The sequence below is a fragment of the Tateyamaria omphalii genome, from assembly GCF_019802125.1.
Lineage (GTDB): Bacteria > Pseudomonadota > Alphaproteobacteria > Rhodobacterales > Rhodobacteraceae > Tateyamaria > Tateyamaria omphalii_B.
The window spans coordinates 1-56721 of the sequence record NZ_JAHVHT010000009.1; the positions used below are offsets into that span (position 1 = coordinate 1).

At 61.6% G+C, this 56721-nt stretch carries 53 protein-coding genes (1 of these 53 only partly in view); 21 read left to right on the forward strand and 32 right to left on the reverse strand.

Annotation, left to right across the window (positions count from 1 at the left end; genetic code table 11):
- The 4 genes from repA to KUV51_RS21405 form a co-directional block, all read left to right on the forward strand.
- Positions 1 to 652, forward strand: a 652-nt coding sequence (gene repA / locus KUV51_RS21390) for a plasmid partitioning protein RepA (RefSeq protein WP_222523498.1), incomplete at its 5' end; no start/stop codon positions are given.
- Positions 649 to 1653 carry a plasmid partitioning protein RepB gene (gene repB / locus KUV51_RS21395; RefSeq protein ID WP_222523499.1) on the forward strand — a complete coding sequence of 335 codons (1005 nt, stop codon included), beginning with the start codon at positions 649 to 651 and terminating at the stop codon, positions 1651 to 1653. The genes repA and repB, both read left to right, overlap by 4 nt.
- Before the next feature lie 180 nt (positions 1654 to 1833).
- A complete protein-coding gene (repC, locus tag KUV51_RS21400) occupies positions 1834 to 3012 on the forward strand; it encodes a plasmid replication protein RepC (RefSeq protein WP_222523500.1) in 1179 nt (392 codons plus the stop codon).
- A 249-nt stretch (positions 3013 to 3261) separates the two neighbouring features.
- Positions 3262 to 5310 carry a TonB-dependent hemoglobin/transferrin/lactoferrin family receptor gene (locus KUV51_RS21405; RefSeq protein ID WP_222523501.1) on the forward strand — a complete coding sequence of 683 codons (2049 nt, stop codon included), beginning with the start codon at positions 3262 to 3264 and terminating at the stop codon, positions 5308 to 5310.
- Between the two features lie 74 nt (positions 5311 to 5384).
- On the opposite strand, the gene mnhG is transcribed toward KUV51_RS21405, so the two are convergent.
- The 8 genes from mnhG to KUV51_RS21445 are packed head-to-tail and all read right to left on the reverse strand — an operon-like array spanning position 5385 to position 11996.
- Positions 5385 to 5708 (reverse strand): monovalent cation/H(+) antiporter subunit G, encoded by a 324-nt coding sequence (gene mnhG / locus KUV51_RS21410; RefSeq protein WP_222523502.1) that lies wholly within the window; start codon positions 5706 to 5708, stop codon positions 5385 to 5387.
- Positions 5705 to 6007 carry a cation:proton antiporter gene (locus KUV51_RS21415; RefSeq protein ID WP_261385998.1) on the reverse strand — a complete coding sequence of 101 codons (303 nt, stop codon included), beginning with the start codon at positions 6005 to 6007 and terminating at the stop codon, positions 5705 to 5707. The genes mnhG and KUV51_RS21415 overlap by 4 nt, the downstream gene beginning before the upstream one ends.
- Positions 6004 to 6489 (reverse strand): Na+/H+ antiporter subunit E, encoded by a 486-nt coding sequence (locus KUV51_RS21420; protein WP_222523503.1) that lies wholly within the window; start codon positions 6487 to 6489, stop codon positions 6004 to 6006. The genes KUV51_RS21415 and KUV51_RS21420 overlap by 4 nt, the downstream gene beginning before the upstream one ends.
- The gene (locus KUV51_RS21425) at positions 6486 to 7985 is read right to left on the reverse strand and encodes a Na+/H+ antiporter subunit D (protein WP_222523504.1); all 1500 of its coding nucleotides are present in this window, start codon (positions 7983 to 7985) and stop codon (positions 6486 to 6488) included. Before KUV51_RS21425 ends, KUV51_RS21420 begins: the two co-directional genes overlap by 4 nt.
- Positions 7982 to 8347 carry a Na+/H+ antiporter subunit C gene (locus KUV51_RS21430; RefSeq protein ID WP_222523505.1) on the reverse strand — a complete coding sequence of 122 codons (366 nt, stop codon included), beginning with the start codon at positions 8345 to 8347 and terminating at the stop codon, positions 7982 to 7984. Before KUV51_RS21430 ends, KUV51_RS21425 begins: the two co-directional genes overlap by 4 nt.
- Positions 8348 to 8767 (reverse strand): Na+/H+ antiporter subunit B, encoded by a 420-nt coding sequence (locus tag KUV51_RS21435; protein WP_222523506.1) that lies wholly within the window; start codon positions 8765 to 8767, stop codon positions 8348 to 8350. It abuts the gene before it with no gap.
- Complete coding sequence (locus KUV51_RS21440; RefSeq protein ID WP_222523507.1) at positions 8764 to 11034, reverse strand: putative monovalent cation/H+ antiporter subunit A; 2271 nt, start codon at positions 11032 to 11034, stop codon at positions 8764 to 8766. Before KUV51_RS21440 ends, KUV51_RS21435 begins: the two co-directional genes overlap by 4 nt.
- A complete protein-coding gene (locus KUV51_RS21445) occupies positions 11031 to 11996 on the reverse strand; it encodes a universal stress protein (protein ID WP_222523508.1) in 966 nt (321 codons plus the stop codon). The genes KUV51_RS21440 and KUV51_RS21445 overlap by 4 nt, the downstream gene beginning before the upstream one ends.
- 113 nt (positions 11997 to 12109) lie before the next feature.
- On the opposite strand from KUV51_RS21445, the gene KUV51_RS21450 reads away from it, so the two are divergent.
- Complete coding sequence (locus KUV51_RS21450) at positions 12110 to 13030, forward strand: LysR substrate-binding domain-containing protein (RefSeq protein WP_222523509.1); 921 nt, start codon at positions 12110 to 12112, stop codon at positions 13028 to 13030.
- Here KUV51_RS21450 and KUV51_RS21455 read toward each other — a convergent pair.
- The 3 genes from KUV51_RS21455 to KUV51_RS21465 form a co-directional block, all read right to left on the reverse strand.
- Positions 13027 to 15138, reverse strand: coding sequence for a TRAP transporter permease (locus KUV51_RS21455; protein WP_261385999.1), 2112 nt, complete (start codon positions 15136 to 15138; stop codon positions 13027 to 13029). The genes KUV51_RS21450 and KUV51_RS21455 overlap by 4 nt on opposite strands.
- An 85-nt stretch (positions 15139 to 15223) precedes the next feature.
- Positions 15224 to 16216, reverse strand: coding sequence for a TAXI family TRAP transporter solute-binding subunit (locus tag KUV51_RS21460; protein ID WP_222523511.1), 993 nt, complete (start codon positions 16214 to 16216; stop codon positions 15224 to 15226).
- 192 nt (positions 16217 to 16408) lie between these two features.
- Positions 16409 to 17983 carry an ABC-F family ATP-binding cassette domain-containing protein gene (locus KUV51_RS21465; RefSeq protein ID WP_222523512.1) on the reverse strand — a complete coding sequence of 525 codons (1575 nt, stop codon included), beginning with the start codon at positions 17981 to 17983 and terminating at the stop codon, positions 16409 to 16411.
- Positions 17984 to 18340: 357 nt separating this feature from the next.
- On the opposite strand from KUV51_RS21465, the gene KUV51_RS21470 reads away from it, so the two are divergent.
- Complete coding sequence (locus tag KUV51_RS21470) at positions 18341 to 21133, forward strand: bifunctional aconitate hydratase 2/2-methylisocitrate dehydratase (protein ID WP_222523513.1); 2793 nt, start codon at positions 18341 to 18343, stop codon at positions 21131 to 21133.
- Positions 21134 to 21323: 190 nt separating this feature from the next.
- Here the strand turns inward: KUV51_RS21470 and KUV51_RS21475 are convergent, their stop codons facing one another.
- Complete coding sequence (locus KUV51_RS21475) at positions 21324 to 21908, reverse strand: YceI family protein (RefSeq protein WP_222523514.1); 585 nt, start codon at positions 21906 to 21908, stop codon at positions 21324 to 21326.
- A gap of 323 nt (positions 21909 to 22231) precedes the next feature.
- Here KUV51_RS21475 and KUV51_RS21480 point away from each other — a divergent pair, with 323 nt between their 5' ends.
- The 7 genes from KUV51_RS21480 to KUV51_RS21510 are packed head-to-tail and all read left to right on the forward strand — an operon-like array spanning position 22232 to position 29822.
- The gene (locus KUV51_RS21480; RefSeq protein WP_261386000.1) at positions 22232 to 22954 is read left to right on the forward strand and encodes a CDP-alcohol phosphatidyltransferase family protein; all 723 of its coding nucleotides are present in this window, start codon (positions 22232 to 22234) and stop codon (positions 22952 to 22954) included.
- Positions 22951 to 24564 (forward strand): sulfatase-like hydrolase/transferase, encoded by a 1614-nt coding sequence (locus tag KUV51_RS21485; RefSeq protein WP_222523515.1) that lies wholly within the window; start codon positions 22951 to 22953, stop codon positions 24562 to 24564. Before KUV51_RS21480 ends, KUV51_RS21485 begins: the two co-directional genes overlap by 4 nt.
- Positions 24561 to 25466 (forward strand): lysylphosphatidylglycerol synthase transmembrane domain-containing protein, encoded by a 906-nt coding sequence (locus KUV51_RS21490; protein ID WP_222523516.1) that lies wholly within the window; start codon positions 24561 to 24563, stop codon positions 25464 to 25466. The genes KUV51_RS21485 and KUV51_RS21490 overlap by 4 nt, the downstream gene beginning before the upstream one ends.
- 56 nt (positions 25467 to 25522) lie before the next feature.
- Positions 25523 to 26455 (forward strand): ABC transporter substrate-binding protein, encoded by a 933-nt coding sequence (locus tag KUV51_RS21495; RefSeq protein ID WP_261386005.1) that lies wholly within the window; start codon positions 25523 to 25525, stop codon positions 26453 to 26455.
- Between the two features lie 24 nt (positions 26456 to 26479).
- Complete coding sequence (locus KUV51_RS21500; RefSeq protein WP_222523518.1) at positions 26480 to 27223, forward strand: ABC transporter ATP-binding protein; 744 nt, start codon at positions 26480 to 26482, stop codon at positions 27221 to 27223.
- Positions 27223 to 28755: an ABC transporter permease gene (locus tag KUV51_RS21505; protein WP_222523519.1), complete on the forward strand. Its 1533-nt coding sequence runs from the start codon at positions 27223 to 27225 to the stop codon at positions 28753 to 28755. Before KUV51_RS21500 ends, KUV51_RS21505 begins: the two co-directional genes overlap by 1 nt.
- Positions 28752 to 29822 (forward strand): glycosyltransferase family 4 protein, encoded by a 1071-nt coding sequence (locus KUV51_RS21510; protein ID WP_222523520.1) that lies wholly within the window; start codon positions 28752 to 28754, stop codon positions 29820 to 29822. The genes KUV51_RS21505 and KUV51_RS21510 overlap by 4 nt, the downstream gene beginning before the upstream one ends.
- Positions 29823 to 29862: 40 nt before the next feature.
- Here the strand turns inward: KUV51_RS21510 and KUV51_RS21515 are convergent, their stop codons facing one another.
- Positions 29863 to 30279, reverse strand: a complete 417-nt coding sequence (locus KUV51_RS21515; protein WP_261386001.1) for a GlcG/HbpS family heme-binding protein — start codon at positions 30277 to 30279, stop codon at positions 29863 to 29865.
- 66 nt (positions 30280 to 30345) lie between these two features.
- Between KUV51_RS21515 and gndA the strand changes: the two genes are divergently transcribed.
- Positions 30346 to 31764, forward strand: a complete 1419-nt coding sequence (gndA, locus tag KUV51_RS21520; protein WP_222523522.1) for an NADP-dependent phosphogluconate dehydrogenase — start codon at positions 30346 to 30348, stop codon at positions 31762 to 31764.
- 36 nt (positions 31765 to 31800) lie between these two features.
- Here the strand turns inward: gndA and KUV51_RS21525 are convergent, their stop codons facing one another.
- From KUV51_RS21525 to KUV51_RS21555, 7 genes are all read right to left on the reverse strand, one after another.
- Positions 31801 to 32724 (reverse strand): SMP-30/gluconolactonase/LRE family protein, encoded by a 924-nt coding sequence (locus KUV51_RS21525; protein ID WP_222523523.1) that lies wholly within the window; start codon positions 32722 to 32724, stop codon positions 31801 to 31803.
- Positions 32684 to 33427 carry a cytochrome b561 domain-containing protein gene (locus KUV51_RS21530; protein WP_222523524.1) on the reverse strand — a complete coding sequence of 248 codons (744 nt, stop codon included), beginning with the start codon at positions 33425 to 33427 and terminating at the stop codon, positions 32684 to 32686. Before KUV51_RS21530 ends, KUV51_RS21525 begins: the two co-directional genes overlap by 41 nt.
- Entirely contained in the window at positions 33427 to 34362 is a 936-nt protein-coding gene (locus KUV51_RS21535) for a carbohydrate ABC transporter permease (protein WP_222523525.1), read from the reverse strand. The genes KUV51_RS21530 and KUV51_RS21535 overlap by 1 nt, the downstream gene beginning before the upstream one ends.
- Positions 34362 to 35273 carry a carbohydrate ABC transporter permease gene (locus KUV51_RS21540; RefSeq protein WP_222523526.1) on the reverse strand — a complete coding sequence of 304 codons (912 nt, stop codon included), beginning with the start codon at positions 35271 to 35273 and terminating at the stop codon, positions 34362 to 34364. Before KUV51_RS21540 ends, KUV51_RS21535 begins: the two co-directional genes overlap by 1 nt.
- An 82-nt stretch (positions 35274 to 35355) precedes the next feature.
- Positions 35356 to 36684 (reverse strand): extracellular solute-binding protein, encoded by a 1329-nt coding sequence (locus tag KUV51_RS21545; RefSeq protein WP_222523527.1) that lies wholly within the window; start codon positions 36682 to 36684, stop codon positions 35356 to 35358.
- A gap of 29 nt (positions 36685 to 36713) precedes the next feature.
- Positions 36714 to 37802, reverse strand: a complete 1089-nt coding sequence (locus tag KUV51_RS21550; RefSeq protein ID WP_222523528.1) for an ABC transporter ATP-binding protein — start codon at positions 37800 to 37802, stop codon at positions 36714 to 36716.
- A gap of 99 nt (positions 37803 to 37901) precedes the next feature.
- On the reverse strand, positions 37902 to 38933 hold the full coding sequence (locus KUV51_RS21555) for a LacI family DNA-binding transcriptional regulator (protein WP_222523529.1): 1032 nt from the start codon (positions 38931 to 38933) through the stop codon (positions 37902 to 37904).
- 268 nt (positions 38934 to 39201) lie between these two features.
- Between KUV51_RS21555 and KUV51_RS21560 the strand changes: the two genes are divergently transcribed.
- Entirely contained in the window at positions 39202 to 40896 is a 1695-nt protein-coding gene (locus KUV51_RS21560; RefSeq protein WP_222523530.1) for a glycosyl hydrolase 108 family protein, read from the forward strand.
- Positions 40897 to 40963: 67 nt separating this feature from the next.
- Here the strand turns inward: KUV51_RS21560 and KUV51_RS21565 are convergent, their stop codons facing one another.
- The 6 genes from KUV51_RS21565 to KUV51_RS21590 form a co-directional block, all read right to left on the reverse strand.
- The gene (locus KUV51_RS21565; RefSeq protein ID WP_222523531.1) at positions 40964 to 42109 is read right to left on the reverse strand and encodes a substrate-binding domain-containing protein; all 1146 of its coding nucleotides are present in this window, start codon (positions 42107 to 42109) and stop codon (positions 40964 to 40966) included.
- A gap of 87 nt (positions 42110 to 42196) precedes the next feature.
- Positions 42197 to 43324 carry an ABC transporter permease gene (locus KUV51_RS21570; protein ID WP_222523532.1) on the reverse strand — a complete coding sequence of 376 codons (1128 nt, stop codon included), beginning with the start codon at positions 43322 to 43324 and terminating at the stop codon, positions 42197 to 42199.
- On the reverse strand, positions 43321 to 44082 hold the full coding sequence (locus KUV51_RS21575) for an ATP-binding cassette domain-containing protein (protein WP_039689894.1): 762 nt from the start codon (positions 44080 to 44082) through the stop codon (positions 43321 to 43323). The genes KUV51_RS21570 and KUV51_RS21575 overlap by 4 nt, the downstream gene beginning before the upstream one ends.
- Positions 44083 to 44193: 111 nt before the next feature.
- On the reverse strand, positions 44194 to 45240 hold the full coding sequence (locus tag KUV51_RS21580) for a substrate-binding domain-containing protein (protein ID WP_222523533.1): 1047 nt from the start codon (positions 45238 to 45240) through the stop codon (positions 44194 to 44196).
- A gap of 84 nt (positions 45241 to 45324) precedes the next feature.
- Positions 45325 to 46347: an ABC transporter permease gene (locus KUV51_RS21585; RefSeq protein WP_222523534.1), complete on the reverse strand. Its 1023-nt coding sequence runs from the start codon at positions 46345 to 46347 to the stop codon at positions 45325 to 45327.
- Entirely contained in the window at positions 46334 to 47860 is a 1527-nt protein-coding gene (locus KUV51_RS21590; RefSeq protein ID WP_222523535.1) for a sugar ABC transporter ATP-binding protein, read from the reverse strand. Before KUV51_RS21590 ends, KUV51_RS21585 begins: the two co-directional genes overlap by 14 nt.
- 116 nt (positions 47861 to 47976) lie before the next feature.
- On the opposite strand from KUV51_RS21590, the gene KUV51_RS21595 reads away from it, so the two are divergent.
- Positions 47977 to 49020, forward strand: coding sequence for a LacI family DNA-binding transcriptional regulator (locus KUV51_RS21595; RefSeq protein WP_222523536.1), 1044 nt, complete (start codon positions 47977 to 47979; stop codon positions 49018 to 49020).
- Between the two features lie 469 nt (positions 49021 to 49489).
- Positions 49490 to 49855 (forward strand): VOC family protein, encoded by a 366-nt coding sequence (locus KUV51_RS21600; protein ID WP_315898860.1) that lies wholly within the window; start codon positions 49490 to 49492, stop codon positions 49853 to 49855.
- Here KUV51_RS21600 and KUV51_RS21605 read toward each other — a convergent pair whose 3' ends face one another.
- The 5 genes from KUV51_RS21605 to KUV51_RS21625 are packed head-to-tail and all read right to left on the reverse strand — an operon-like array spanning position 49856 to position 53332.
- A complete protein-coding gene (locus KUV51_RS21605) occupies positions 49856 to 50860 on the reverse strand; it encodes a LacI family DNA-binding transcriptional regulator (protein ID WP_261386002.1) in 1005 nt (334 codons plus the stop codon). It lies immediately after the preceding gene.
- A 3-nt stretch (positions 50861 to 50863) separates the two neighbouring features.
- Positions 50864 to 51196 (reverse strand): putative quinol monooxygenase, encoded by a 333-nt coding sequence (locus KUV51_RS21610; protein WP_222523538.1) that lies wholly within the window; start codon positions 51194 to 51196, stop codon positions 50864 to 50866.
- On the reverse strand, positions 51193 to 52080 hold the full coding sequence (locus KUV51_RS21615) for an NAD(P)-dependent oxidoreductase (protein ID WP_222523539.1): 888 nt from the start codon (positions 52078 to 52080) through the stop codon (positions 51193 to 51195). Before KUV51_RS21615 ends, KUV51_RS21610 begins: the two co-directional genes overlap by 4 nt.
- Positions 52077 to 52577: a gluconokinase gene (locus tag KUV51_RS21620; protein ID WP_222523540.1), complete on the reverse strand. Its 501-nt coding sequence runs from the start codon at positions 52575 to 52577 to the stop codon at positions 52077 to 52079. The genes KUV51_RS21615 and KUV51_RS21620 overlap by 4 nt, the downstream gene beginning before the upstream one ends.
- Positions 52577 to 53332 (reverse strand): SDR family oxidoreductase, encoded by a 756-nt coding sequence (locus KUV51_RS21625; RefSeq protein ID WP_222523541.1) that lies wholly within the window; start codon positions 53330 to 53332, stop codon positions 52577 to 52579. Before KUV51_RS21625 ends, KUV51_RS21620 begins: the two co-directional genes overlap by 1 nt.
- A 94-nt stretch (positions 53333 to 53426) precedes the next feature.
- Between KUV51_RS21625 and KUV51_RS21630 the strand changes: the two genes are divergently transcribed.
- Together KUV51_RS21630 and KUV51_RS21635 are read left to right on the forward strand one after the other, a co-directional pair.
- Positions 53427 to 54374, forward strand: coding sequence for a 2-hydroxyacid dehydrogenase (locus KUV51_RS21630; RefSeq protein WP_222523542.1), 948 nt, complete (start codon positions 53427 to 53429; stop codon positions 54372 to 54374).
- A gap of 11 nt (positions 54375 to 54385) precedes the next feature.
- The gene (locus tag KUV51_RS21635) at positions 54386 to 55414 is read left to right on the forward strand and encodes an L-idonate 5-dehydrogenase (RefSeq protein WP_222523543.1); all 1029 of its coding nucleotides are present in this window, start codon (positions 54386 to 54388) and stop codon (positions 55412 to 55414) included.
- On the opposite strand, the gene KUV51_RS21640 is transcribed toward KUV51_RS21635, so the two are convergent.
- Positions 55404 to 55562 carry a hypothetical protein gene (locus KUV51_RS21640; RefSeq protein ID WP_222523544.1) on the reverse strand — a complete coding sequence of 53 codons (159 nt, stop codon included), beginning with the start codon at positions 55560 to 55562 and terminating at the stop codon, positions 55404 to 55406. The two genes, KUV51_RS21635 and KUV51_RS21640, sit on opposite strands and share 11 nt — an antisense overlap.
- Between KUV51_RS21640 and KUV51_RS21645 the strand changes: the two genes are divergently transcribed.
- Both KUV51_RS21645 and KUV51_RS21650 read left to right on the forward strand, forming a co-directional pair.
- On the forward strand, positions 55553 to 56593 hold the full coding sequence (locus KUV51_RS21645) for a hemin-degrading factor (protein ID WP_222523545.1): 1041 nt from the start codon (positions 55553 to 55555) through the stop codon (positions 56591 to 56593). The two genes, KUV51_RS21640 and KUV51_RS21645, sit on opposite strands and share 10 nt — an antisense overlap.
- On the forward strand, positions 56593 to 56721 hold the start of the coding sequence (locus KUV51_RS21650; protein ID WP_222523570.1) for a hemin ABC transporter substrate-binding protein. It continues 720 nt past the right edge of the window; the window shows 129 of its 849 coding nt (coding positions 1-129); the start codon lies at positions 56593 to 56595; its stop codon lies beyond the right edge, outside the window. Before KUV51_RS21645 ends, KUV51_RS21650 begins: the two co-directional genes overlap by 1 nt.

Consider the following 56721-nt stretch of genomic DNA (forward strand, 5'->3'; position numbering starts at 1 on the left):
CCGCTATGACGATCCGGCCCCGATCAGTTCGGTCATCCGCAAGACCTATATTCCCGGTCTCGACCTGATCCCGGGCAACCTGGAACTGATGGAGTTTGAACATGACACCCCCCGCGCGCTTGCGACAGGGGCGGCTGGCTTGTTCTTTTTCCGCGTGAAACAGGCTCTAACACAGGTCGAAAGCGACTATGACGTCGTGGTGATCGACTGCCCGCCGCAGCTTGGCTTTCTCACAATGTCTGCATTGTCGGCGGCCACCGGTGTGCTGGTCACGATCCACCCCGAAATGCTCGACGTGATGTCGATGTCGCAATTCCTGCGCATGACGGCCGATCTGATGGATGTCATCGCGGAAAGCGGCGCCGACATGAAGCATGATTGGATGCGCTACCTGCTCACCCGCTACGAACCGGCGGATGCCCCACAAAACCGTGTCGTGGCCTTCCTGCGCACCATGTATGGCGATCACGTGCTGAACGCGCCCATGCTCAAGTCCACCGCGATCTCGGACGCGGGCCTGACCAAACAAACGCTCTACGAGGTGGAACGCTCCGCGTTCACCCGCTCCACCTATGACCGCGCGATGGAAAGCCTGAACGCGGTCAACGACGAAATATCGGCTCTAATACAGGCAACTTGGGGGCGGACATGAGCGACAGCCGCAAGAAACGTCTGTCGATGCTGGACAGCCTGGCCGCGGCGCAGGCCCCTGCCCCGTCCAGCTCGATGATGACCACCAACCGCGCCCTGCGGTCCGCGCGCGATGCGGTCGATGCCCATCACGTCTGGGATCTTGATCCCTGGGCCATCGACGATCTGCGTCCCGAGGACCGGATGGAAGCGGGCGACATTCACGACCTGCGCGGCGCGATCGAGGCGAACGGCCAGACCGTGCCGATCCTCGTGCGCCGCAACCCCGAAGATGCCGACCGCTACCTGCTGGTCTATGGCCGGCGACGGCTCGAGGCGATCCGCCAGTCCGACAAGGTCGACAAGGTGCGCGCGCTCGTTGCGACGCTCGACGATGACGCCGCCGTCCGGGCGCAAATCTCGGAAAACATGGCGCGGCGCGACCTGACCTTCATCGAAAAGGCGCTGTTTGCGCGGTCGTTGGTCGATGGCGGCTTTGGCACCCAGGCCCAGGTGGCCGAGGTGCTGACCGTGACGAAATCGGCCATCTCCATGGCCCTCGCGGTCGTCGATGTCGTCAGCGTCGATCTGGCGCGCGCCATTGGCCCTGCCCCCGGTGTGGGCCGTCCGCGCTGGGACACGCTGGCACGGGCCATCGAAACCACGGGCACCGATGTCAGCCACCTGATCCCCATCGCGCAGGACACGCATGAAAAGGCCGAACTGGACGCGGTCACAGACCCGATGGCACCCTTGCCCCAGGATCCTTCCATTACCGCCTTTGAGGCGGTTTTGGCTCATTTAGAGACGAAAAAGCCCGTCGAATCCAAGCCCAAGACCCGCACAGCAGGCAAAAGCCGGTCCGTGCATTCCGGGGAGCGGCGCATCGGCACCGTACGGCGCATGTCACAGGGCGTGCGGCTGGATGTGGACGCAGGCAATTTCGCGGACTGGCTCGAGCGCAATGCCGATGCCGTCCTCAAAGACCTTCACACGCGCTGGCAAACGCGCGGCGAAGACTAGGCAAGAGCAGTAACCAAAGGAGGCACGCACCAGAAAAGGCAAAAGAAAAAGGTCCCGCAAAGCGTTGGCGCCCCACGAGACCCTTGTGTTTAGCAGCTTCAAGGTACGATTTCGCGCCCTCTCCCGCAAGTCCCAAGTGATTCGTGGACTGGATTTTTTGTGCCTGCGTGAATGAAATTCATGACCTATGTACCCATCACACCGTTCCGCGGGACGGTGACCGAAGTTCTGTTGGCCAACGAACACCTGGCTCGAACGACTGAAACCAGACCGCACGCCGACAAGTGGGATGTGCTGCGCGAGTTGGGTGTGGCAGGCCCCGAACTGGGGGTCTCGGACCGCCAACTCACCGTGCTCCAGGCCCTGCTCAGCTTCCACCCCGAGACCGAACTGGGCGGAGACGGCGATGCACCGGTTGTCTTCCCCTCCAACGCATCGATTTGCGAGAGGCTGAACGGCATGGCCTGCTCGACCATGCGTCGGCATCTTGCCGGGCTGGTAAAGGCCGGCCTGATCATTCGCCGCGACAGCCCAAACGGCAAACGCTACACCAACAGATCAGGCCACGCTTTCGGCTTCGACCTCTCCCCCCTCGCCCTGCGATTTCCCGAAATTTGCGCAATGGCCGAGGCTATCCGTGCTGAACGTGACCGCCTGAAGCGCCTGCGGCAAACCGTAAGTCTCATGCGCCGCGATCTGGCCTCCCTGGCCATCTATGGTGCTGAAACGCGACCGGAGCTGAGTGTGTGGGACGCCTTTTCCGATCTCGCCATCCTCACAGCCCGGGACCTGCGTCGCCGACTTACCGAAGAGGATATGAACCGTCTCGGAAAACGTTTGGAAGAGGCGTTGGATAAAGCCCGTGATCTGCTGGAACCAAACAATCTGATCACCACAGATGCCGAAAATGAGCACCACAATCATACATCAAATACAAAAGTAACTGGTTTTGAACCAAGCCATGGAGCAACGCGCAAAGAAGCCAAAAACGACGAAGATGGGAAGTCTATACACAGAACGAGTCACGACAATGAGCCCGCCATACCGTTGGGCTTGATCCTCTCGATATGCGCTGAGATTCAGATCTACACCGAGGCGCCGATCAGACACTGGCACGATCTGGTGCGAGCGGCGGACATGGTCCGACCGATGATGGGCATTCAGTCATCGGTCTGGTTGGAAGCAGTCGATACGATGGGTCCGGAACAGGCGGCGGTGACTGTTGCTGCAATGTTGGAACGGTTTGACCAGATCAAGTCCCCGGGCGGGTATCTGAGGCATCTTGCGCGACGGGCTGGCGAGGGCAAATTCTCTTGTGCGCCGATGGTTATGGCATTGATGCGGAAGGATGCGGCGTGAGGGTTCACAGTTGTGAACTTTCTACCGTGCGGTCTGTTTACCAGAAGTTCACAGCTGTGAACTTTGCGCACCAAGAGCAGGGCAGGGGAGCCGTGTCGGTCACTCATCGTGAGGTATTGAACTGGAAATGCACGATCCGAATAATCTTTACTTCTTTTATCGGGAAAGCTAACACAAGTGCCGATTGCGCGCCCCACCCCCTGACTTGGCAGGCCCCGCGCTGCCAACGACACATCAGGTGGGGATACCATGCAGAAATGTATTCTGGGGGGCGTGGCCATGCTGGCCGCGGGTGCAACGACGGTGCAGGCACAGGACGATCCAGTGGAGTTGCCACCTCTGATCCTTGGCACAGCGCTGAGAGACGATCGAAACATCCGGGACATTCCTGTCGCCGCATCGGTTGCAGAAGGCGGGGAGTTGCAACAGCGGCAAGCCGACACGGTCGAAGAACTGATCGGGGATGTTCCAGGCGTGTCGATTGAGGGTGGGCCGCGCGGCGTGGCACAGGAAATCAATATCCGCGGCTTTCAGGACGAACAGGTCGTGCTGCGGTTTGATCGGGGGCGATTGAACTTCAACAGAGCGCATAGCGGGCGTTTCTTCTTTGATCCCGACATCGTCGAGCGGGTCGAGGTTGTGAGGGGCGGGGGGTCGACCCTGTTCGGATCGGGCGCAATCGGTGGTGTCGTCGCAGTTGAAACCAAGGATGTTGAAGACCTGCTTTTGCCCGGACAGACCACCGGCGCGCGGGTACGTCTGGGCTATTCCGACAATGGCGAAATCTGGAGCCCGTCCACAACGATTTATGGGGATTACGGCAACTTTGATGCGCTCGCCTTTTTCGGAGGGCGTGAGTTTGGCGCATCGCTTCAGGACGGCAATGGCGACAATATCCTGCGGTCCGAGGTGGACACGCTGAATGGCCTGCTGAAGCTGGGGTTTGAGCCGACCGAGGACCAGCGGTTCGAGTTGAACCTGTCCTATTACGAGGATGACGGGCTGGTGCCGCCCAATGCCAATACCACGGCTGACCTGAACCCTGTGACCGGCAACGATTCCGAACGGTCGGCTGAGATTTTCACGTACCGCCTGTCATGGGACTGGAACCCGGAAGGATCGGATCTGGTGGACCTGTCGGTCCTGTTCTACGGCAACACGCTGGAAATTCAGGATGATCGGATCCGGGATGGCCGTGCGGATTTCACGGAATACGACACGTTTGGTCTGGAGGTTACGAACCGGTCCAAATTCGATGTCGGGGTGCCGGTCGAGCTGGTTTACGGGATTGAGGCATACCGGGATGAACAGGCGGGCACTCGCAGCGGTGCACCGCGCGTGCAGTTTCCTGATGCCGAGGCCACGACGGTGGGTGTCTTTGCCGAGGCGACATTCGGTATCACGGATCGGTTGGACCTGATCGCGGGCGTCCGGTTCGATCAATACGACCGCGATGTCGACGATCCTACATTGGCAGATGCCGACGACGATTTCTTTTCCCCGCGGATCGGGTTCAGCTTCCGGCCCAACGAGAATTGGCAGATCTTTGGCAATGTGGCGCGGGCCTATCGTGCGCCGACGCTGACCGAGCTGTATAACGATGGGGTACATTTTTCTTATGGCGAGGATCGCGGGATCGAGTTCACGAACAATTTCGTGCCGACGCCAGACCTGGAGCCGGAAGAGTCCACACAGGTGGAGCTTGGGGCGCGCTTTGAGCGTGCCAACATGTTTCGGCCTGGTGACAGCCTGCGCTTTTCGGCGAATGCATACTATGCGGATGTGAAGAACTTTATTGATTCAGTTGTAACAGAACCTGATTTCATAGGCGCTGTAACACCGCCGTTTTCCACAATTGCGGGCACTTCCTTTCAGCGCAACATTGATGCCGAGCTGTACGGGTTCGAGGCGGAACTCGACTATGACGCAGGTTGGTGGTTTGGCGGGCTGGCCCTGACCTTGCCCGAGGGCGAGGCAAAGAATGGCGAGCAGTTGGGGTCGATCCCGCAGCCGCGCCTGACCGCCACATTGGGCTATCGACCGACGTCCGAGTGGACTGTGGGCGCGCGTGCGACCTTTGCCGGGGATCAGAACGATTTTCCAGAGACCGGGCGGGCAGGGGAGGCGTACACCGTTGTCGATCTGTTCGGATCCTGGGCACCGGAGCAGGGTCTGTTTGAAAACGCCGTGTTCCGCGCGGGCATCGACAACGTGTTCGACGAGCAATACGTCATCTATCCCAACGAGTTGCCGCAGGCTGGCCGGTCGATCAAGCTTTCGGCGTCGTTCCAGTTCTGACTGGCGGGGCGGATCCTGTATAAGGATATGATTTTATTAAGAAAAGACGTCCGGCGCGTGTGATCCGCCGGACGTCATTCATTTTTCTGCGGATCGGTGTCCTGTTGCGGGCTCCATGGGGTGATCCCGAGCCGGAGGGAGGCCCGCCCGACCATGTGCGCGCCGATGGGCGCTGTCAGCAGCAGGAAGAACACCACCAGCACGCAGCGCAGGACAATGGCCGGGTCCGCGAAGTGGAGGGCGGCGCCCGCCATGATGAGCCCGGAGCCCAGCGTGCCGACCTTGGTTGCGGCGTGCATCCGCGTGAACACGTCCGGCAGGCGCAGGACGCCGATGCCTGCGACCACCGTCATGGCGGCGCCGAGGAAGACAAGGACTGCGGCGGCGAGGTCGATCATGTGTTTTCCTCTTCTTCCTGTGCCTTGCGCCGGCCGACGGCCCGTTCGGCAAAGCGCGCAAGTGCCACCGTCGCAAGGAAGCCCACGAGTGCCAGAACGAGCGCCACATCGAGAAAGGCGGCGTCTTGGGAGCGGATCGCGGCGAGGCCGCAAAACGCAACGATGGAGACTGTCATCTGGTCCAGTGCAACCACCCGGTCGGGCAGGGTGGGCCCGATGGCGAGCCGGATGAGCGCGAGCCCCACGCCGATGAAGACGAGCGCGAAGCCGAGCGTAAGAACGGTGTCCATGAGTGTCATTCCCGGTCCTCCACAGCGTCGATCACCCAGCGTTCCATCCCTTGTTTGAGCGAGCGGCACACCGCTTCGGGGTCGTCGGCAAACATGATGTGCAGCTTGAGCGTCTTGCGGTCCTCGCTCACGTCGATGGAGAGTGTGCCGGGGGTGAGTGAGATGAGATTTGTCACCAGCAGGATGCCGGCATCCGTTTTCACGTCGAGCGGCATGTCGACTATCGCGGGGTTGGAGCGGTGTTTGGGCGTGAAGATGTCCCACAGCACTTCGATGCTGGAGACGATCAGTTCATAGTTGAACATGACCAGCAGCCGGATCCAGTACCAGACCCGCTTGAAGTAGGTGGATTTCACGCCCGCCAGCGGCTGGATCAACATCAGTACGAAGTAGCCTACCGCCAGTCCGGACAGCACCGACAGCCAGGTGAACGTATTGAACAGGATCATCCACGCCACGGCGAAGAAGATGTTGGCGACCAGTGTGTTCATGCCTTACCCCCGAGTACCGTTGTGATATAGGCCGTCGGGTCCAGAAGTTGCGCGGCGGCGTCCTTGGCAAAGGTCACGAAGGGGTCGGGCGAGAAGCCGATGACGAGCGTCATGGCTGCCAAACCTGCGATGGGGATCAGGAGGTGGCGGCGGGCCTGTGGTGTGAGCTGGCTGAGCGCGGGGTCGGCGCCTTCGGGGTGGGGTTTCCAGAATGCTTCGGCCCAGATTTTCGTCATCGAGAAGATGGTGAGCAGGCCCACGAGCAGCGCGACGGCGGCGATGATCCAGCCTTGGTCTTCGATGGCGGCGGCGACCAGCACGTATTTGGCCCAGAAGCCCGAGAGCGGCGGGAAGCCGGCCAGAGAGAAGGCGGGGATGAAGAAGAGGATCGCCAGCAGGGGGGCGGATTTGTAGAGGCCGCCGATGCGGTCGAGGTTGGTGGAGCCTGCGGTGCGTTCGGCCACGCCCGCGATGAGGAAGAGGTTCGCTTTTACGACGATGTGGTGGACGAGGTAGAAGACGGCGCCCGCCACGGCGAGGGGCGTCAGCAGGGCGAGGCCCATGATCATGTAGCCGATCTGGCTGACGATGTGGAAGGACAGGATCTTGCGCATGTCGTTCTGTGCAGCGGCCCCCAGAACCCCTGTCACCATTGTCAGGCCCGCCACCCAGAGCAGGATCTGGTGGGTGAAGGCAACGTCGCCATCGAATACCAGCGTGAACATGCGGATGAGGGCGTAGACGCCAACCTTGGTCAGCAGTCCCGCGAAGACGGCGGAGACCGAGAAGGCGGGCGTGTGGTAGGCGGCGGGGAGCCAGAAGAAGAGGGGGAAGACCGCCGCTTTGACCCCGAAGGCGACCATGAACATCATCGCCACCACGGTCACGAGGCCCTGATTTTCGACCGTGTCCAATGTGCGGGCGATGTCGGCCATGTTGAGCGTGCCGGTCATGCCGTAGAGCAGGCCAATGCCCGACAGGAACAGGATGGTCGAGATCAGGTTGAGCGTGACGTATTTGATGCCGCCGTCGATCTGGTCCTTGTTCCCGCCAAGGATCAGCAGGCCGAAGGACGAGATCAGCATGACCTCGAACCAGACATAGAGGTTGAAGAGGTCACCGGTCAGGAAGGCGCCCACGACGCCGCCGATCAGGATGTTGAAGAGCGCGTGGTAGCCGAGCCGTTCCTTGCGTGCGTCGATGTCTGTCAGGGCATAGACCGACACTGCGAGCGCCGTGATTGCGGTGATCACGACCATGACTGCCGACAGGTAGTCGGCGACCAGCGTGATGCCGAATGGGGCCGACCAGCCGCCCATCTGTGCAGCGATAACGCCCTGATCCAGCACGCGCACCATCAAGAGGATGGAGGCGGCAAGCAGCACGGCGTTGCCTGCGACGCTGAACCAGCGCCCGGCGGCGCCGTAGCGGGCAAGGAAGGCCAGTACCGCCGTCAGGAAAGGCAGTACGAGGGGTGTGGCAAGGGTCCAGGTCATGTCGTGTCTTCTGTGCGCGGCTCAGCGATCCGCATGTCGTCCGAGTAAAGTGTGCCCAGTGTCGTGTAGGCGCGGAACATCAGTACGAGGGCAAAGGCGAAGAGGCCGAAGCCGATCACGATGGCGGTGAGTACAAGCGCTTGGGGCAGGGCGTTGGCCACGTCGCCCACGGGGCCGTCGGCACCTTCGGGGATGAGGGGAGGTGCCCCGGCGGTAAGGCGCCCTGACACGAAGATAATCAGGTTCGCCGCGTTCGAGATCAGCACCAGCCCGAAGATGAAGCGCAGCACGTTGCGCGCGAGCATCAAATAGACCGAGGTCGCGACCAGCACGCCGATGGTTATGGCAAGGAGGGCTTCCATTCAGATCTCCTCTTCCATGGCGAAGACGATGGAGAGGATGGAGCCGAAGACCACCAGGTAGACCCCGATGTCGAAGAACAGGACTGTCGAGATGGGGATCCCCTTGGAGTCTGCCGTTTCGTTGATGAAGAGCCATTGGCCCGTAAAGAGCGCATCCCCGAAAAATGCTGCGAAGATGCCCGCCAGCAGTGCGATGCCAAGGCCTGCCATTGCGATGTTCTGAGGCATGACCTTGAGCGCATTGCGAGCGTCCGCGGTGCCGCAGGCGAGGGCGAAGAGCACAAAGCCCGTAGAGCCGATGAGGCCGCCGATAAAGCCGCCTCCGGGCTCGTTATGGCCGCGGATCAGCATGTAGAGCGAGAACAGCACGAGAAGTCCGCACAGGTACTGGGTGCCCACGCGCAGGATGATCGAGTTCATGGGTCTTTCCTTGGGTGTGTGGTGCGCAGGAGCGCGTAGGCCGAGAGGGCGGCGATGACGACCACGGCGATCTCGCCAAAGGTGTCGAGCGCGCGGAAGTCCACGAGGATGACGTTGACGATGTTGCGGCCGAAGGCTTCGGGCCAGCTTGTGACCTCGAAATACTCGGTCAGGCGCAGGTCGAGCGGGGTTTCAAGTACCGCCAGGAGCACAAGGGTGACCGAGAGGCCGATGGCCCCGGCGAGGATCGCGTCAAGCGGGCGGTGGTCGCGTCCGTTTTCGTCCAGCACGGGCAGGCGCAGTAGGGCGACGGCCACCAGCACCACCACGAGTGTTTCGACGAGAAGCTGGGTGATGGCGACATCGGGCGCGCTGAACACGATGAAGATCATGGCGACGCCGATGCCGACCACCCCGAGCGCGGCCATGGCCGCGATGCGGGAGCTTGTCAGGGCCGTGAGTATTGCCCCTGCGCTGATCAGAACGACGAGGGCGATGTTCTGGAAGGTGACGTCCGACAGGTCGGGCAGGGTGGGCATGGCTTGTCGCGCGATCATCGTGCCGCCGATGGCGACCAGCACCGTGGCGAAGGTCGCAAAGATGTAGCGCCGCAGGATTCCGGGCTGGATGATGCGCGTTTGCCATGCGGCGAACCGCTTGAGCCCCAGGAGGAATTTGTCCCAGCCTTTGTCGAATTGCGGGGATGCATCGACCAGCCGCCCAAGCGCGGGGCGCAGGCGTTTGTGTGCGAGGTAAAGCGTGATGCCAAGGGCGACCGTGGCGATCGACATGATCAGGGGCATGTTCACGCCCGCCCAGAGCTTCAGTTCCTTGGAGTCCTCAATCGAGCCGAGCAGGGATTTCACTGTCGGGTCGACCAGAGAGGTTTGCAGGAGGTCGGGGTAGACGCCGAAGAGAGCGCCGAGGATGGCGAGGATCACGGGGCCCGCCAGCATGGTCCACGGCGCTTCATGCGGTTTGCGGGGGAGCGCAATGCCGGTGCGTTGCCAGAAGGGGCGCAAGGCAACGATGCCTGCGATTGCGAACATGAGCGCGTTGGCCAGGAGCAGGGCGGCGGCGAAGAGGAATGGTTCGGATCCGATGGCGAGGATGCCCGCGTATTTCAGTTCCTTGCCGATGAAGCCGAGGAAGGGCGGGAAGCCGGCCATCGAGAGCGCGGCCAGTCCTGCGGCGAAGGCCGTGACCGGCATGACGCGCCCGAGCCCGCCCAGCACGTCCGCCTCCCGCGTGCCGGTGGAGTGGTCGATGCAGCCTACCACGAGGAACAGGGACGCCTTATAGAGCGAGTGGACCACGAGGAAGGTGGCGAACGCCGTCATGGCGTAGCCTGACGTCTGCCCGAGGAACAGCGTCAACGTGCCGAGCGCCATCAGTGTGGTGTAAGCCAGCGCTTGTTTCAGGTCCGTCTGCCGCAGGGCGAGGATGCTGGCGAAGACCGCCGTGAAGGCCCCTGCAATGGTGAGCGTCCAGAACCAGACATCGGTGCCCGCCATGCCCGGGTGCATCCGCGCCATCAGGTACACCCCCGCCTTGACCATCGTGGCCGAGTGCAGGAAGGCCGAGACCGGTGTGGGGGCTGCCATGGCGTTGGGTAGCCAGAAGTGGAACGGGAACTGCGCCGATTTGGTGAATGTACCCGCCAGGATCAGGATGAGGATCGGCAGGTACATCTCGTGCGCCTTGAGCGCGTCGGCTTGTGCGAGGATTTCCGACAGCTCGAAGCTGCCCATGGAGAAGCCCAGCAGGATGAAACCCGCGAGCAGCGCCAGCGCGCCTGCGCCGGTGACAAACAGCGCCTGAAGGGCGGAACGCCGCCCCTTGGCCGTGTCGTGGCCGAAGCCGATCAGCAGGTAGGAGGTGATTGTCGTCAGCTCCCAGAAGACGAACAGCCCGATGAGGTTATCGGCCAGCACCAGTCCCAGCATCGCCAGCATGAAGCTGGTCAGAAACAGGGCGAAGCGGGCGAATTGCGGGTGCCCGGCGAGGTAGGTGTTGGAATAGAGCAGCACCAGCGCCCCGATGCCCGAGATCAGCAGCGCGAAGGTCAGGCTGAGCCCGTCCAAGAGGAATGACATCGCAATGCCGAGCGACGGCACCCAGTCCCAGACGAGGCGCAGGCTCTGCCCTTCGGCAACTGCCGGGGCGAGGCTGAGGAACCAGCCAAAGAGGAGTAGGGCGATCCCGACGGGGATGAGGCCGACAAGGCCGTTTCCCTTGGGCTGTGTCGCGGTGGCGGTGTCGTTCAATGCGTTTCCAGTTCTTCAATCGTAACGGGTGAAACAAAGCCTTCGGGTTTGACGGCAAGGACGGAGCACGTGACCCGGCTGAGGATGGTCTCGGCCGTGTTGCCGATGAACATGCCCGACAGGCCGGTCCGCCCGAGCGTGCCCATCACCAGCGTGTCGATATGCTGTTCATGGGCGTGCTGGGCGATGACGTCGGCGGCGATCCCCTTGACGTGCATGATCTGCATGCGGTCGGAAAACGCGGTGTACTGGTCCGTCAGCGCCGTCAGGCGGGCGTGGCTGTCCTGTTTGGTGGTGAGCAGGAGCGCCTCGATTTCTTCCGGCGGCGTGTGGACCCGGCTGGAGCGCAGGAGGTGCTCTTCGTGGAGATACCAGGCGTTCAGCACGTCGAGCTTGGCGTCGTCCTGCACGGAGAGGGAGGTTGCGAGTTGCATGATGTTGTTGTTGAGCGCGTCGCGGGTGGTGTCGCTCGGATCAGGGTCCACCGCTGCAACGATGTGCTTGGCCTTGGGCTCGGCCTTGCTGTTGAGGATCCAGACGGGGCAGGGGCATTTGCGCAGAAGGTGCAGGTCGGGCCCGCCCAGCACGTTCCATGTCGGGGTCTGGTCGGCGGCCTTGAGCACGAGATCGTTGCCTTGGGTCAGGACGTGGCGGATGACCTCGATGAACCCGACCCCCTGTGCCAGCACGGTGGAGACCTGTGCCCCGTCGTTGCGCAAGCCGTTTGCCACCTGTTCCAGTTGTTCCTTGCGCGCCGCGAGCAGATCGGCTCCCACTTGCCATCCACGCTGACCCGACAGGGTCGACAGCATCCGGGCCAGATCGGATTGATCCGTTTCCGACACATCCAGCAACGTCAGACGGGCGCCGTTGGCCTTCGCCAGCCAGAGGGCGCGGGCCACGAGCGCGTCTGAGACGCCTTCGGGGTTCGAGACGACAAGGATGTTCTTAAAATGCTTCATGCAGCGGTCTCTTGGGGCAACAGAGGCTGAGATGGGCCTGAATTTCGATTGATCAAATTGAAAAATGAGAAAGAATTGATAGATATGATCTATCATCTTGACAGGAGGGCGCTGTGCCGACGCTTCAGCAATTGCGTTATCTGGTCGCCGTGGCTGATACCGGGCATTTCCGGCGCGCGGCGGAGGCGTGCCATGTCACTCAACCGACTTTGAGCGCGCAGCTCAAGGAGTTGGAAAACAAGTTGGGGGCGGTTCTGATTGAACGCAGCCGCGGTGCTGTTGTTGCCACCCCGCTGGGCGAGCAGATCATCCAGCACGCCCGGACCGCGCTGCGCGAGGTCGAGGAAATCCGCACCTTGGCGACGCTGCAGAGCGGGAGTTTGAACAGTACGATCAAGGTGGGCGTCGTACAGTCGCTGGGCTCATATCTTTTGCCCATTCTGGTGCCCGACCTGCACAAGAGCCATCCGCAGCTGAAGCTGTATGTGCGTGAAGGTCTACCCAAGCATTTGCTGGAGGCATTGGGGGCTGGATCGCTTGACCTGTTGCTGTTTCCCTTGCCGACGCGCGAGGCAGAATTTGAAACCCGGTCCCTGTTTCGTGAACCCCTGTCGGTCGTGATGCCCTTCGACCATCCATTTGCCGGTGAAGAGACGATTGCCCCCAGTATGCTCAAGGGCGAGACGATCATGGCGCTGGAGCGGGGCCATCGGCTTTATGACAAGGTGGAGCGTATCTGCGAGCAGCATGGGGCGATCCTGTCGAGCGAGTACGAGGGCACGTCGCTGGACACGCTGCGCCAGATGGTTGCGATGGGCATGGGGCTTTCGCTGTTGCCTGCCCTTTATGTCCGGTCCGAGGTCACGAGCCAGGAATTGGTGCTGGCCCGCCCGTTTCGTGGCACGCCGCCGTCACGGACCATCGGCATGGTTTGGCGTCGCAGCACCGCGCGCGAGGCCGAATATCAAGACCTGGGCGATGAGATTGGCGAAATCCTCGCCCGCCGCGCGCGAGAGGTGATCGTTCTGGGTTAGGCGGGGCTTGGCCGTGCCCGCATCCCGCGGAGTGTGAGGAGCCCTGCAATGGCGATGCCCAACAGGTCGGTGCGCCAGTCGCCCGAGATCATGCAGATGGCCCCCAGCAGCAGGATGACCCGGATCACTGGTCCCGCGGCGCCCATGAACCAGCCCTGCACCGCGCCTGCCAGCATGTAGACCCCGATGAGTGCTGTGAGCAGGTTGCGCAGGCTGATATACCACGGTGCCTCCATCAACAGGCCGGGGCTGTAGAAGAACATGAACGGCACGATGAATGCGGCGAGGCCGACCTTGAAACTGGTGACGGAGGTGCGCATCGGCTCGGACCCGGCGATGGCTGCGCCTGCATAGGCGGCAAGGGCCACCGGGGGTGTGATGGCCGAAACGACGGCGAAGTAGAAGACGAAGAAATGGGAGATGAGCGGGGTGATCCCGATCTCGATCAGGCCGGGTGCCACGACGGACGCGGCCACGGCATAGGCGGCTGTCGTGGGCATTCCCATTCCGAGGATGACCGAGATCATCATGGCGAACACGAGGGCGAGAAGCGTGCTTTGCTGGGCGAGATCGAAGAGCAGGCTGGAGAAGCGCGCGCCGACGCCGGTGAGCGAGATGACCCCGACGATCAGGCCCGCGCAGGCGCAGACGATGATGATCTGCAGCGACATGCGCCCGCCGTTGCCGAGTGCTTCGTAGACCTGTTTTGGCCCCATGCGGTAGGGCGTGAGCCAGCTGACCACTGCCGCCGAGGCGATGGCGAGCGTGCCCGCGCGGATCACCGAATAGCCGCTGAAAAGTGCGCCGATCAGGATGACGATGGGCAGGAAGAGGTAGGCTTGTTTGGCCAGATCACCGAGTTTCGGCAGTTCGTCCGCGCGCATCCCGCGCATGCCGGTGCGGCTCGCCTCGAAATCGACCATGAAGTAGATGGAGGCGAAGTAGAGGATCGCCGGGATCAGCGCCGCCACCACCAGTTCGGTGTAGGGGATGCCCGTGATTTCCGCCATGATGAAGGCGCCCGCGCCCATGATCGGCGGCATGATTTGCCCGCCGGTCGACGCTGCCGCCTCGATCGCGGCGGCGGATTGGGGGCGGTAGCCGACCTTTTTCATCAGTGGGATCGTGAGAGACCCGGTGGAGACCACGTTGCCCGCCGAGGTGCCGTTGATCATGCCCATGAGACCGGAGGCCAGCACCGACACCTTGGCCGGGCCGCCCTTGGCCCGTCCGGCGGCGGCGAATGAGAAGTTGACGAAATAGTCCCCGACCTTGGAGCTTTGTAGGAAGGCGGCAAAAATGATGAACAGGATGATGTAGGTGGAGGACACGGCGGTGGTTGGGCCCAGCACGCCGTTGTCGGTGAAGACGTAGGTGAAGAAGCGTTTGGCGTCGTAGCCGCGGTGTTCGAGGAAGCCCGGCATCCAGGGGCCCGCAAAGGCGTAAGCGATGAAGATCAGGGCGATGATCACCAGTGCCAGCCCTGCGAGGCGGCGGGTGAGTTCAGCAATCATGATGATGATGACGAAAGCCGCCCAGCCGTTGTTCGGGTCGGCAAATGGGGTGCCTGCGCGCAGGCGCAGCGACAGGGTGTCGAGGCTGAACAGGATGAAACCGCAGGCAGCGAGTGTGGCCACGATCAGGGCGATGTCGGCGAGCGGGAGTTGTCCCTTGCGTGCGGGGTAGAGCCAGCCGGTGAGGATGGCGAGCAAGGTGCCGCCCGCGAGTGCGGGGCCGAAGGCTGCGAGTGTCCAGGGCGGTGGGGCAGGGGTGCCGGGTTCGAGGAATGCAATCGCGGCGACGAGGGAGCCGAGGCTGATGGTGGTCGCGAGAAGGGCGATGGCGCCCATGAGGTGGGACAATGGCCCGTTTGAGCCTTCGGTTGCGGGGCGGAGGGACATGGCCGCACTCGTGCCGAAGCCCAGGATCAGCGCGCCCGCGATGTGCATGATGCGGAAGGTCCAAGTCTCGAGCGGTGCGATGTTGAGCACGTAGAGGTGCCAGCCCGCGTAGATGGCGCAGAGCAGGAAGCCGATGCGCGTGAGCAGATCGGTGTCTGCCGCGCCCGGTTGTTCAACTGGTGTTGTTTGCGTCACCGTGTCCGTCATGCGTTCCATCCCCCGACTGCATGAAAACGGCACCCCGCCCGAAATGGGGCAGGGTGCCGGAGTAGCTTAGACGATGGGCAAGCGCCTAGTCAGCAAGTTCGGCCGGGATGTCGAACCCGTTGTCGCGGAACCACTGTGCCGCGCCCGGGTGCCAGGGCAGGAAGGTGTTCTTGTCGAAGTTCTCGGGCAGGGTTTCGACCGCGGCCTTGTGGATCTCGAGCATTTTGGGGTTGTTGCCCATCACGGTGTCGACGACGGCATAGACGAAGCTGTCGGGCAGATCCGCGTGCGCGATGGCGAAGTTCCACATGGACACCGAAAGCTGGTCTTCCTCAAGCGAGGGGTAGGTGCCTGCGGGGATCGTGAACTCGGCCACGGGTTGCGAGCCGATCACGGCCGCCTGTTCCTCGGGCGTGAAGCCGAAATAGGTGACGTCGGTTTGCGCGTCGAGCTGGCTGAAGGCGGGGTAGGGCAGGCCGCCCGCCCATGTGTAGACGTCGATCAGGCCGTCCTGGAGCTGTCCCGCCAAGTCCGCAGCGCCGCCGTTGCGAAACTCGACATTCTTGCCCATGTCTTCGAGGATGCGCGGCCAGTAGGTGCCGGGTGTGCCTCCGGCCGGCCCCACGCCCACGACGGCACCGTCGGGGATGTCGGCAAAGCTGGTGATGCCGGAGCTGGTGAGCGTGACGGCGTGGAAGCCGGTCTTGTACATCGGGAAGATCGCGCGGATCTGGTCATGTTGCAGACCGGGCGCCAGTGCGCTGTTGCCGTTGAGCGCGTCGAAGGCGGGGCCCATCGTGACCATGCCCATATCCAGATCGCCGGTCTGCACGAGCGCTGCATTCTGGACCGGGCCGCCGGTCACTTCGGTGCCGCCGGGGATGCCGAGCGCTTCGGAGACCATGTTGGCCCAACCGGCGCCGTAGACGAAGTATGTGCCGCCCTGGCTGGCGGTGCCGACCGAGAAGCTGTCGGGCCAGTCGCTGCGGTCCTGAGCGTTGGCGACCGTGGCGCCAAGTCCGACCGTGCCCGCCAGTACGGCAATGTGAACGGCCTTGAATGTCCGGGTGATGTTCATGGTGTCCTCCTCCTGTCAGATGACGCGCGCTGTTTGCAGCGGCTTTTGTAGCTGAACGATTTTTACGTAGGGTGACGTATGGTCAGGAGAAGCATGGGCGGCGGCAATCGGCTGATCCCTGCCCAGAGTTGCAATCATCCCAGTGACTTCCCGGCCTACACATTTTCTTGAAGGAGCCGTGTGGGGGATAGATCAGAGTGCAAGCTGCCTCTCGATCCCGATCCGGTCGAGAAAGGTGTCATCGTGGCTGACCACGAGGATTGCGCCGTCATACGCGCGCAGCGCCGCCTCGAGTGTTTCCACGGCCTCGATGTCGAGGTGGTTGCTGGGTTCGTCCAGCAAAAGAAGCTGACGCGGCTGACTGTGTCCAAGAGTGCATGCCAAACCTGCGCGCAAGCGTTGCCCACCGCTGAGCGCGCCAACCTTTTGCAAGGCGTCGTCGCCGCGAAACAGAAAACGCGCAAGCACTGCGCGCCGGTCGTTCTCGCTGGCGTGTGGGTCGAGACGGGCAATGGCGTCGCGCACCGTCTCGTCCGGGTCGAGGAGGCTCATGTCCTGATCCAGAAGGGCGGCGGGTACATGCAGCTGAACGGAGCCGTCGGGTACCGGGAGGTTGCCGTGGATACAGGCCAGCAGCGTGGATTTGCCGGAGCCGTTGGGTCCGGTCACTGCGATGCGCTCTGGTCCGCGGATGGCGAGAGACACGTTGTGCAGGATTGGGGCGTCCGACCCGTAACCGAATGTCAGCCCGTCGATCCGCAATACATCCCGCCCGCTGGCAAGTCCCGACGGTGGAATGTCCATGACCAGCGGCTCAAGAACCTCCACCGCCTCGCGGGCGTTTTCGAGTGCGGACCGGGCATCTTCCATCTGACGATTGCGCAGCCGCGCGGCGGCGCTGGCCGACCCTTCACTGCGTTCTTTCGCGGCATCGAGCAGAAGCTTGGGTTGACTGCCAGAGGCCCGCAGTTGTCTGCCCTGTCGGTCGGTGCGTGCCTTGCGTTCTGAGGCAACGCGGATGCGGGCCTCGGTCTCGGCCACAGTCCGGGTTGCGCGGGCCAGAATATCGTCTGCCCTGGCCAGTTCGGCGGATTTCATGTCGCGGTAGGCGGCGTAGTTTCCGCCATAGGTTCGTGCGCCGAGCGTCGTCAGTTCGACAATGGCGTCCATGTCGCCCAGCAGGGTGCGGTCGTGGCTGGCGATGATCGCGCAACCCGTCCACGCGCGCAGAGCCTCCATCACCTGCGTGCGCCCGTGCGTGTCCAGGTGGTTTGTGGGCTCATCCAGCAGAAGCGCGTCCGGTTCCTTGAACATGAGCGCCGCCAGCCCTGCACGGGTGCGCTGACCGCCCGAGAGTTTGCACAGTGGTGTGTCGATCGGCAGATCGAGGCCGACTGCGGTCAGGGACGTTTGGAGGCGTGTCTCGAGCATCCAGTCGGCATTGGCGAGGTCGTCTGCTGTCGCCTTTCCCCGTTCGGCGCGTGCAAGCAACGCCAGCTCTGCTTGAACCGCGAAAAGGTCGGCCAGCGTGTCGTCGGGCCGTTCTTCGGGGTTCTGGCGCAGAAAGCCGACGGTGTGCGGGCGTGAGATGGTGCCGGCAGCAGGTTCAAGCTCACCCGCGATCAGGCGCAGGAGCGTCGTTTTGCCCGTACCGTTGCGCCCGACAAGCCCGGTGCGGCCCGGTCCAAACGTCAGGTCGAGATTGGTAAAGAGGGGGGTTGCGTCGGGGGTGTTCCAGCAGAGACCGGACAGGATGATGGAGGGCATTGGCAATGCTCACTGCAGTGAAACCGGGAAGGTTGATCAATGTGCGAGTGTGCAATCCACGTGCCTGATCCTGTCTTTGGTACGCAAAACACATAGGTGCCGAGATATGGCGGCACAAGATGTGTGATGTGCGGCGGGACATACGTGGCGTGCGGCCGTTCCGGTCCAAGATCGGTTCATGTTCGGTCGGGGTGAGCGTTTCGGTTGCAGATGGAGGCCATCCCGGGTTTAAATTTCACGCCTGAAAGCCTTTGGCTTGAACCTGTCGCGGAATTGTATACTACAGCATACAATTTGCGCGCGGAGGACCGGAAACCGCGTGCGTCACTGTCGGAATGCAAGACGCGGATAGGCCCCATGACCCTTTATACTGAATACCTGACCGAGATCGAAACACGCGCGGCGCAAGGGTTGAGCCCCAAGCCGATTGATGACGGTGCGCTGACCGGCGAAGTCATCGGCCATATTCGGGATGCAGGCAGTCCACATCGCGACGACTGCCTTAACTTCTTCATTTACAATACGTTGCCCGGCACGACCAGCGCGGCAGGTGTGAAGGCGGCGTTCCTCAAGGAGATCATTCTTGGTGAGGTCGTGGTCGAGGAAATCACCCCCACCTTTGCCTTTGAGTTGTTGGGACACATGAAGGGCGGCCCCTCGGTCGAGGTGCTGCTGGACCTGGCGCTTGGCAAGGATGAAGGGACGGCCAAGAGCGCGGCGGACGTTCTGAAAACGCAGGTCTTTTTGTACGAGGCGGACACCGACCGGATCAAAGAAGCGTATGAGGCGGGCAATGAAATTGCTGCGGAGTTGCTGGATAGCTATGCCAAGGCCGAATTCTTCACCAAGCTGCCCGACATCGATGAAGAGATCAAAGTCGTCACCTATGTTGCCGCCGAAGGTGATATCTCGACCGATCTGCTGAGCCCCGGCAACCAGGCGCACTCACGCGCAGACCGCGAATTGCACGGCAAGTGCCTGATTTCGGAAGAGGCGCAACAGGAAATCGAGGCGCTCAAACTCAAGCACCCGGATGCCCGCGTGATGCTGATCGCGGAAAAGGGGACGATGGGTGTCGGCTCGTCCCGGATGTCGGGTGTCAACAACGTGGCATTGTGGACCGGGAAACAGGCCTCACCTTATGTGCCTTTCATCAACATTGCCCCTGTTGTGGCCGGCACAAATGGGATTTCGCCGATCTTTCTGACCACCGTTGGTGTGACGGGCGGCATCGGTGTCGATCTGAAGAACTGGGTCAGGAAGATGGGTGAGGACGGCAAGCCGATCCTCAACAACGATGGCAACCCGATCCTGGAACAACGCTATTCCGTCGAAACAGGCACGGTGCTGACCATCAATACCAAGTCGAAGAAGCTATACAGTGCGGATGGCAAGGATGAGCTGGTTGATATGGCCGGATCGTTCACGCCGCAGAAGATGGAGTTCATGAAGGCTGGCGGGTCCTACGCCATCGTCTTTGGCAAGAAACTGCAGACATTTGCGGCTGAGACGCTGGGCGTTGAGGCACCGGCGGTCTTTGCCCCTTCGAAGGAGGTCAGCCATGAGGGGCAGGGCATGACCGCGGTTGAGAAGATCTTCAATGCCAATGCCCTTGGCACCACGCCGGGCAAGGTTCTGCACGCAGGATCCGACGTTCGGGTGCGGGTCAATATCGTGGGCTCGCAGGACACGACAGGCCCGATGACGGCGCAAGAGCTTGAGGCGATGGCGGCCACTGTCCTGTCTCCTTCCGTCGACGGCGCCTATCAGTCGGGGTGTCACACAGCATCGGTCTGGGATGCCAAGGCACAGGCCAATACCCCGAAACTCATGCAGTTCATGAACCGCTTCGGTCTTGTCACCGGGCGCGACCCCAAGGGTCAGTATCACGCGATGACGGATGTCATTCACAAGGTTCTGAACGACATCACGGTCGATGACTGGGCCATCATCATCGGGGGCGACAGCCATACGCGGATGTCGAAGGGCGTGGCATTCGGTGCGGATTCCGGGACCGTCGCGCTGGCGCTTGCCACGGGCGAGGCGTCCATGCCGATCCCGGAGTCGGTCAAAGTCACCTTCAAGGGCAAGATGGCGGACCACATGGACTTCCGTGATGTTGTCCATGCCACCCAGGCGCAGATGCTCGCCCAGCACGGGGACAACGTTTTCCAGGGCCGCATCATCGAAGTGCATATCGGGACGCTGCTGGCCGACCAGGCCTTTACGTTCACCGACTGGACAGCGGAGATGAAGGCGAAGGCGTCCATCTGTATTTCGAACGACGACACGCTGATCGAAAGCCTGGAAATCGCTAAAAGCCGCATTCAGATCATGATCGACAAGGGGATGGAGCATGACAACGGTATGCTCGCCAAACTGATCAGCATCGCGGAACAGCGCATCGCGGATATCAGATCGGGCACGAAACCCGCGCTGATGCCGGACGAGAACGCAAAATACGCGGCCGAGGTGGTCGTTGATCTTGACGAGATCATCGAACCCATGATCGCGGACCCCGACGTCAACAACATCGATGTGTCAAAGCGTTATACCCACGACACCATCCGTCCGATTTCCTTCTACCGGGCCGAGAAGAAAGTGGACCTCGGCTTTGTGGGTTCCTGCATGGTTCACAAGGGCGACATCAAGATCGTGGCGCAGATGCTCCGCAATCTTGAGGCGCAGTATGGCAGTGTCACCTTCAAGGCGCCGCTTGTTGTCGCGGCCCCCACCTACAACATCATTGATGAGCTGAAGGAAGAGGGCGACTGGGCCATTCTGCAGAAATACTGTGGCTTCGAATTTGATGATGCCGCGCCAAAGGTCAAGGCACGCACCGAGTATGAGAACATCCTCTATCTCGAGCGTCCGGGCTGCAACCTTTGCATGGGCAACCAGGAAAAGGCGGCCAAGGGGGACACCGTCCTTGCCACCTCGACCCGGCTGTTTCAGGGCCGCGTCGTGGCTGACAGCGAAACCAAGAAAGGTGAATCGCTGCTCGGGTCGACCCCGGTCGTGGTCCTGTCCGCAATTCTGGGCCGCACACCGACGCTGGAGGAATACAAGGTCGCCGTCGACGGCATTGACCTGACCAAGTTTGCACCGCCACTGACCAAGCCGCTGGACAGCTTGTCGGTTCACTTCTGATGCCGGAATATGCCGAACGGCGCGCGTGTGTTTCCGCTTGAGACTGCGTGCCGTTTGGCGTGGGTGTTCCTCGGCCCGGCTCCGATACCTGGGTCCGGGTCCGCGGGCGTACCAGCACTGACGAGCCTAGGGCAGGGCGCTTTCGTTCAACGCTTTTGAGTCGATCAGATGCCGTCCCGGTGGCGTGCAATCATTCCATTTTCATCGCTTCGGTTTCGATGTTGATGCGGACTTCGTCACCGACAAGACCGTTGTCGACGCCATATGTCATACCGAAATCGCTGCGCTGAATGGTGGCCGACATCGACAGCCCCAACACCTCGCGTTTGTGGCCGAAGGGGTATTCCGCAACCTTGTTGAGCGTCACGTCGAGCGTGACGGGCTGGGTCACACCCAGAATGGTCAGATCGCCCGTGACGGTGCCACTTGAGTCGCCGGCTGCCGTTCCGCCATTGGCCACAAACGTGATCTCGGGGTGTTCCGAGACATGCAGGAAATCACGGTTGCGCACGTGCCCATCCCGCGCTGCATTGAACGTGTTGACCGATTTGGCGTCGATCGTCACCGCAACTTCGCCAAGTTCCTGCGTGTCCACGTCATAGAAAAAGGCGCCGCTGAGGTCCGTGAAGATGCCCAGTGTCCGTGCATACCCGATGTGTTCGATGGTGAAGTAGACATTGGTGTGCTCTGTATCGAGCTCATAGCGGGCCATGTCGGCTTGGGCGCCTGCTGCAAGGGCTACGAAGACGGCGGTCGCTGCGAGAGTTGTGCGCATGGTGTCATGTATCCTGTCTGGTGCGCTGGGGCGGGTGTTCGGGCGAAAGCATCGCCGCCGGACATGCGCGGGTTGAGTCTGATGGTAGTAATATAGTGCAGTGAGGCTGCAGGACAGGTTTGATCAAGTGCAACCGGCGTGCATCGCTTGTCATTGCGTCCGCCGGTTTGCAGGGACATCTGGGTCGCATCGCGCATTTGCGAGGTGCGGCCATTGTCACAGTTCCGTGACAATGGCGAATATTCCTGCGCGTGGCGTGTTTATCAAACTGTGCAATGCTGCGCGCGCATCTAGATTAGGCTGGAACGTGATTGGAAAACCAAATGTTTCGGAGCACCCCGCACATCGTTGCGCATAGGATCGAGAGCCAAACGCCGCTGAGGGGTTTTCTGGGTTTCACGGTCCTTTTCGGGCTGATGCTGGTGCTGGCGTCTCTTTATGCCTTTGGCACGGCCATCGTGCCGCTTGCGCTGTTTGGAAGTGCCGCTGTGGTTGCGGCATACGGACTGGTTTGCAGTTATGCCCACCCGGTACTGGGATTGTGTAATGTCATCACGCTGTTGCGCGTAGCCTTGGTCGCCTTTCTGGTCGGCGCCGTTTTTGCCCCTGCGGTGTCCGCGTGGGTGGTGTTTGCGGTGGCCCTTGTCGCCTTTGCACTGGACGGTGTGGATGGGTGGCTGGCGCGGCGTGCGGGCCTTGCGTCGGAGTTCGGCGCACGCTTCGACATGGAGACGGATGCCGGTCTGGGTGCGGTGATTGCCCTGTGGCTGCTGGTCAGCGGCACCACCGGGCCCGAGATCCTGGTCCTCGGCTTCATGCGCTATGCCTTTGTCGGCGCCGGGTTCCTTTGGCCTGCCTTGCGGGCGCCGCTGCCGCCATCGTTCCGGCGCAAGGTGATCTGCGTTGTCCAGATCGCGGCCCTTATCCTGCTGCTTTTCCCGCCCGTGCCGGATGTGATCGGTGTGCCCGTGGCCGCTGCCGCGGCAGTGCTGCTTGCCTGGTCCTTCCTCGTCGACATTCTCTGGCTTGCAAGGCGCTCTGCATGACACGGGTTGCCGGGCTCGCTCTTGCCGCGGCGGTGATTTTTGCCGTGCTGGTGCTGCCGAACCACCCCGGTACGATGAAGTGGAGTGCGCTGAATCGCTGGCCCTTGGAACTGCCGGTTCTGCTGTTGGGGGCGGTGGCCATCGGGCGGCGCTGGGGCGTGACCCATGTCGGTGCCTTTGTTCTGGTCGCGGCGGTTGTCATCAAGCTGGCCGACTACGGGATGTTCACTGCGTTCAATCGGACGTTCAACCCGGTGCTCGATCTGTTCCTGGTGGGCGCCGGTCTGTCGCTCTTGCGGGACAGCGTGGGGACCATGTTGGCGGTGCTGGCCGTGGTCGGGGCTTGTGCCGGGCTTGTCATCCTTTTCATTGCGATTGAGCGCAGCCTGCGCGTCTGGGCTGCCTTGTCCCCCCGGCCGCTGGTGCGATGGTCGGCGGCGATACTTGCTGTCGTCGGTGCAGGCTGGGCCGCGGCGGATGCGGGACATCACCTGGACGTCTGGCGTTTCGACAAGAGCCCGCCCGGCACGGCGTGGACAACGCGCCTGACCGTCAAGCGCGGGATCGAGGTGCGCCAAACTGCGGTGGACCTGGCACGCTTTGCCGACGAGGCGCAGCGGGACGCCTATGCCGATGCCACCGGTCTGCTGGATGCGCTTGACGGGCGGGATGTCATCCTGATCTGGATCGAAAGCTATGGGCGTGCGAGTTTCGACAACCCGCTCTATGCGCCGACGCATCTGGCAACGCTGCGCGCTGCCGAAGCCGAAATTGCCCGGACGGGAATGGCGATGAAGAGCGGTTGGCTGACGTCGCCGACCGCAGGCGGTCAAAGCTGGCTGGCCCATGGCGCTTTGGCAAGCGGGCTTTGGACGTCCGACCATGGGCGCTACAAGGCGATGCTGGCCAGCGGGCAGAAGTGGTTGTTCCACTTCGCGCGGGACGCAGGCTACCGCACCACCGCCGTGATGCCCGCGATCACGATGGGCTGGCCCGAGAGCCTGGCGATGGGATTTGATCATGTCTTTCCCGCCGCAGATATCCCGTACGAGGGTGATCCGTTCCGCTGGGTGACGATGCCGGATCAGTTCACGCTGGCCGCATATCGTGACCTCTTGCCTGCCGATCCGCGCCCGGATTTCATTCAGATCGCGTTGATCTCGTCCCACGCCCCTTGGACACCTATCGCCGAGATGGTGCCGTGGGACGCGGTCGGGGATGGGACGATCTTCAACGACATGGCGGCGCGTGGCCCTGCGCCCAAGGATTTGTGGCGCGACCGGGATGCGGTGCGTGATGCATACCGCCGGTCCGTGGACTACGCTTTGCGCGTCACGTTTTCGCACGTGGCGCGCCTGGGCGATGCCGCCCCGCTGGTGATCGTTGCGGGTGATCATCAGGCCGCAGGCTTCGTGGCGGGCAGCGACAACAAGGATGTTGCCGTTCACATGATCGGCCCGTCCGATGTCATTGAGCGCATCGACCATTGGAACTGGACCGATGGGCTGATCCCTGCGGGCGACGGCCCTGTGCGGCGGATGGACAGTTTCAGAGACGACTTTCTTGACGCATTCACCCGCGCGCAGGTTTCGGAGATAGTGGCAAGATGACCCTGCACTGGATCAAGTTCGCGGTCTCCGCAGGCGGCCTTGCCCTGTTGCTGTGGTGGACGGATGCCCCAGGCGTGCTGGCCCGACTGCAGGGCGTGGATCACACTTGGACCCTGTTGGCGCTTCTCTCGGTCACCGCGGCGACGTTCGCGATGGCGAGCCGTTGGATGATCGTGGCGCGCGCCTTTGACATTCACATCCCCTTTTTGGCCGCCTTGCGAGAATACTATCTCGCGCAGCTGATCAATCTGGCCCTTCCCGGCGGCGTCGCAGGTGACGTGACGCGGGCGGTGCGCGCCCGGCAGGCCGCCGATCTGAAGCGCGCGGCGCAATCGGTCATGGCGGAGCGGTTGCTGGGTCAGATCGTCATAATGGGTTTCATGCTGCTTGGTTTTGTCGGGGCGGTTGTGCTGCCGGGCGGGCTGAACTGGGGTGGACTGGGTTGGTTCGTTCCGGGTCTGCTGGTTGTTTCCGTGATCGGCGCTTTGGCGATTGCGAAGACGGATACCGCAACGGCCCGGTTCGTTCGCATGACCGGTGACATGACCCGACAGCCGGTCATGCTGGTGCATGGAGCAGTCACGACCTTCTGCCTGATCTTCGGCTTCTATGCCTGCGCGCGCGCCACAGGCGTTGTCCTTCCTGTTGAGGCGTGGGCAACGCTGATACCGCTGGTTCTGACGGCGATGCTGATCCCCCTGTCCATTGGCGGTTGGGGGTGGCGGGAAGGTGCGGCTGCCGCGCTGTTTCCACTCATCGGCGCACCAGCCAGCGCCGGTGTCGCGACCGGTATCACATACGGGCTGGTGCTTGTGGCTGCGACGCTGCCGGCGGCGGTCTTCCTTCTGCTTCCAGGTTTTTCATCCACCCTCTCAACCAAAGGCAAAGCTGACATATCATGACGCAACCTGCACATCTCACCCGCCGTTTCTTTCTTCAGACCAGTGCTGCCGCAGGCATGGCCACCGCTGCCGCAGGCGTGCCTGCATTTGCGGCCACGTCCGTGAATTTCCAATTGTCCTGGCTGCATTCGGTGCAGTTCGGTGGCAGCTACATTGCTGCCAGCAAGGGGTATTGGAGCGACCTTGGTCTCGATGTCTCGCTGAGCCAGGGTGGCCCGAATGCGCCTGTGGAACCGCCCGTGGTGTCGGGGACGGCGCTCGTCGGGATTTCCGCGGCTGACTATACCGCTGCCGCCGTGGCGCAGGGCGCGCCGTTCAAGATCATTGCCGTGGCGATGCAGAAGAACCCCTTTGCCATCGCGTCGCTGGCAGGCAATCCGGTGAACACGCCCGCGGACCTCATTGGCAAGCGTATCGGGATGGCAGTTGCGAACACGCCGGTGCTGCAGGCGCTGTGCACGCTGAATGACATCGACATCAACGATATTGACATCGTGCCGACGCAATACGATCCCGCCCCGCTTGTCAGCGGTCAGGTCGACTGTCTTTTGTGTTGGGAGACCGACCTGCCGGTTGCCATGACCGTGCAGGGTGTCGACAACACAACGATGCTGATGGCCGATCACGGCTATGCCTTGCATTCCCAGACCTACATCGCCACCGAAGATGCGCTTGCCAATCGGCGCGCCGATCTGGTGGCCTTGCTGAAGGGCGAAGTGATGGGCTGGAACGATTACTTAGCGGACACCGATGCCGCCGCTGCCCTCGCGGTCGAGATGTTTCCCGATGCGGGGCTCGATCTTGAGGCGCAGAAGCTGCAGGCCGCGCGGCAGGTGCCGTTGATGTTCAGCGATCTCACGGCAGAGAACGGGTTTGGCTGGTTCACCGACGAAACGGTGGCCTCCAACATCGAAACGCTTGCCCTGCTGGGGCAGGATGTGTCGGCGGATCTGTGGGACCGGTCCCTGCTTGAAGAGGTGCATGGCTGAGCCACCTGCGAGGTTTGCCCGGACATGGCCAGCGTCGACATAGAGTGCAGTGACGCCAGCAAGCGCTTTGGCGCGACGGAGGTCGTCGCACCCTTGTCGATCGCGCTGAAGGCCGGGCAGACGACAGCACTTGTCGGGCCCTCGGGCTGCGGAAAGTCGACGATCCTGCGCATGATTGCGGGGCTGGAGGACCCGGACACCGGCACCGTCATGCTCGGGTCCGAACCGCCTCGGGCCGTGGCGCGGCGTGGCGGTCTGGCGATGGCGTTTCAGGATCCTTCGCTGCTGCCGTGGCGCAGCGTGCGCGCCAATATCGCCTTGGGTGCGGAGCTGGCCCGCAAACCGGCCAAGGATGTCGATGCGCTGATAGAGCTTGTCGGGCTGGGCGGGTTTGCCGGACACCGGCCTGCGGAACTGTCGGGTGGTATGCGGCAGCGGGCGGCGATTGCACGCAGCCTGATCTCGGCCCCTGATGTGCTGTTGCTGGATGAACCCTTTGGCGCGGTCGATGCCATGACGCGCCGACGTTTGAACACCGAGCTTCCGCCCCTGTGGCGGTCGCGCGGGGCGACGGTTGTCCTGATCACCCACTCCGTCCAGGAAGCGGTGCTTCTGTCTGACCGTGTCTTGGTACTGTCCCCGCGGCCCGCCTGTATCGTGGCCGACATCGCCGTCGATCTGACGGGTCCGCGCGATGCGCACTTGCTGGAGACGACCGAAGCGCTTGCATTGTCGCGCGAGGTGCTTTCGGCGCTGGAGGGTGTGTGATGGCAGCCCTGCGTGCGCTTGGGTGGGGCCTGTTCTTTCTCGCGATTTGGGAACTTCTGGCGCGCGTCAGTGCTCAGGACGTGCTGCTGAGTGGTCCATCGGACATCGCCGTTCATATCAGCGGGAACGTTGGGCTTCTGGCGCGTGCGACACTCGAAACCTCGATCAACGCGATGTGGGGATTTGTTTGGGGCAACCTAGGCGCAGTGCTTTTGGGCGCTGTCATCATGCTGGTACCGCGCAGCGAGCGGACGCTGTTGGCGCTTGCCTTGCTGGTGTTCTGCGTGCCTTTGATTGCGAGTGGCCCGATCTTGCGGGTGCTGTTCGGAACCGGCACCGGGCCGCAGGTAACGCTGGGGGCGCTGGCTGTCTACTACACCACCTTGCTGACATTTCTGATCGGGCTGCGGTCGGTGTCGCAGAACTGGACCGACCTGATGCGCATCTACGGGCGAGGGGCGCTGTCCACGCTGATACGTGTGCGTGCGCGGGCCAGTCTGCCGTATCTGTTTGTTGGCCTGCAGATCAGTGCACCAGCCGCCTTCCTTGGCGCGATGATCGGTGAGTTCACGGGGGCGGAACGGGGGCTGGGTGTTCTGACGTTGCGCGCCATGCGCGGGTTGGACACCGACGCGACATGGACTCTGGCGCTGGTTGCCGCCCTGATCGCGATGGCTGCCTATACAGTGCTTGGATGGCTTGGTCAGCGCGTCGTTGGCTACCGGCCGGTCGTTCTGTTGTCCGCACCGGCGTCATCCGGGCCAAGGACGCCGTGGGCCGCCCTTGCCGAGATCGGGTTCATCGTGTTCCTGGTCCTGATCCTGTGGCAAGCATCGATGGACGTGTTCGAGCTGAACCGCTTCTTTGCAAAACGGCCCGGCGATGTCTGGACCTTCGTGATGGAGCCGCAAAACCGAAGCACCCTGTTGTCTGCGTTGGGCGAGACATTGGCGTTTGCGGCGCCGGGCTATGTGGCCGGTTTGGCGTTGGGTGCCGGGCTTGCGGTCCTTCTGGTTCTGTCGCCGCGCCTGAGCACGGCGGCCATGCCCGTGGCCGTGGCGCTGCGTGCCGTGCCCATCATAACCACGGCGCCTCTTCTCGTGCTCGCATTCGGGCGCGGGCTGGTCGGGACCATGGTGGTTGTCGCGGTGATGATCTTTTTCCCGACATTTGTTGCCTGTCAGCAGGGTCTGCGTCAGACGCCTGGCCAGATTGTGGACGTCTTCAGAAGCTACGGCGCCGGGCGTTGGCATGTGCTGCGCGCCGCGCAGGTCCCGGCAATGCTCCCTGCTTTCTTCGCCTCGGCGCGTATGGCGGTTCCCGCAGCGCTGCTTGCGGTCACGACGGTGGAGTGGCTTGCCACGGGCAAGGGGATTGGCGTCTTGATGGCCATGACGGCCAGCACATCGAACTACAATATGCTTTGGTCCTGCGTGGTCGTCCTCGCCATAGTTGCAACAGCGGTCTATGGGATTGTTGCCGGGATCGAGCGTGCGGTTCTTCGCATCTATGCAAGCGAGCAGGTGACATGATCAGAGCCGTTTTTGCGATACCCGGGGACAAGGATCGCCGCACAGGTGGTTTCATCTATGAGGCGCGCATTCTGGCAGAGCTGAACGCGCTGGGATGTGATACGGCGCATCTGCAACTGCCGGACAGCTTTCCCGATCCAACCCCGATTGACATGCACGCGGCCCTTGATGCGCTGAAGGCCGTTCCGGGGGACGTGCCGATCATACTGGATGGCCTGGTCTTTGGCGCAATTGATCCTGCGGGTCTCGCCCAAGTTGCTGCGCCCGTGATTGCGATGGTTCATCATCCTCTTGGTCTTGAAACGGGTCTGTCCAAGGCACGTGCCGACTTCCTGCTCCAAAACGAGGCAGAGGCGCTGCGTCACACCGACCATGTCATCGTGCCAAGCCCTGAAACGGCACGTGTCCTGTGCCGTGATCTGGGTGCTGATCCGGAGAGGATCACGGTGGCGCTGCCAGGATTTGACAGGCCCACTGTCAACCGTGCTCCGATTTACCCTCCACTCATCCTGTCCGTCGGATTGCTTGCGCCGCGCAAGGGGCACGATCTGTTGTTGTCGGCACTTGGGCAACTGCGAGATTTGAGCTGGCAGGCGGATATCGTGGGCAAGACACACGACCCGGAATACGCTGCCTCACTTCACGATCAGACGGCAGCCTTGCGCATCGAAGATCGCGTTTCGTTTTCGGGTGAAGTGGAGCAAGCGGGACTTGCGGCCCGTTTCAATGCCGCGACTGTTTTCGCGCTCGCCACGCGCTACGAAGGCTATGGCATGGTCCTGAGCGAGGCCATGCAATACGGCCTGCCGGTCGTGTCGTGCAACGTCGGAGCCGTTCCGGAAACCGTTGGTGCGGCGGCCATGCTGGTCCCGCCCGAAGATCCTGCAACGCTTGCAACTGCATTGCGCCAGATCATTCAAGACCGGTCGAAAGCCAAGGAGTTGTCCGAGTTGTCAGTGAGCAAAGCTGCTACGCTTCCCCGATGGGAGGAGACTGCGGAGATATTTGTTTCGGTGATCAACCGTCTTGGTACGGACAATGCGTCGGAACGCTCGGGGTTTTCATGAACCTCTCGCGTATGGCTTTGCCGATAATCCGAGTTATGTTTTATTCCGGTTCTGCGCCGATGGCTGCAAGGGCCGCGTGGGCGACATCCTTGTCCTGTTCCGCGGTACCTGATCCAACGCCAATGCCGCCGACACATGTGCCATCGACAAGGATCGGCAGCCCGCCGCCCAGCCGTGTGACCGCATTGTCGGTCGCGGCCGCAATGGCGGGTCCGACTGCTTCGGGGATGGCGTCACTTGGTGCGCGAATGGAGGCGGCGGTGCGGGCCTTGGTCTCTGCGCTTTTCAGGCTGAGGTATTTTGCCCCTGTCATGCGAATCTGACCAAGGGCGACGCCGCTGGCATCGACAATCACGATGCACTGCGGCTGGCCCATCTCTTCGGCCTTTGCAATCCCCGCCTGCAGCATGGCCATGACGGCCCCGTGTGTCAGGACAAGTGACTTTTCGACATGCATGGCTTCCATCCTTTCGCCCTGTTTGTTATCGGTAACATAACAGCAGCTCCGGAAAGAGGAAAGCATATGTCTGCAGCAGAAATCGGTGTGATCGGGTTGGGGACGATGGGGGCGATGCTGGCGCTCAACATCGCGGACAACGGGTTCACGGTGGCGGTTCACAACCGTACGGCCTCGCGTATTCCGGAGTTCATGGACAAGGCGGGCGATCTGGCCGAGCGGATCACCGGCCATGCGGAACTTGAAGACTTCGTGAAAGGTCTGGCTACCCCCCGCAACATCATCCTGATGGTACCGGCGGGTGATACCGTCGATGCACAGATCGAACAGTTGCGCTCGCTTTTGGACGCGGATGACATGATTATCGACGCGGGCAACGCGAATTTCCACGACAGCGAGCGAAGGGCGAAAGAAGCGGAAGCTGCCGGGGTTCCATTTCTGGGCATCGGCGTGTCGGGAGGGGCCGAGGGTGCCCGCTTTGGCCCGTCCATCATGGGCGGTGGCACACCGGACGCATGGGACCGGGTGGCCCACATCCTGAAAGCCATTTCTGCCAAGTACGAGGGCCAGCCCTGTGCTACCTATATGGGTGCGGGTGGGGCCGGGCATTTCGTGAAGACCGTGCACAACGGGATCGAATATGCCGATATGCAACTCATTGCCGAAGCCTATGGCGTGATGCGCGACGGAATGGGCATGGATGCCGCTGCCTGTGGGGCGGTGTTCGACCGTTGGAACGAGGGATTGTTGCAGAGCTACCTCATTGAGATTTCTGGCAAGGTTTCCGCCGCGATGGATTCGGAGACGGGCAACCCGATGCTCGACATGATCCTCGACCGTGCCGGTCAGAAAGGCACCGGGCGTTGGACCGTCATCGAAAGCCAGATGCTGGGCGCGCCTGTGCCGGTGATCGAGGCTGCAGTTGTAGCGCGGAACTTGTCGGCGCAGCGCGATCTGCGTCTGGCGGGGGCCGAGGCATTCGGTCCGACAGGTGGCGCGATGGCCGACGGCACGCTCAGCTTCGACGATCTGGAACAGGCCCTGATCGCGGGCAAGGTGCTGTGTTACGCGCAGGGCTTTGAGTTGCTGACCAAGGCCAGTGCGGACTACGGTTGGGATCTGCCGATGGCCGAGATTGCCGAGGTCTGGCGTGAGGGGTGCATCATCCGATCCGCGATGCTGAACGACATGGCTTCCGCCCTGACGGACGCGCCCGAACGGAACCTGGCCTTGGCTCCCTATTTCGCAGACATTCTGCGCAAGAACATGACCGGTTTGCGCAAGGTGGCTGTGGTGGCAATGGGTGCGGGTCAGCCCGTGCCTGCGCTGGCGGCCGCGCTCAATTACTTCGACACGCTGACCAGCGCGCGGACCACGGCGAACATGCTCCAGGCGCAGCGCGATTATTTTGGTGCGCACAGCTTTGAGCGCACCGACAAAGATGGTGCGCATCACGGGCCTTGGCTGGATCAGCACATGCAGTGAACGCGTGCAGTGCGCCGTGAAGGCGCACCCTACACTTCAGACCGGTGAGACGCCGTTCACGTTGAGGAACACGGAATAGAGTGAGGTTGTCCCGGCAATAAAGAGCCGGTTCAGCTTCTCCCCTCCGAAGCAGACATTTCCGACCAGTTCGGGGATGTGCACCTTGCCGATCAGAACACCGTCGCTGTTGATGCAGTGCACGCCGTCTGCGGCAGAGCTCCAGATCCGGCCATGGGTGTCGAGGCGGAAGCCGTCGAACAGCCCTTCGGTGCAGGTGGCGAAGACCTCGCCGCCGGATAGTGTGCCGTCCGTGTTCACAGTATGGCGGCGGATATGTTTGGGACCGTCTGCGTCATGGGTGATCCCGGTGTCAGCGATGTAGAGCAGGCTTTCATCCGGGGAGAAGGCGAGGCCGTTGGGTTTGACGTAGTCGTCGGCAGCGATGCTGATCTCGCCCGACGGATCGACGCGGTAGACATGGCAGGCGCCGATTTCGCTTTCTGCTCTGTCCCCTTCGTAGTCCATGAGGATGCCGTAGCTGGGGTCGGTGAACCATACCGAGCCGTCTGATTTGACCACAACGTCGTTGGGGGAGTTCAGCCGTTTGCCCTCGTAGTTGTCAGCGATGACGGTGATGGAGCCGTCATGTTCGGTGCGCGTCACGCGGCGGGCGAGATGTTCGCAGGACACCAGCCGCCCTTGCCGGTCGACCGTATGGCCGTTCGAGTTGTTTGACGGTTGGCGGAAGGTCGAGACGGACCCGTCGGTGTCATCATAGCGCAGGATGCGGTTGTTTGGGATGTCGGACCAGAGCAGGTAGCGCCCGGCGGCGAACCACACTGGCCCTTCCGACCAGCGGGCGCCGGTCCAGAGCCGTTCGACGCGGGCGTGGCCCACGAAACACTCTGCAAATTCGGGTTCAATGACTTCGAACCCGGTCCCTTCGATCACGCCGAACATCGTCTTTTCCTTCTTTTGTCGTGCCAAACCGGCGCACGCCCCAGCCCGGAGGTGGGCCCTGGTTGCCGGGATGGGCCGGGTCGGTGCCCCAGATTGCCTGATAAGTGTCGATTGCCATGCCGCGTTTCTGCATCAGGGCGAAGGCCACCGCCAACAAACCCCACCATACCGCCAGTGTCAGCCACATCCAGACCGGACCGTTGGCTTTCCACAAGCCCAACACAATCGTGATGATCGCCAGCAGGATGACACCGTAGCCGATGCCCTTGTGCAGCGCTTCGAACATGCGCCGCCATGGAGTCATGTCGTAGTGGTGCCCGCGCATCTGCGTGTCTGTTGGTCCGCCTTTTGAGCCACGGAAGACGCCGAGAAGGACTTGGGCCGTAGCCCCGGCAAGGACTGCATAGCCGAGCCAGTTGTGCAGGCTCATTGTTCCGAGGTCGCTGGGCAGCACAAGTGCCAGTCCAAAGATCGACAGACCCACGACCAGCGACTGACCCATCCAGTGGCTGCGCCACCAAACCTGGTTGTCCACCTCGCGGGGCCAGTCCTGACCTGGCATCACCTTGAAGAACCGCGCGATCAGCACGGCCACCGGTGCAAGGATGCCCCACGCCAACACCATCGACCGGGCGTGCCACGAGATGGCGAAGCCGACCTCGTGCGCACGGCTTGGATCAATGGGGGCGAGGAGCCAGTCCATCAGCCTTTGACCGCCCCGGCGGTCATGCCGGTGATGATCTGGCGGCTGGCGAGCAGGGTGAAGATGATGGGCGGGATCGCGAGCAGCATGCCGGTGGCCATGATGACCCCCCACTCCACGTTGAACTCGGACATGTTGTTCACAATCAGGATCGGCACCGTGCGCGTATCACGGTCCGACAGGGCCGAGGCGAGCAGGTATTCGTTCCATGCGATGCGGAAGGTGAAGATGGCGGCGGCAGCAAGGCCCGGTTTGATCAGGGGCAGGACAACCTTGAAGAAGACCTGGAACGGCCCCGCCCCATCGACCCGCGCTGCTTCTTCTAGCGACCGGGGGACCTGAACGATGAAACTCTGCAGGATCCAGATCACAAAGGGTAGGTTCATCGCCACATAGATCAGGATGATACCGGAGTGCGTGCCGGCGAGGCAGACATCGCCTCGCCCGCCAAACGCGTCGCGGATCGCGCCTCCTATGATGCCATCGCGATCCAGACAGAACTCGTTATTCCACAAACCAAAAACAGGGACGAGCAGCACGGCAGGCGGCACCATGCGCACCATGAGCGTGCTGAGCGACACGGTGTCCCGCCCCATGAACCGGAACCGCACCAGCGCGTAGGCGGCCATGCATCCGATCACCAGTGTCAGCGCGGTAGAGATCAGAGCGATGATCAGCGAATTGATGAAAGCGCCACCAAACTTGAGCGAGCAGAAGTCGAGGTGCTCGGGCTCGTACCAAAGGACATCACACAGCGCTTGCTCATAGTTTTGGATGGTCGGCATGAAGATCAGGCCGGACGTGCCCGAGATGATGTCCACATCCAGCTTGAACGAGTTCATGAACATCAGGATCACGGGGCCCACGGACATAAAGACCAGAAGGGCGATGACCGCATAGAAAGCCGGGTTGGCGCGGGAGTTGGGGGTGGACATCAGCTTTCCTCCTCGACCAGCGCATTCAGCCGGGCGGCGCGGGCTTCCTGCCAGCGGTTGAAGGCGAACATGCCCACGGTCAGCAGCAGAAGCAGGATCAAGAGATAGTTGGACATGGCAGCGGCGACGCCAAGTTCCCGGAACTCAGTGGCGGTACGCGAGATGCGGAGTGCGAGGATTTCGGTAGATAGGCCCGGGCCGCCCTCGGTCATCACGAGGATTACTTCGAGGACCTTGAAGGCGTCGATCAGGCGAAGAAGAGCGGTCACGATCAAGACGGGCATCATCAGCGGCAGCTTGATGTGGATGATCTGCTGCCACCCCGTGGCGCCGTCGATGCGCGCGGCTTCCAGTGCGGACCGGGGCAACGATTGCAGGGCGGCAAGCGACAGGATGAAGATGAAGGGGGTCCACTGCCAGATATCGGCAATGATGACGGAGGTCAGAGCGTAATCCCCCAACCAGTCCACACGCGGCAGACCAATGCTGTCGAGGAAGCGGTTAAACGTGCCGACAGTGGGGTGGTACATGTAGCGCCACATGAGGCCCACCACGACGGGGGCGATCATCATTGGCAGGATGAACATGGTGCGGAGAAGCGAGATGCCGCGGATTTCGCGGTCGAGCAGTAGGGCAAGGCCCACTCCGATCACCATCTCGATCGTCACCACGAAGAAGGCAAAGCGCAGCGTCACGCCAAGGCTTTCGTGAAAATTCGGGTCGTTCCAGAGGAAGATGTAGTTCTTGAGGCCCACGAACTCGGCCTCGCCAATGGTCTGGCTCGGGTTCCAGTCGCGGAAGGAGCCCCAGACCATGTAACCCAGCGGGTACATCAGCGCGATTGCCATGATGATCGCGGCGGGTGCCATGAACATGTAAGGCGTCAGTCGGTTGGCCATCGCGGTACGCATGGGTCAATCTTTCCGGGGTCTTGAAGGGGGCAAAGGGCCGGGGCGCGGGCGTGTCACCGCACGCCCCGGCAGGAGGAAAGGCTTACTGCCAGGTGTAGTAGCCGGCGTCATCCATCACGGCGCGGGTCCGTTCGGCCACGCCATCCAGCGCTTCCTGAATGTCCAGATCCTCGGTCAGCACCTTGGACATGGTCGTACCGATATCGGCGTTGATCTTGCCCCAGACGGGGATGATCGGACGCCAGTCGGGGTCGGCGAATTTCAGCGCTTCACCAAAGGTCGAGGCAAACGGGTATTTCTCGTTCAGGCCCGCGTCCTGGTAGGTCGAGAATCGCGAGGGGTTGCCGCCTTCCATGGCGACCATCAGGTCCCCTTTCTTGGACGTCAGCCACTGCATCAGGAGGAAGGCTGCTTCCTTGTTCTCGGCGTTTTTGGGAATGCCGATGCCGAAGCCACCGGTTTGCGACCCGCGACGGACACCTTCGGGGTGCATGGCATAGCCAACCTTGCCAACCACCTGGCTCCGCTCGGGATCCTCGAACCCTGGCATGAAGGCGATGGAATCCATGAACATGGCAGCCTGACCGCTGGCGAATGCGTTTGCTGCTTCGGAGGGACCAAAGCTCATTGCGCCTTCGGGGCCGCAATCGACAATGGTTTTCAGTGCATTGGCCGCCTCGACACCGGCAGCGTTGTTGATGATCGGGTTCCATGCGTCGTCAAAGACGCGACCGCCCAGCGGGGCGAGGTGCAAAAGGAAGGCGTGGCTGGCCTGGTGACCGGAGGCTGCGCGGGAAGCCATGCCGCCCATGCCCGGCTCGACCTCGGGGATCTTGCAGGCTGCATCGAGCAGTTGGTCGTAGTTCTCCGGGGTTGGAATCCCGTGCTTTTCAAAGATGTCCTTGCGGTAGGCCAGGACGGACGTTTCCGAACCAAAGGGGATGCCAAACAGGGATCCGGTCGGACCGGGCAGATACCCCTTGAAGCCGCCCGCGACGCCGATGTTCTCGACATAGCCGTCGATCAGGTCACCGGCATCATAGTTCGGGTCGGCCAGCTTGGGGTTCATGAAATACTTGGCGAGGTTTTCCAGCTGGTCGGCAAAGACATAGTCGGCCTTGGAAAACACGACGTAGGAGATCAGGTCGTACTCACCTTCATCCTGCGCCAGTTCCAGCGTCTGACGCTCGCGCATCTTGAGGTAGGGCAGTTGGTCCACTTCGACCTCGATGCCCGTTTCCTTGGTGAACTCGGGCAGCACCTTCATTGCGGCATTATAGTGCGGGTGCGCAGGGAAGTTCACGATCAGCGTCGTGCCCGCATATTCTTCGTAGGGGTTGGCATAGGCCGCCCCTGCCATGATGGCAGCGGTCGTCAGACCCACCGCGGTTGTTTTCAGTCCTTTGAACATGTGTTCCTCCCTTAGAACTTTATTGATTTTCAAAGTGCGTTTTCGGTTGTGCGGTCGAACAGGTGTACGCCGCGTTGGTTGACCGCGAATGTGAGGGTTTGGCCGAGCGCAACGGGGCTTTCAGAGTTCACCTCGACCATCACCTGCGCCGAGCCGCATTTGCAGAGCAGCACGGACTGCGCGCCGATATATTCGGAGACCTGCACGTCGAGCGTGAGTGCCGTTGCCGGGTCAGCTGCGTCGTCATAGCTGAGGTCAGAGGGCCGGATGCCCAGTGTCACCTCGCGGCTTGAATGCGCCTTGGCCTTGGCCGCAATCTCGCCCGACAGTTTCAGGTCAAAGCCTTCCCCGGTGACCCATATCTCCCCTACCCGCTCTTCCAGTGCGCCGTCGAGGAAGTTCATCGGCGGCATACCCATGAAGCCGGCGACGAACTTGTTGACCGGGCGTTTGAACAGCTCTTCGGGCGTGCCCTGCTGCTGGATATAGCCGCCATGCATGACGACGATCCGATCGGCGAGCGTCATCGCCTCGATCTGGTCGTGGGTGACGTAGATCATGTTTTTCTGCACGCGCTGGCTCATGAGGGCCAGTTCGGCCCGCATCTGCCCGCGCAGCTTGGCGTCGAGGTTCGACAGCGGTTCATCGAATAGGAAGATGCCGGAATCTTTGGCCAAGGCGCGAGCCATGGCAACCCGTTGGCGCTGCCCACCCGACAAGGCACCGGGCTTGCGGCCCAGGAAGTCGGTCAGGCCCACCATCTCGGCCACTTCTTTGACCTTGGCGTTGATCTCGGATTTCGGGCGGCGGGCCAGGCGCAGGGCAAAGCTGATGTTCTGCGCCACGTTCATGTGCGGGTAGAGCGCGTAGTCCTGAAATACCATCGCCAGATCGCGTTCCTTGGGCTCCAGATGACTGACCGGTTTGTCGTCGACGTAAATCTCGCCATCCGACACATCCTCAAGCCCCGCGATCATGCGCAACGTTGTAGACTTGCCGCAGCCGGAGGGACCGACGAGCACGGTAAATTCGTTCTCCGCCATCTCAAGCTCGATGCCGTGCAGCACCTCAACATTGCCGTAGCGTTTGACCAGATTGTCGAGCCGGATGGTGGGCATAGGTGTTCTTCCGTTCTTTGTTACCGGTCACATTAACGATTGTGACCGGTAACACAAGAGAAATTACCCTGCGTAACCACCTGAAAACCCTTGGTTTCGCTATTTCGTGCTGTCGCGGAAGGTCAGATTTACCGGCACAGGAACCAGTGAGCGACTCACCGGCGCATCGTCTGACAGCAGCTGCCCGATTAGTTTCCCGGTCTCGCGCCCGATGGTTTTCGGGTCCACGGAGACGGTCGTGATCGTGGGGGTGGCAAAGCGCGACACCTCAAAGTCGCCAAAGCCCGCGATGCCAATATCTCCAGGCACGGATTTACCGAGTTTCAGCATCACCGACAGCACGCCAAAGGCGGGGGCATCCGACACACAGAACACGCAATCGGTGTCGGGAAACTCTTTGAGCAAACGGGTGGCAGCCTCCGCGCCCTCTTCGATAGACAAGGGCGGCTTGCCGATTTTGAGCGCCCGATCTGTCGGCAGGCCCGCCTCCTTCATCGCATCTAGATAGCCTTTGCGTCGGGCCGCGCCACGAGTCCAATCATCATCCGCCTCACCCACGAACGCGATGTTGCGATAGCCCCTCGCGATCAACGCCCGCGTCATGTCCGCCGCAGCCTTGCGGTTGGAAAAGCCGATGGTGTGGCCGATGGGATTGTCGGGCCGCTCCCACAGCTCGATCACCGGGATATGCGCATCGCTGAGAAGTGCGATGGTGCGATCTGAATGCCCATCATAGGACAGCACGATCGCCTCTGGGCGACGCTTGAGCATGTCCTCGACCAGCTGCTCCTCGCGATCCGGGGAATAGTCCGTGTGGCCCAGCAGGATTTGCTGCCCGATACCCTCCAGTTCTTCAGTCAGCGCTTGCACGGTTTCGGCAAAGTGCAGGTTGTTGAGCGATGGGACCAGCACCGCCACAAATCCCGAGCGCTTGGTCGTCAGACTGCCCGCCATTTGGTCGGGCACATAATTCATTTCACGCACGACCTTCAGGATACGGTCGCGCGTGTCCTTGGAAATCGGGCTGTCCTTTTTCAGCGCACGGCTGACAGTCATGCGCGACACACCGGCCGCGCGGGCCACATCGCGCATCGTGACGGGGCCAGAGGATTTGGACGGTGTCTGGGGCATAGCCTGCAGGGTGTGCCCGGTCACAACGCGCGTCAAGATGCAATTTCAGGGCATCTTTCATCCGTTTCGGCGCCTTGGAACCAGCACGACATAAACGGGCGTAAAATCGAAATACTTGGAGAATTGCGGATTTTGTAATAATCTGCGGTAGAAATTCATTTCTTCAATACGCATCCGTCTTTTCTGGCGGTTCCATGAAACACATTGAAAATAGGCCGCTACGAGGTGGCAAAGGATATTCAACACTGACTTTTTGAAGGATTTTAATATGTCAGGGCTTACAAAACGGGATGGCGAAATTTCGCGCCTGCATCCTGCCATTCGCGACAGTGTCGCTACCATCCAGAAGAAGCTAAACGCCGAGAAAATCCCGTTCCGGGTGTTCGAGGCATTCCGCACCCCGCACAGACAAGCCAGCCTTTACGCCAAGGGACGTACCAAACCGGGAAACAAGGTCACATGGGTTGGCCCTTGGGGTTCAATCCATCAGTACGGATTGGCGGTGGATTTCGTTCTGTACGAAAATGGGAAATGGAGCTGGGACGACAGCGGCGCCAAAGCGAAATGGTGGGCCCGGATGCACGAGGTTGCCGCCGAACACAACATGACCCCGCTTTACAACAAGAAGAAGCAGCTGATTGAAAAACCGCATGTTCAATTGGTGGGTGTTACATCTTCCGAATTGCGCGATGGCATCTATCCGGACGGCGGCGATGCTGTCTGGGCCGAGCATCTTGCCGACTTAATCGACAGTTGGAACGGAAGTGGCGCGCCCGCCAAGCCGCCTTCGGCACCGGAAAAGCCTGCGCTCGATCCCACGCTTGTCGTTGATGTCGACCCGGCTCCGACGGCGGCTCCAACGCTCTTGCCCAGCTCAGCGGATGCGGACGAACGTTTCGAGAAGCTACACGGTTTTATCAAATGGGCAGAGGGGGGTTTTGCCAATCACCCCGAGGATACGGGTGGGGCCACCAATTTCGGGATCACCCGCGAAACGCTTGAGGATTGGCGCGGCAAGCCCGTAACCGAAGAAGATGTGCGCGCCCTAGGCCGGGAAGAGGCGGACCTGATCCTGCGCACCAACTACTATGCACGCTGCCGCTGCGGGGAAATGCCGGACCGCACAGCAATGGTCGTTTACAACACCGCCGTCCTGTCCGGCACGGACAAGGCAGTCCGGACTCTGCAGGAAGCGTTCAACACGATGGGCATGACGGTCAATGGCGGGCCTCTCAAGGTAGATGGGATCATCGGGCGCAACACAATTGCAGCCGCGCGCGAGACCGACGCCGAGGCCATGTCCGACACCTATGTCGACCTGTACGAAGCCTATCTCAAGACCCGCCACAACTTCGATACTTTCGGAAATGGTTGGATGAACCGGATTGCGAAGCTGCGTGAATTCCTCACCACATTGCCAAAGGGGGCGGGCAAGCGCCCGACGACTGTCATGAAAGTATCCAACAAACCCTTGGGCCTGGACTTGGATGCAGATGACCTGCTCTCCGTGATCGCCGCGGTGTCCACGGGTGGCAAAAGCGCTGCCGCGAAGCTGGTGTTGAACCGCATCATCAAGAAGAAAGTCGCGCAAGCGGAGGACGACAGCGTGACCGAAAGCCTGCTGAAGGCGGCGCTGGAAGAGAGACTTGATGACCTCGAACCAGAGACGCCGACACCTGACAAACCACCACTCACACCCGTCAATGCAGCGCTGGGAGAGACTGTCGGCAGGCTGCTGAACGGCAGGAAGTCCGTCATCGGGATCGTCGGGCTGGTCCTTACATCAGTTGTTCCGACCTTGTTCCCAGAGGGCGGCGGTATAATTCACCCTGACCTCTTGAAGCAGTTTGAAGACAACCCGGATATCCAGACAATCCTGTTCACTTTACTCAGCATCTTCACCGGGTGGGGCTTCCTGGGAAAAATCGACAAGGCGATCCGCGACGTGCGGGCGGAGATCTGAGCCATTTCACAAAGAAAACGCCCCCGATCATTCGGACCGGGGGCGTACTATTTTCTGTAAACGCGATTTAACGCTTGAGCGCGCCGACCCCTGAGAAGCGGAACGCTTCCTGTTCCAGCGCATCAATCTCTTCAGCGCTCATCTGGTCATGCGCGACCGTGATCCGTCCGAGGAAGACAAAGGGCAAGTCGCCCGAGCGGCCTTCAAGATCAGCCTTGATCGCTTCGGCCGTGGCAGCGCCCACGTCGTCGCCCATGCGCATCGGTGTCGCGTCCAGCTCGCCTCGGCGGATGGCGTCGAGCTCCAGCCCAGTGCCGCCCCAACCGGTTGAGAAGATCTCTTTCTCCTTACCAACCGATACCTGCGCCTCAACCGATCCCATCGCCATCGCGGTGTTGGCGTTATGGATAATCGTGGCCTCCGGGTAGGACTGCAGGATCAGCGATGTGCCGGCAAAGCCGCCCTCGCGCTGATACTCACCATAGTGTTCATAGACGGTGGTCCAGCCTGCTTTCTCCTCGACGCAGGCTTTGAAGTCACCCGAACGCTGGTTGTCGGTGATGCCGGGAATGCCGCGGTTCATCGCCATGGTGACACCTTCGCCCAGACGGCCGATCATGTAGTCGCACATGGTTAGTGCACCGGCGGCGGACGAGAAGTCGAACCAGGCCGCAGGCTGATGCTCCAGCTCTTTCAGCGGGGTGTGGAACGCCCAGACGTAAGTGGTCAGGTCGTCGGTCTCAGCCGCCAGTTTCGAGATGTTGTCGGCCTGGATCGCCAGTTCGGAAGGTCCAAAGACGACGTAGTCATAGATGTCTTTGTCCAGGACCACCTGATTGGCATAGGTCGTTTGCAGCGAGTGTTCGATCTGGCGCGAGGCGAACTCGGTGGTTTCATACTGAATGCCCAACTGGTCAAGACGCTTGGTCATCGCCAGATAGTTACGCGCCCAGAAGTCCGAGGTGTCCGACGAAGGATAGATCAGCGCGATCTGGATCGGTGCATCCTGCGTTCCACTGAACTTGACGGCGTCACCGCCGACAACAGCCTGCATGGCCTCTAGCTTACCTTCGGCATTCACCTCATCCGGCACCCAGTAATCGCGGTCTGCGATGTCGGGCAGCTCCTTCAGCGGCAGGGTTGCGTGACCATCGGCCATTGCCATTCCGGTCATCGCTGTTGCCACGAGGGCTGTTGTTGCTAAAAATCTCATTTCGGTTCCTCCCTTTGCAATGAGAGCGGGACCATCGGTCGGGTCGGGGCTGCACCCCCGGCCCGGCCATCCCGCATTTTGGCCGGATCACCCGCTTGGCGCGACGTCCCCGGCAAAGATGCCGCCGATCGCCAACAGGGCAATCAGGACACCAATCAGTAATGCGGAAAACCGCACCAGTTTCTGGCCTTCAGCGGTTCTGAGGTCTGCAAACCAGCCCCCTGCCCCGTCGCGATCCTTCTTCTGGATCCAGGCATAGAGTGCCACCGAGCTGATGATCACGAAGCCCGACGCCACCGGCTGCCAGAAGAACTCGATCCGAAGCGTGACCAGAGCATTCAGCATCATGGCGAGCAAGAGCACGCCCGAGAACGACCCGATGATCGACGCGCGACCACCAAAGAGCGACGTGCCACCAACAACCACCGCCGCGATGACGTGCAGGTTGAAGAAGGGGGCCATCGTCGCCTGAATTGCGTTCTGCTTGCCGGTCAGCATCAGACCCGCGAGGGCCGCACACGCACCACAGAGCACGTAGGCATAAACCTTGTGCCGCTTCACACCGATGCCGGTCAGTTCCGCCGATTCCGGGCTGGAGCCAATGGCGACCGTGTAACGACCGAAGTGGGTCCGTTGCAGGATGTAGTAGCCTGCGACCATGGTCAGGATGCCGATGACAGCCGGTGTCGGGATGAAGAACGGCGTCTGACCACGGCCCATTTCCGTAAGGACATCTGGGAAACGCGCCAGCACCAAACCCTTGGCCAAGAGCAGCGCCAAACCCTTGTAGACAAGGTCCATCGCCAGTGTCCCGATAAGGTCGGGCACATTGAAGCGTGTGATCACCAGACCGTTGATCAGGCCCAGAAGGGCTCCAATCGTCAAAGCAATCGGGATACCGACATAGATCGAGAAGCCGAACTGCTTGACCAGAAACGCCATGATGATGGCCGACAGCACCGCGACCGAGCCGACCGACAGGTCGATCCCGCGTTGCGTGATGACAAAGGTCATCGCCATTGCCATCGGCATATACAGCGCCGCATCCTGCAGGATCAGCTCAAGGTTGCTAATCCGGTAGAACCGGTCGGGCGAGGCTACGGCCATGAACAGGAAGATGGCAACGATCATCGCCATCGGCGCAATCACCGCCATGTACGGCTCAAGCCGTTCGGTCAGCGGTGCTTTTTCATTTGTCGCAACTGCGGCGTTCATGCGGCGTCCTCCTTGGCACCAACGATCATGCCCAGCACTTCCTGGGTCGAGCTTTCAGCGGTGAGGGCCACGCCCACACATTGGCCGCGGCGCTGCACGTGGACGCGGTCGGCAACCTCGAACACATCATCCAGCGAGTGGCTGATCAGGATCACGGCCAACCCTTGCTTTTTCAGTGCCATGATCAGCTTCAGGGTCCGTGCCGTCTCTTGCGGACCAAGCGCTGCGGTCGGTTCGTCCATGACCAGCACGCGGAGCCCTTCGTGATAGACCGCGCGCGCGATGGCCACGGCCTGACGCTGGCCGCCCGACAGGCTGTCGGTCTGCGCATCCAGCGATTTCAGGCGAACACCCAGCCGTTCCATCAGAACGCGCTCGGTCTCCTCGCGCATCTTCTTGTTGTCTAGGACGGTGATGCCAAACACCTTCTTGGTCAGCTCATTGCCCAGGAACATGTTGGCTGCCGGATCAAGGTGATCGGCCAGCGCCAGTGTCTGATAAACAGCGTCGATCCCAGCCTTGGCAGCATCGGCGTGGTTCGAAAACTCGACCTTCTCACCGTCGATATAGATCTCGCCTTCCGTCGGTTGGTAGACGCCGGTCAACACCTTGATCAGTGTCGACTTGCCTGCGCCATTGTCGCCGACGATGGCAAGAACCTCACCGGCATAGGCACTCAAGTTCACATCTTGCAAGGCGGTCACCCCGCCGAAACGTTTGGTTATCCCGCGCATCTGCACGAGTGGCACATCAGCCATATCTCTCTCCTCCGGTTGCACGGATGCCGCGGGCTGCGCACGTGCCCGAGCGGTTCGGAATTGGGGTGCGGGGTCCCGTCACTCACGCCGGGACCCCGCGGGGAGGGACCTCTACTTCCCCCAGATCTCGGCATAAGCCTCGCGGTAGGGGATGTCGGGGTCGAACTGATTGCTGTCACCCAGTTTGGCGAGCCCTTCGGGTGTGACCAGCGCGGGGGATGTAATGTAGCCCGAGCACGCCTCGCCCTGGATGGCGCGGTTCAGCTCGTCCACCAACTGCCAGCCTTGCAGGTTCAGCGGCTCGGCCACGGTGATCGCCTGATAGCCGTTCGAGCGGATGCGTTGGAACGCAGCTTCGGAGCCGTCACCGGCAGAGCCAGCCAAAGGACCAGCATCAGGCGACAGACCAGCAGCGGCCAGCGACGGACCCATAAAGTCAAAGTACAGGTCGTTGATTGCCAGCGCGTGGGTCCAGCTTTCACCGTATTTCTGCAGAAGCGACGTGGTCAGCGGGCCCATGCGGGTCGATGTGTCTGCAATCGGCGTATCCACGTATTCCAGAACCTTGCCACCTGCGGCCTCGACTGTTTCCTGCAGCCGGTCGGCCTTGTCGATGGCGATCTGGTAGGTGCTGTCGGTGAAGATCACGACACCGATCTCTTCGCCCTGCGCCTTGGCATCGTCGATCGCCCATTCTGCGGCCACTTCGGACACGGTCATTGCGTCGGTCGACACGTTGGCAAAGATGCCACCGGGCGCATCACAGCCGATGACGGGGCCAGAGTGCCACGCAACCATGGGCACGCCTGCGTCCACGACGCCTTCCAAAGCGGCTTGCTGTTCGACAGCGTCAAAACCGTTGATGATGATACCGTCAGCTTTTAGCGCCAGCGCCTGACCAATCGCAGCCGTACGACCTTGGATCGAACCTGCACCGTCTAGCACGCGCACATCCCAGCCGATCTTCGCGGCGGCTTCTTCAACTCCGGTGGTCACACCCAGGATGCCGCCATTCTTCAGGTCGCCCGCGACCACCACGATGGATTTGCCATCAGCCGCCGTTGGTCCACTTGTCGGCCCGTCCCATTCGGCCAGAGCGGGCACGGCTGTCATCATGGTCGTCGCCAGAAGCCCTGCGATAAAGGTCCGTTTTTGCATAGTTTCCTCCCTTTGCAATGTTTCTTTCTTGTCGTGCAGTTTGGCCCAAAAACCGGTTCCCACTTTTTGGACTGCACTTGTGCGTCAGCGCTTGTCTGCACCTTTTTTGCGCTGCGCGTAGCCTGCGATGCCGATGGCAACCAGCAGGGTTACTCCGTTGAACAGCGGCTCGACCCAGAAGGAGCCGCCGAATTGTTGAATGCCTGAAATGCCCACGGCAAGGATGACAACACCCACGACTGTGCCCCACACATTGACCCGTCCGGGCTTGATCGTGGTGGAGCCAAGAAAGGCACCCACAAGCGCAGGCAACAGGAACTCGAGGCCCACCGACGCCTGCCCGATCCGCAGCTTCGCGGCCAGCAGCACACCGGCCAACGCCGTCATGGTGCCGCTCGCAACAAAGGCGCCGATCACATACTTCCGCGTGGGAATGCCGTTGAGTTGCGCGGCCCGCTGGTTCGCACCAATGGCATAGAGGTAGCGACCGATGGGCGTGTATTCGAGCACGATCCACATCACCACGGTGATGACGATCAGGTAGTAGGCGGTGATGGGCAGACCGAACACAAAGGTGGTGTTCAGTGCATAGAACCCATCTGGCAACAGCCCCACCATCTGGCGCCCGCCCGTATGCCACAGGGCAAGGGCATAGAGCACGGTCCCGGTACCAAGCGTCGCGATGAAGCTGTCGATCTTGGCAACCTCAACCAGCAAGCCATTCAGGAACCCGGTCAGCGCGCCCAGCAGCAGAACGATGGCAACAGCCATCGGCCAGGGCAGGCCCAACATGGTCTGCAAGCTGATGGCAAGGATGTGCCACAGCACGATACCATAGCCGACGGTCAGGTCGATCCGCCCCGCCGCCATCGGGATCATGGCCCCAAGCGACAGCAGCGCAATGATCGCTTTGTCCGAAATGATGGACCGCAGGTTCAGCATCGTCGGGAACGTGTTGGGCAACAGGACCGAAAACAGCCCGATCAGGAAAACGGTCAGGATCACCAGGCCATAGACCGGCAGGAACCGCATCAACCGCTTGCCAATGGGCAGCCCTTTGAGTTCCGCCTTGGTTGGCTCGAGTGCGCTGGATTCAAGCGACTGCATGCGAACCGCCCCCTTCTGTCTTGATGTTGCCAGCCGACGCGGACTGGATCAGGTTTTCAGTTGTCAGCCGCGTGCCGCTGAGTTCGTCAACGATGGCCCCTTGGCTAAAGACGATGGCGCGGTGGCAAATCGTGGCGATCTCTTCAAAGTCGGTAGACATGATAAGGATCGCGACCCCCTCACCCAAGGCGCGGTTCAGCAGGGCATAGATTTCAGACTTCGCGCCCACATCCACACCGGCTGTCGGATCTTCGCAGATCAGCAGCTTGCGCTTGGTGGCGAGCCAACGGCCAATGACAACCTTTTGCTGGTTCCCGCCCGACAGCGCTTCGATGGCAAGGGTCGGGTCATTGGGCGACAGGCCCAGCTCAGCCCCGATGATCGCGGCCTGCTCGGCTTCGACACGGGGCGACAGCATGTTCAGCAGCTTGCGGCCGATACCATCGGGGTTGAGAAACGTGTTTTCGCGAATGGACAAAGACATTGCGACCGACTCTTCGGTGCGGTCCTTGGCGACCAGCCCGACGCCGGAATGCAGCGCCTTTTGCGGCGACGCCAAATCAGGCGTCTGGCCATCCAACGTGACCTGCCCGTCAAAAGGAACCAGTCCAAACAGCGCGCGCGAGATCGCCTCGTGCCCTGCCCCGCGCAGACCGACAAGGCCCAACACCTCATTCTTCTGCAAATCGAAGTCCAGCTTCTGCATCCCCGGCACTTCGAAATTGCGCAAGGACAGAACCGCCTCACCAATCTGATCGGTCGCCTTGACCGTCTCCCGCGTCTTGCGACCGACAATCTTCTGCACCAGCTCCTCGGGCGTGGTGTGGTCGATGCTCCGCACACCCACCATTGCGCCGTCGCGCAACACGGCCACACGGTCGGCAATCTGGAAAATCTCATCCAGGCGGTGCGAGACATAGATCATCCCCACCCCCTTCTCGCGCAGCGGTCGGATGGCGGCAAACAGCCGCTCGACCTCGTCCGCGGGCAGCGATGCCGTGGGTTCGTCCAGCACCAAAAATTCGCTGTCCACAGCCAGCGCGCGGGCAATGGCTACCAGTGACTTCTCGGTCCGGGTCAGGTCCTCGACACGGGTCGTGGGATCAAATTCCGCATCCACCTTGCGCAGCGCTTCGATGGCGAAATGCTCCACATCCTTCCAGCGGATCAGCCCATTCTTCTTCGAAAAGCCTAACGCCAGGCCGATGTTCTCGGCCACCGTCATCCATTCGATCAGCCCAAGGTCCTGGTGGATGAACGCCACCTTCTGGCGCTCGCCAAACCCTGCCGGTTTGTGGTGGTACGGTTCACCATCAATCAGCACCTGCCCGGCGTCCGCCGTATGGATGCCGCCCAGCACCTTGATCAACGTGGACTTGCCCGCACCGTTCTCACCCAGCAGGGCCACGATCTCGCCGCGACCGACGCTCAGCGACACATCCTTCAGCGCATAGGTGCCGCCAAAATGCTTGTCGATGCTGTCGAAAAACAAACCTGTCTGCAGGTCCGGCATAACGTCTCCTCCGGTGTCACGCGGCCCCAACCTCCCCGTTGAGTTACCCGTAACGTTACGCTAGCATCGGGTCAGAGCGCGGGAAGTGTCAAGGCTTAAGTTACCCGTAACGTGAAATGGCTGTGAGCGTGGATAAAGCAAATAAAAACAATAAGGTAAGCCTGTCTCAGGTGGCCCGCGCCGCTGGTGTCTCAAAGATGACCGCAAGCCGTGTTTTGCGGGGCGAAGGCGGATATTCGGAAAACACCCGCGTCAAGGTGATGGAGCAGGTGGACGCCCTTGGCTACCTACCGAATCGTTTGGCGACGGTTTTCGCCGGTGACCAGAGCTCGACCTTCATCGGCGTGTCGATCCCGGACCTCGGGAATGAGGTGTTCGCGCAGGTCCTGGAAGGCATCGACCGCAAGCTCGGGACCTTTGGATACCAGTCCGTATTGGGCCTTACCCAGCACACCCAGCAAGAGGAAGAGAACTGGATCAGGACGGTGCTGTCGTGGCAACCCGCGGGCCTCATCCTGACCGGTCGATACCACTCGCCCCGTGCCACCGACATGCTGCGAAACGCTGGGATCCCGGTCGTCGAAATCTGGGATCTGAATGCCGCGCCTCTCGACATGAGCGTCGGCATCAACCACTTCGACAGCGGCTTTGACATGGGCCGCTACCTGACCTCTCTGGGCTATCAGAACATTGGCTATGTGGGCACCTCCCACGACACCGCCAACGCCGCGACCGAGCGGCTGAACGGCTTTTGCAAGGCGGTCGAAGGGGCCGGCGGCGCGGTGGTCAAACAGCTCTGCCTGCACGACACGGCGACTTACTATCCTGGCTTTTACGGCACCGAACAACTGCTCGCTGCGACCCGGAACATCGAATGCATCTTCTACCAGAACGACGCCATGGCCTTTGGCGGTCTGCAATACTGCGCGTCAAAGGGGTTGAGCGTACCCGATGACATCGGCATCGCAGGCTGGGGCGACTTGCCGATTGCATCCGTGATGAACCGGCGGCTCACTTCCTGCCACGTGTCGCACCTGAAACTGGGCCAAAAGGCCGCCGAGATGATGATGGGGCGGCTCACGGACGAGCCGGTGCCGACATGCACCGACATCGGGTTTCGTTTGATCCCAGGGTCTACGGTGCGGAACAGCGGGGTTTAGGGGCGCTACAGCCAATTTCCTGCAAGACCAATCCAAAAAATAGGCGCCGCACCGCCGTTTCGCGCAAAGATATGGAAAAAGGTTGAGCCGTGCACGTTCAGCGGCAACACCTTTGCTGGAAATTGGAGTATTTCATGCAGTGGTGGCCCAAATCTGGAGAAGGTTGGCGAAGTGGCCCGTGGTGGACAGTCGGTCCGTCACGTTTCGTGTATTTGCCACTCTTGGCTTTGGTCGTATTTCTTGTTTTGCGGTACCTGATTTAGATCACGGTCGGTTTTGACCGCGCATTTGCGCAAATGATCCTCATGCCGTTTGGCCAACTCCGTTCGCCCCACACCGATCCCACGCTATTCCGTGCAGGCCCACAACCCGCCTCCGAAGTTCCTCGGCCATCACATCTCAGACGGTAGCGCTGCGACACAAAAGGATGTATACAATAGTATGCAGAACTGTCGCCCGGAGTCTTCTTGTGATCGAAGACCTGCATCACATCCAACTCGCCATGCCGAATGGCCGCGAAAATGACGCGCGCGCTTTCTACGTGAATGTCTTGGGCTTTTCGGAAGTCGACAAACCCGACACCCTACGCAAACGCGGTGGTGTTTGGTTCGAGAGCAACGGCGTGCAGCTACATCTTGGCGTGGAGCAGCCATTCTCACCGGCAAAAAAGGCACACCCTGGTTTCAGAGTGAAATCCTTGGATGAAACGATTCAGCATCTCATCAATGCCGGTATCGCTTATCGCACTGACATAGACTTGCCAGACATCCAGCGCATCTACGTCGATGATCCGTTTGGAAACCGCATTGAACTGCTAGAAGTGATATCTGCCTAGCTAGCTCGTCTCGCCGACTACCAGCGCCGAACCCACATCAACCCGCACCGGATCATCGACTGCACCGTCAAAAATCCCCTGCAACAGAGCCACAACCTGCCGCCCGATATCCTCGGCCTGCACATTCACGGTCGTGATCCGCGGGTTCGATACTTTCGCCACCTCAAAGTGACCAAAGCCGGTGATCGCAAGATCGTCGGGCACACGCAGACCCATCCGCTGCGCGGAACTCAAACAGCCAAACGCCACCGGATCCGAAACGCAGACAAGCGCATCGTATTGCGCCACGTCCCGCCCCATCGCCTCGATCACTGCAGCGCCGTGGCGCATGGACACGGGCGCGGGCCCGGCATCGATCATAGCAACCTCGGGCAGGCCATGCGCCCGGGCTGCCGCGACCACGCCAGCCCGGCGTACCGCGCCGCGCATGTCGGCACCTTCTGACGCCCCGACAAAGGCCAGCTTGCGCCGCCCCGTCGCCACCAGGTGATCCACGATATGCGCCATCGCATCGCTGTTTGAGAAGCCAACTACATGGCCCAACGGATCCTCGGGCAGGTCCCACATCTCGATCACCGGCAGGTCGCGGGCCTGTACCAACCTGCGCATCTCGTCGGTATGATGCCCGCCGGTCAGCACCAGCGCCTCGGGGTTGCGAGTCAAAAGCTGGCGCACCAACTCCTCCTCCCGCTCAACCCGATAATTCGTGCTGCCCAAAAGCAGCTGCAGCCCCGCCTCGCCCAACCCATTGGTCAAAGCCCTAAAGGTTTCGGCAAAATTCGCATTGTTCACCGACGGCAAGGTCACGGCGACAAACCCGCTCTTTTGCGTGCGAAAGGCCTGCGCCGTGCTGTCGTAGACATAGCCCAGATCGTCCGCCACCTGCCGCACCCGCGCGCGCGTCTTGGCATTGACCGTCCGGTCATCGCGGAGGGCGCGGCTGACGGTCATGGGCGACATGCCCACCGCCTGCGCCACGTCCCGCATGGTGACACGCGCACCCATGGCTTACGCCTTGAACTCGTTGAGCTGCGTGACGTGGTGATGAATGCGCCCGTCAAAATGCTCGGCCACGATCTCGCCCGTCACATCGCGCGACTGCGCGCGGAAAGGGCTGTCCAAAGCACTCTCCATCGCCGCCTCATCCGGGTAGGTGATGGCGAGGATCAGCGGAAACTCGGGCGCGCCTTCATCCCGGTCATCACTGAACATCACGCGCACATCCGTGTTGCCGGGAAACTGCCTCCACAAGGGCACCAACCGCTCCAGCACAGCCGCGCGAAAGGCATCGGTCTGGCCCGGTTTCACCGACCCTTCGAACAGGGCAAAGCGTGTGATCATGTCTCTATCTCCTCTTTCGCACCTTGGAAAAACTCCATCAGCGCGGCCTGATCTTCTCCGCCGAGTCCGGCGGCCGTCAGCATCCGGTGAATTTCGGCGCAGAGCGCGGTCATGGGCATCGACGTGCCGGTCTGCCGCGCCAGATCGTTCACCATATTCAAATCCTTGACCATATTGTCGATCCGTCCCGTGCGTCGGTAATCCTTGGTCGCGAAACGCGGCAGATACTCCTGCAGCAGAGCCGAATCCGCCCGGCCCCCTTTCAGCGCCTGCGGGATTTTCTCCGCATCCACGCCCGCGTCTAGCGCAAGCTGCGTGGCCTCCGCCACAGCCATGAAGCCCAGACCGCACAGCACCTGATTGATCAGCTTGGTGGTTTGCCCGGCACCGGATGGCCCCATATGCGTGTAGTTCGCCGCCACATGCTTCAGCGCCACGTGGGCGTGCTCCACGTCCTTGGCCTCGCCACCCGCCATAAGGGTCAACTCGCCAATCAGCGCCTTGGGCGCCCCACCTGACAACGGGCTGTCGACCCAGGCCAGCTCACGCTCAACGGCCATCTTCGCAAATTTCCGCGTCGCATCCGGCTCGATCGACGACATATCGATGATCAAGGTCCCGGGCTTGGCCCCGTCTGCGATCCCATCCTTGCCAAAGGCCGCAAGGCCCACGATGCGCGACGCGTTCAGGCTGGTGATCACAAAGTCCACGTCCTTCGACGCTTCGGCAGCAGAGACAGCCGCAACCGCCCCCTTCTCGACCAGCGCGTCCACCCGCGCCTTGTCCAGATCAAAAACGTTCAGGGAATTCCCGGTCGCCAAAAGCCGTTCGCCAATAGCGCCGCCCATGGCCCCCGCCCCGATCAGGGCAATCTTCTCACTCATATCATCGTCCCCCGTACGTAATCTTCCGACTGCGCGATCACCTGTTCAAAGGGCCGCGCGATGTCGATCTCTCCACCCCATTCGTCATCGCCCAGCCGCTCCAAGGTCGCGAACTGGCTGTCGAGCAGGGAGGCAGGCATAAAATGCCCGGGCCGATGCGCGACCCGCTTTGCCAGCACATCACGCGGCGCATCCAGATGAATAAAGTGCACCGGCTCATCCACATGTTCGCGAATCCAGTCGCGATACTTCTTCTTCAGGGCCGAGCAGCCAATGGCGATGGCGCCCTCGTGCCGCGCCAGCATCCGCCCCACATCGGCCAGCCACGGCGCGCGGTCCTCGTCATCCAGCGGCACGCCCTGCGCCATCTTGTCGATGTTCTCCTGCGGATGCAGGTCATCGCCATCCACGAACGCCATGTCGCACATCACCTGCAAGGCCGTCCCCACGGACGACTTCCCGCAGCCCGACACGCCCATCAGCACATAGCACCGCATCAGAGCGACGCCGTGATGCCGCCGTCCACGAACAGCGTGTGACCGTTGACAAAGCTCGACGCGGGCGAGGACAGGAAGACGGCGGCGCCCACCAGCTCCTCGACCTTTCCCCAGCGGCCCGCAGGCGTGCGTTTCTCCAGCCAAGCCGAAAACTCAGAATCCGCCACAAGGGCTGCGTTCAGTGGCGTGTCAAAATAGCCAGGCGCAATCGCATTACACTGCAAGCCATGCTTGGCCCAATCCGTCGCCATCCCTTTGGTCAGGTTCGCCACAGCTCCCTTCGTTGCCGTGTAGGGTGCGATGCCCGGCCGGGCCAACGCCGTCTGGACCGACGCGATGTTGATGATCTTGCCCGCACCGCGCCCGATCATGTGCCGCGCCACGGCCTGCCCCACATGGAACACGCTCGCGATGTTTGTCTGCAAGAGCCGCTCAAACGCATCAGCGGGGAAATTCTCCAACTCCGTCCGGTGCTGCATCCCGGCGTTGTTGATCAGGATATCGATCGCGCCTTTGTCCGCCTCGAATCCGTCCACCGCAGCCCGCACTGCATCATGGTCCGTCGCATCAAAGGCCAGCGTATGCACGTTGCCGCCCAACGCCTCTGCCGCCGTCGCCAGCTTGCCCTCATCGCGCCCGTTCAACACGATCTCCGCCCCGGCCTCCGCCAGCCCTTTGGCCAAGGCAAAGCCGATCCCTTGCGACGATCCGGTGATCAAGGCGCGACGGCCCGAAAGCGAGAAAAGGTCAGACATGCGACACTCCGAATTTTGAGGACGGGATTGACGCCCGCCGAATTGTTATCGATAACATGATACCGATAACATCGCGTGTCAACGAGGAATCGCAATGACCAAACCCATCGTTCTCCAAGTCGGCCCTTATCCAGATTGGGATCAGGACCCGCTGGACGCCGCCTTTGACGTCAAACGCCTGTTCGAAGCATCCGACGCCCCCGCTTTCCTCGCCGAACACGGCCCCAACGTGCGCGCCATCGCCACACGCGGAGAACTTGGCGCCGATGCCGACATGATCGCGGCCTGCCCATCGCTCGAACTCATCTCAGTCTATGGCGTGGGCTACGACGGCGTAGATCTCGACGCCTGCAAACCGCGCAACATCCGCGTCACCAACACGCCCGACGTGCTGACCGAAGACGTCGCCGACCTCGGCGTCGCCATGATGCTCTGCCAGTCCCGCGGCATGGTTGGGGCGGAAAGCTGGGTGCGCGACGGCTCATGGGCGGCCAAGGGGCTCTACCCGCTCAAGCGCCGCGTCTTCGGACGCAAGGCGGGCATCCTCGGCCTCGGCCGCATCGGCTTCGAAGTGGGCAAACGGCTCGCGGGCTTCGGCATGGACATCGCCTATTCCGACATCGCGGCCAAGGACTACGCCCCCGACTGGACCTTCCTCGACAACCCGCTGGCACTGGCTGAACACGCCGACTTCCTCTTTGTCACGCTCGCCGCCTCGGCCGAGACACGGCACATCGTGAACCGCGACATCATCGAAGCAGTCGGCCCACACGGCATGATCATCAACATCTCCCGCGCTTCCAACATCGACGAAGACGCGCTGATTGACGCCCTGCAATCTGGCGCACTCGGCTCCGCAGCCCTTGACGTATTTGAAAAAGAACCCGCGCTCGACCCGCGCTTTCTCGACCTCGACAATGTGCTGGTGCAGCCGCACCACGCCTCGGGTACAATCGAGACACGCAAGGCCATGGGCCAGCTTCTGCGCGACAACCTGACCGCCCACTTCGCAGGCGACGCCCTGCTGACCCCCGTTCTGTGAAAGGCCACCCCATGAAAGTCATCGTTGCCCACGCGGCCAAGGACCTGCGGGTCGAAACCCGCGACATGCCCACGCCCGGCCCAGGGCAGGTGCTGGTCAGGATGGCCGCGGGCGGCATCTGCGGCTCGGACCTGCATTACTACAATCACGGCGGTTTCGGCCCGATCCAATTGAAGGAACCGATGATCCTCGGGCACGAAGTGGCGGGCCATATCGAAGCCGTGGGTGATGGCGTCACGGACCTCGACACAGGCGCGCTTGTCGCGGTGTCGCCCTCCCGCCCCTGCGGTCAGTGCAAATACTGCCTCGAAGGTAAACAAAACCACTGCCTCAACATGCGGTTCTACGGCTCCGCCATGCCCTTCCCGCACATCCAGGGCGCATTCCGCGAATACATAGTCGCCGACGCCGCCCAATGCGCCCCTGCGGGTGATCTGAGCGCGGGCGAGGCCGCCATGGCCGAACCCCTCTCCGTCGTCCTGCACGCCGCCAAGCAAGCGGGCGACCTCATGGGCAAGCGCGTGCTGGTCACCGGCTGCGGCCCCATCGGCCTGCTCGCCGTCCTCGTCGCGCGGGCGGCTGGTGCGGTTGACATCGCCGCCACCGACATCTCGGACTTCACGCTGGGCAAAGCCCGTGACGTCGGCGCTGATAACACGATCAACGTCGCCCAAACCCCCGACGGCCTCAGCCGTTTTGAAGTGGACAAGGGCCACTTCGACGTGCTCTTCGAATGCTCCGGCGTCGCCTCTGCCCTCGCCTCCGCCGTCCCGGCCCTGCGCCCCAGCGCCACCATCATGCAACTGGGCCTCGGCGGGGACATGACCCTGCCCATGCAGGCGATGACGGCCAAGGAACTGCAGCTCAAAGGCTCCTTCCGCTTCCACGCCGAATTCTTCACCGCCGTGGAAATGATGCGCACAGGTCGGCTCGATGTGACCCCGCTCATCACCCACGCCATCGGCGTCGACGCAGCAGTCGAAGCGTTCGAACTGGCAGGCGACCGGTCACAAGCGGTCAAGGTCAACATCACGTTCTGATGACCTGCGGCGGTGCAAAACGCATCGCCGCTTGTCCTTGCCCATAAAGTCTACTATTTTTATCGGAAATCACAGAACACAGCCAAGCCACCCGGCCCAGCCATCCCTTGCCCTTGTTTAGCATCAGGATCTGGTCGCGTGTCTGCATCTCACATTTCCGCCGAAACCATCCGCGCCCGCCGCGCGGATAAACCCGACCTCCGCGATCGCGACTTTGCCGAACAAAACGGCATCAGCGAGGGCGCGCTCGTCGCCGCATATTGCGGCCACGGCGTCACCCGCATCGACGCGCATCCCGACGTGGTCATGGACGCCGCCCAGCAACTGGGTGAGGTCATGGCACTGACCCGCAACGCCTCCTGCGTGCACGAGAAGATCGGGACTTACGACAACTACCACCCCGGCCACCACGCCGCGATGATCCTGACCGAAGACATCGACCTGCGCATCTTCCCCAGCCACTGGCAGCATGCCTTCCTCGTCGAACGCGAAAGCGACGCAGGCACGCGGCGCAGCCTCCAGGTCTTCGATGCCGCAGGCGATGCGGTGCACAAGATCATCCTGCGCGACGGATCGAACCACGCAGCCTTTGCCGACCTGACGAAGAAGCTGGCCACCGACGACCAATCGCCGGACGCCAATTTCGCCGACCGTCAACCGCCCGAAGCCCCTAAGATCGCCGAGGACAAAATCGACATCCTGCGCAAGGAATGGCAGCGCATGACCGACACGCACCAATTCCTCCGGCTCGTGTCCAAGCTCAAGATGAACCGCCTCGGCGCCTACCGCGCCGCCGGTGCCCCCTTTGCCCGGTCGCTCGCTCCCTCTGCCATCGACACGCTGCTCACCGATCTGCAACGCACGGAAACCGAGGTGATGCTCTTCGTCGGCAACCGCGGCTGCATCCAGATCCATACCGGTGCGCTGCACACGCTCAAACCCATGGGCCCATGGCAGAACGTCATGGACCCCCGCTTCAACCTCCACCTGCGCCGCGATCACGTGGCCGAGGTCTGGGCCGTGGACAAGCCCACGCAGCGCGGCACCGCAACCTCGGTCGAAGCGTTTGATGCTGACGGCGCGCTGATCTTCCAGGTCTTTGGCGTACCGAAGGAGGGTCGCGACAGCCGCCCGGCCTTCCGCGCCATCGTGGCCGACCTCGACGGGGTCGCCGCGTGATGGAGCGCCGCGACTTCATCGCCCTGTCGCTGGCCCTCGCCGCAACGCAGCCCACCCGCGTACTTGCCGCAACACAAGACACCATCGCCATCGGCGGCGACGTGACCGAGATCATCTATGCCTTGGGC

Bases quoted from the DNA above. Each gene is read 5' to 3' on its own strand.
- KUV51_RS21525 (WP_222523523.1), bottom strand. From the start codon at position 32,724: ATGTTCGGCGTGATCGAAGGGACCGGGTTCGAAGTCATTGAACCCGAA.
- gndA (WP_222523522.1), top strand. From the start codon at position 30,346: ATGTCTGCAGCAGAAATCGGTGTGATCGGGTTGGGGACGATGGGGGCG.
- KUV51_RS21640 (WP_222523544.1), bottom strand. From the start codon at position 55,562: ATGCAGACACGCGACCAGATCCTGATGCTAAACAAGGGCAAGGGATGG.
- KUV51_RS21560 (WP_222523530.1), top strand. From the start codon at position 39,202: ATGTCAGGGCTTACAAAACGGGATGGCGAAATTTCGCGCCTGCATCCT.
- KUV51_RS21610 (WP_222523538.1), bottom strand. From the start codon at position 51,196: ATGATCACACGCTTTGCCCTGTTCGAAGGGTCGGTGAAACCGGGCCAG.
- KUV51_RS21550 (WP_222523528.1), bottom strand. From the start codon at position 37,802: ATGCCCACCATCCGGCTCGACAATCTGGTCAAACGCTACGGCAATGTT.
- KUV51_RS21445 (WP_222523508.1), bottom strand. From the start codon at position 11,996: ATGAAGCATTTTAAGAACATCCTTGTCGTCTCGAACCCCGAAGGCGTC.
- KUV51_RS21470 (WP_222523513.1), top strand. From the start codon at position 18,341: ATGACCCTTTATACTGAATACCTGACCGAGATCGAAACACGCGCGGCG.
- KUV51_RS21465 (WP_222523512.1), bottom strand. From the start codon at position 17,983: ATGCCCTCCATCATCCTGTCCGGTCTCTGCTGGAACACCCCCGACGCA.
- KUV51_RS21415 (WP_261385998.1), bottom strand. From the start codon at position 6,007: ATGACACTCATGGACACCGTTCTTACGCTCGGCTTCGCGCTCGTCTTC.
- KUV51_RS21510 (WP_222523520.1), top strand. From the start codon at position 28,752: ATGATCAGAGCCGTTTTTGCGATACCCGGGGACAAGGATCGCCGCACA.
- KUV51_RS21590 (WP_222523535.1), bottom strand. From the start codon at position 47,860: ATGCCGGACCTGCAGACAGGTTTGTTTTTCGACAGCATCGACAAGCAT.
- KUV51_RS21555 (WP_222523529.1), bottom strand. From the start codon at position 38,933: ATGCCCCAGACACCGTCCAAATCCTCTGGCCCCGTCACGATGCGCGAT.
- KUV51_RS21455 (WP_261385999.1), bottom strand. From the start codon at position 15,138: ATGACGGACACGGTGACGCAAACAACACCAGTTGAACAACCGGGCGCG.
- KUV51_RS21595 (WP_222523536.1), top strand. From the start codon at position 47,977: ATGGCTGTGAGCGTGGATAAAGCAAATAAAAACAATAAGGTAAGCCTG.
- KUV51_RS21630 (WP_222523542.1), top strand. From the start codon at position 53,427: ATGACCAAACCCATCGTTCTCCAAGTCGGCCCTTATCCAGATTGGGAT.
- KUV51_RS21605 (WP_261386002.1), bottom strand. From the start codon at position 50,860: ATGGGTGCGCGTGTCACCATGCGGGACGTGGCGCAGGCGGTGGGCATG.
- KUV51_RS21480 (WP_261386000.1), top strand. From the start codon at position 22,232: ATGTTTCGGAGCACCCCGCACATCGTTGCGCATAGGATCGAGAGCCAA.
- KUV51_RS21435 (WP_222523506.1), bottom strand. From the start codon at position 8,767: ATGAACTCGATCATCCTGCGCGTGGGCACCCAGTACCTGTGCGGACTT.
- KUV51_RS21505 (WP_222523519.1), top strand. From the start codon at position 27,223: ATGGCAGCCCTGCGTGCGCTTGGGTGGGGCCTGTTCTTTCTCGCGATT.
- KUV51_RS21575 (WP_039689894.1), bottom strand. From the start codon at position 44,082: ATGGCTGATGTGCCACTCGTGCAGATGCGCGGGATAACCAAACGTTTC.
- KUV51_RS21635 (WP_222523543.1), top strand. From the start codon at position 54,386: ATGAAAGTCATCGTTGCCCACGCGGCCAAGGACCTGCGGGTCGAAACC.
- repB (WP_222523499.1), top strand. From the start codon at position 649: ATGAGCGACAGCCGCAAGAAACGTCTGTCGATGCTGGACAGCCTGGCC.
- KUV51_RS21565 (WP_222523531.1), bottom strand. From the start codon at position 42,109: ATGAGATTTTTAGCAACAACAGCCCTCGTGGCAACAGCGATGACCGGA.
- KUV51_RS21615 (WP_222523539.1), bottom strand. From the start codon at position 52,080: ATGAGTGAGAAGATTGCCCTGATCGGGGCGGGGGCCATGGGCGGCGCT.
- KUV51_RS21540 (WP_222523526.1), bottom strand. From the start codon at position 35,273: ATGCGTACCGCGATGGCCAACCGACTGACGCCTTACATGTTCATGGCA.
- KUV51_RS21515 (WP_261386001.1), bottom strand. From the start codon at position 30,279: ATGCATGTCGAAAAGTCACTTGTCCTGACACACGGGGCCGTCATGGCC.
- KUV51_RS21620 (WP_222523540.1), bottom strand. From the start codon at position 52,577: ATGCGGTGCTATGTGCTGATGGGCGTGTCGGGCTGCGGGAAGTCGTCC.
- repC (WP_222523500.1), top strand. From the start codon at position 1,834: ATGACCTATGTACCCATCACACCGTTCCGCGGGACGGTGACCGAAGTT.
- KUV51_RS21485 (WP_222523515.1), top strand. From the start codon at position 22,951: ATGACACGGGTTGCCGGGCTCGCTCTTGCCGCGGCGGTGATTTTTGCC.
- KUV51_RS21495 (WP_261386005.1), top strand. From the start codon at position 25,523: ATGGCCACCGCTGCCGCAGGCGTGCCTGCATTTGCGGCCACGTCCGTG.
- KUV51_RS21405 (WP_222523501.1), top strand. From the start codon at position 3,262: ATGCAGAAATGTATTCTGGGGGGCGTGGCCATGCTGGCCGCGGGTGCA.
- KUV51_RS21625 (WP_222523541.1), bottom strand. From the start codon at position 53,332: ATGTCTGACCTTTTCTCGCTTTCGGGCCGTCGCGCCTTGATCACCGGA.
- mnhG (WP_222523502.1), bottom strand. From the start codon at position 5,708: ATGATCGACCTCGCCGCCGCAGTCCTTGTCTTCCTCGGCGCCGCCATG.
- KUV51_RS21460 (WP_222523511.1), bottom strand. From the start codon at position 16,216: ATGAACATCACCCGGACATTCAAGGCCGTTCACATTGCCGTACTGGCG.
- KUV51_RS21530 (WP_222523524.1), bottom strand. From the start codon at position 33,427: ATGGACTGGCTCCTCGCCCCCATTGATCCAAGCCGTGCGCACGAGGTC.
- KUV51_RS21490 (WP_222523516.1), top strand. From the start codon at position 24,561: ATGACCCTGCACTGGATCAAGTTCGCGGTCTCCGCAGGCGGCCTTGCC.
- KUV51_RS21475 (WP_222523514.1), bottom strand. From the start codon at position 21,908: ATGCGCACAACTCTCGCAGCGACCGCCGTCTTCGTAGCCCTTGCAGCA.
- KUV51_RS21545 (WP_222523527.1), bottom strand. From the start codon at position 36,684: ATGTTCAAAGGACTGAAAACAACCGCGGTGGGTCTGACGACCGCTGCC.
- KUV51_RS21425 (WP_222523504.1), bottom strand. From the start codon at position 7,985: ATGACCTGGACCCTTGCCACACCCCTCGTACTGCCTTTCCTGACGGCG.
- KUV51_RS21585 (WP_222523534.1), bottom strand. From the start codon at position 46,347: ATGCAGTCGCTTGAATCCAGCGCACTCGAGCCAACCAAGGCGGAACTC.
- KUV51_RS21535 (WP_222523525.1), bottom strand. From the start codon at position 34,362: ATGTCCACCCCCAACTCCCGCGCCAACCCGGCTTTCTATGCGGTCATC.
- KUV51_RS21430 (WP_222523505.1), bottom strand. From the start codon at position 8,347: ATGGAAGCCCTCCTTGCCATAACCATCGGCGTGCTGGTCGCGACCTCG.
- KUV51_RS21500 (WP_222523518.1), top strand. From the start codon at position 26,480: ATGGCCAGCGTCGACATAGAGTGCAGTGACGCCAGCAAGCGCTTTGGC.
- KUV51_RS21580 (WP_222523533.1), bottom strand. From the start codon at position 45,240: ATGCAAAAACGGACCTTTATCGCAGGGCTTCTGGCGACGACCATGATG.
- KUV51_RS21420 (WP_222523503.1), bottom strand. From the start codon at position 6,489: ATGAACACACTGGTCGCCAACATCTTCTTCGCCGTGGCGTGGATGATC.
- KUV51_RS21570 (WP_222523532.1), bottom strand. From the start codon at position 43,324: ATGAACGCCGCAGTTGCGACAAATGAAAAAGCACCGCTGACCGAACGG.